This is a genomic window from Streptomyces sp. Ru62, from assembly GCF_002920615.1.
GTDB lineage: Bacteria > Actinomycetota > Actinomycetes > Streptomycetales > Streptomycetaceae > Streptomyces.
On sequence record NZ_PQSU01000003.1, the window covers coordinates 230,686 to 288,356 of the forward strand.

Annotated in this window: 37 protein-coding genes and 1 pseudogene (2 of these 38 only partly in view); 20 read left to right on the plus strand and 18 right to left on the minus strand. The window is 73.4% G+C overall.

The window, feature by feature from the left end; translation table 11 throughout:
- The 5 genes in view from C3492_RS05540 to sbnB are tightly spaced (at most 48 nt apart) and all read left to right on the plus strand, a layout consistent with a single transcriptional unit that may run on beyond the window.
- Positions 1–11,742 carry the 3' portion of an SDR family NAD(P)-dependent oxidoreductase gene (locus C3492_RS05540; RefSeq protein WP_258055511.1) on the plus strand. 9,186 nt of this gene lie to the left of the window's left edge, so only the last 11,742 of its 20,928 coding nucleotides appear in the window; its start codon lies off the left edge, out of view; the stop codon is at positions 11,740–11,742.
- Complete coding sequence (locus tag C3492_RS05545; RefSeq protein ID WP_103810598.1) at positions 11,739–19,424, plus strand: non-ribosomal peptide synthetase; 7,686 nt, start codon at positions 11,739–11,741, stop codon at positions 19,422–19,424. Before C3492_RS05540 ends, C3492_RS05545 begins: the two co-directional genes overlap by 4 nt.
- A 48-nt stretch (positions 19,425–19,472) precedes the next feature.
- Complete coding sequence (locus C3492_RS05550) at positions 19,473–19,706, plus strand: MbtH family protein (RefSeq protein WP_103810599.1); 234 nt, start codon at positions 19,473–19,475, stop codon at positions 19,704–19,706.
- A complete protein-coding gene (sbnA, locus tag C3492_RS05555) occupies positions 19,703–20,725 on the plus strand; it encodes a 2,3-diaminopropionate biosynthesis protein SbnA (RefSeq protein WP_103810600.1) in 1,023 nt (340 codons plus the stop codon). The genes C3492_RS05550 and sbnA overlap by 4 nt, the downstream gene beginning before the upstream one ends.
- Complete coding sequence (gene sbnB, locus C3492_RS05560) at positions 20,716–21,738, plus strand: 2,3-diaminopropionate biosynthesis protein SbnB (RefSeq protein WP_103810601.1); 1,023 nt, start codon at positions 20,716–20,718, stop codon at positions 21,736–21,738. The genes sbnA and sbnB overlap by 10 nt, the downstream gene beginning before the upstream one ends.
- Positions 21,739–21,832: 94 nt before the next feature.
- On the opposite strand, the gene C3492_RS05565 is transcribed toward sbnB, so the two are convergent.
- The gene (locus tag C3492_RS05565) at positions 21,833–23,122 is read right to left on the minus strand and encodes an MFS transporter (RefSeq protein WP_103810602.1); all 1,290 of its coding nucleotides are present in this window, start codon (positions 23,120–23,122) and stop codon (positions 21,833–21,835) included.
- 466 nt (positions 23,123–23,588) lie between these two features.
- On the opposite strand from C3492_RS05565, the gene C3492_RS05570 reads away from it, so the two are divergent.
- Positions 23,589–24,677 (plus strand): LLM class flavin-dependent oxidoreductase, encoded by a 1,089-nt coding sequence (locus C3492_RS05570; protein WP_103810603.1) that lies wholly within the window; start codon positions 23,589–23,591, stop codon positions 24,675–24,677.
- 25 nt (positions 24,678–24,702) lie between these two features.
- On the opposite strand, the gene C3492_RS05575 is transcribed toward C3492_RS05570, so the two are convergent.
- Positions 24,703–25,251 (minus strand): flavin reductase family protein, encoded by a 549-nt coding sequence (locus C3492_RS05575; protein ID WP_103810604.1) that lies wholly within the window; start codon positions 25,249–25,251, stop codon positions 24,703–24,705.
- A 40-nt stretch (positions 25,252–25,291) separates the two neighbouring features.
- Complete coding sequence (locus C3492_RS05580) at positions 25,292–25,513, minus strand: hypothetical protein (protein WP_103810605.1); 222 nt, start codon at positions 25,511–25,513, stop codon at positions 25,292–25,294.
- A 277-nt stretch (positions 25,514–25,790) separates the two neighbouring features.
- Here C3492_RS05580 and C3492_RS05585 point away from each other — a divergent pair, with 277 nt between their 5' ends.
- Together C3492_RS05585 and C3492_RS05590 are read left to right on the plus strand one after the other, a co-directional pair.
- Positions 25,791–26,597 (plus strand): SAM-dependent chlorinase/fluorinase, encoded by an 807-nt coding sequence (locus C3492_RS05585; RefSeq protein WP_103810606.1) that lies wholly within the window; start codon positions 25,791–25,793, stop codon positions 26,595–26,597.
- A 287-nt stretch (positions 26,598–26,884) separates the two neighbouring features.
- Positions 26,885–27,742, plus strand: a complete 858-nt coding sequence (locus C3492_RS05590; RefSeq protein WP_103810607.1) for a bifunctional 2-polyprenyl-6-hydroxyphenol methylase/3-demethylubiquinol 3-O-methyltransferase UbiG — start codon at positions 26,885–26,887, stop codon at positions 27,740–27,742.
- A gap of 28 nt (positions 27,743–27,770) precedes the next feature.
- Here the strand turns inward: C3492_RS05590 and C3492_RS05595 are convergent, their stop codons facing one another.
- A complete protein-coding gene (locus tag C3492_RS05595) occupies positions 27,771–30,767 on the minus strand; it encodes a BTAD domain-containing putative transcriptional regulator (protein WP_258055512.1) in 2,997 nt (998 codons plus the stop codon).
- A 355-nt stretch (positions 30,768–31,122) separates the two neighbouring features.
- On the opposite strand from C3492_RS05595, the gene C3492_RS05600 reads away from it, so the two are divergent.
- Positions 31,123–31,329, plus strand: coding sequence for an MbtH family protein (locus tag C3492_RS05600; protein ID WP_103810733.1), 207 nt, complete (start codon positions 31,123–31,125; stop codon positions 31,327–31,329).
- Positions 31,326–32,108 carry a thioesterase II family protein gene (locus C3492_RS05605; protein WP_258055513.1) on the plus strand — a complete coding sequence of 261 codons (783 nt, stop codon included), beginning with the start codon at positions 31,326–31,328 and terminating at the stop codon, positions 32,106–32,108. Before C3492_RS05600 ends, C3492_RS05605 begins: the two co-directional genes overlap by 4 nt.
- Positions 32,109–32,195: 87 nt before the next feature.
- Here the strand turns inward: C3492_RS05605 and C3492_RS05610 are convergent, their stop codons facing one another.
- The 3 genes from C3492_RS05610 to C3492_RS05620 form a co-directional block, all read right to left on the minus strand.
- The gene (locus C3492_RS05610) at positions 32,196–33,020 is read right to left on the minus strand and encodes a MerR family transcriptional regulator (RefSeq protein ID WP_103810608.1); all 825 of its coding nucleotides are present in this window, start codon (positions 33,018–33,020) and stop codon (positions 32,196–32,198) included.
- Positions 33,021–33,211: 191 nt separating this feature from the next.
- Positions 33,212–33,445 carry a hypothetical protein gene (locus tag C3492_RS05615; protein WP_103810609.1) on the minus strand — a complete coding sequence of 78 codons (234 nt, stop codon included), beginning with the start codon at positions 33,443–33,445 and terminating at the stop codon, positions 33,212–33,214.
- Positions 33,446–34,084: 639 nt separating this feature from the next.
- Positions 34,085–34,651, minus strand: a complete 567-nt coding sequence (locus C3492_RS05620) for a universal stress protein (RefSeq protein WP_103810610.1) — start codon at positions 34,649–34,651, stop codon at positions 34,085–34,087.
- Between the two features lie 282 nt (positions 34,652–34,933).
- Here C3492_RS05620 and C3492_RS05625 point away from each other — a divergent pair, with 282 nt between their 5' ends.
- Together C3492_RS05625 and lysA are read left to right on the plus strand one after the other, a co-directional pair.
- Complete coding sequence (locus C3492_RS05625; RefSeq protein ID WP_103810611.1) at positions 34,934–35,284, plus strand: SAV_915 family protein; 351 nt, start codon at positions 34,934–34,936, stop codon at positions 35,282–35,284.
- A 14-nt stretch (positions 35,285–35,298) separates the two neighbouring features.
- A pseudogene (gene lysA / locus C3492_RS05630) lies at positions 35,299–36,629 on the plus strand (diaminopimelate decarboxylase).
- A gap of 93 nt (positions 36,630–36,722) precedes the next feature.
- Here the strand turns inward: lysA and C3492_RS05635 are convergent.
- Both C3492_RS05635 and C3492_RS05640 read right to left on the minus strand, forming a co-directional pair.
- Positions 36,723–37,079: a nuclear transport factor 2 family protein gene (locus C3492_RS05635; protein WP_103810612.1), complete on the minus strand. Its 357-nt coding sequence runs from the start codon at positions 37,077–37,079 to the stop codon at positions 36,723–36,725.
- Between the two features lie 18 nt (positions 37,080–37,097).
- Positions 37,098–37,841 carry an SDR family oxidoreductase gene (locus tag C3492_RS05640; protein ID WP_258055514.1) on the minus strand — a complete coding sequence of 248 codons (744 nt, stop codon included), beginning with the start codon at positions 37,839–37,841 and terminating at the stop codon, positions 37,098–37,100.
- Between C3492_RS05640 and C3492_RS44465 the strand changes: the two genes are divergently transcribed.
- Together C3492_RS44465 and C3492_RS05650 are read left to right on the plus strand one after the other, a co-directional pair.
- On the plus strand, positions 37,809–38,267 hold the full coding sequence (locus C3492_RS44465; protein WP_181140218.1) for a helix-turn-helix domain-containing protein: 459 nt from the start codon (positions 37,809–37,811) through the stop codon (positions 38,265–38,267). The genes C3492_RS05640 and C3492_RS44465 overlap by 33 nt on opposite strands.
- A 292-nt stretch (positions 38,268–38,559) precedes the next feature.
- Entirely contained in the window at positions 38,560–38,817 is a 258-nt protein-coding gene (locus tag C3492_RS05650) for a response regulator transcription factor (RefSeq protein ID WP_103810615.1), read from the plus strand.
- 380 nt (positions 38,818–39,197) lie between these two features.
- On the opposite strand, the gene C3492_RS05655 is transcribed toward C3492_RS05650, so the two are convergent.
- Positions 39,198–40,415 carry a JmjC domain-containing protein gene (locus C3492_RS05655; protein ID WP_181140219.1) on the minus strand — a complete coding sequence of 406 codons (1,218 nt, stop codon included), beginning with the start codon at positions 40,413–40,415 and terminating at the stop codon, positions 39,198–39,200.
- 188 nt (positions 40,416–40,603) lie between these two features.
- Here C3492_RS05655 and C3492_RS44470 point away from each other — a divergent pair, with 188 nt between their 5' ends.
- The 6 genes from C3492_RS44470 to C3492_RS44115 all read left to right on the plus strand — a co-directional run bounded on the left by C3492_RS44470 (position 40,604) and on the right by C3492_RS44115 (position 46,106).
- Positions 40,604–40,747, plus strand: a complete 144-nt coding sequence (locus C3492_RS44470) for a hypothetical protein (RefSeq protein WP_165951710.1) — start codon at positions 40,604–40,606, stop codon at positions 40,745–40,747.
- A 92-nt stretch (positions 40,748–40,839) separates the two neighbouring features.
- Complete coding sequence (locus C3492_RS05660) at positions 40,840–41,610, plus strand: hypothetical protein (protein ID WP_103810617.1); 771 nt, start codon at positions 40,840–40,842, stop codon at positions 41,608–41,610.
- Positions 41,607–42,353, plus strand: coding sequence for a hypothetical protein (locus C3492_RS05665; RefSeq protein WP_103810618.1), 747 nt, complete (start codon positions 41,607–41,609; stop codon positions 42,351–42,353). The genes C3492_RS05660 and C3492_RS05665 overlap by 4 nt, the downstream gene beginning before the upstream one ends.
- A complete protein-coding gene (locus tag C3492_RS05670; protein WP_103810619.1) occupies positions 42,350–43,618 on the plus strand; it encodes an MFS transporter in 1,269 nt (422 codons plus the stop codon). The genes C3492_RS05665 and C3492_RS05670 overlap by 4 nt, the downstream gene beginning before the upstream one ends.
- Positions 43,619–43,620: 2 nt before the next feature.
- A complete protein-coding gene (locus C3492_RS05675; protein ID WP_103810620.1) occupies positions 43,621–44,961 on the plus strand; it encodes an insulinase family protein in 1,341 nt (446 codons plus the stop codon).
- On the plus strand, positions 44,958–46,106 hold the full coding sequence (locus tag C3492_RS44115; protein ID WP_103810621.1) for an insulinase family protein: 1,149 nt from the start codon (positions 44,958–44,960) through the stop codon (positions 46,104–46,106). Before C3492_RS05675 ends, C3492_RS44115 begins: the two co-directional genes overlap by 4 nt.
- Positions 46,107–46,553: 447 nt before the next feature.
- Here C3492_RS44115 and C3492_RS05685 read toward each other — a convergent pair whose 3' ends face one another.
- From C3492_RS05685 to C3492_RS05720, 8 genes are all read right to left on the minus strand, one after another.
- A complete protein-coding gene (locus tag C3492_RS05685) occupies positions 46,554–47,462 on the minus strand; it encodes a carbohydrate ABC transporter permease (protein WP_103810622.1) in 909 nt (302 codons plus the stop codon).
- The gene (locus tag C3492_RS05690) at positions 47,459–48,391 is read right to left on the minus strand and encodes a carbohydrate ABC transporter permease (RefSeq protein WP_103810623.1); all 933 of its coding nucleotides are present in this window, start codon (positions 48,389–48,391) and stop codon (positions 47,459–47,461) included. The genes C3492_RS05685 and C3492_RS05690 overlap by 4 nt, the downstream gene beginning before the upstream one ends.
- Complete coding sequence (locus C3492_RS05695) at positions 48,388–49,779, minus strand: ABC transporter substrate-binding protein (RefSeq protein WP_103810624.1); 1,392 nt, start codon at positions 49,777–49,779, stop codon at positions 48,388–48,390. Before C3492_RS05695 ends, C3492_RS05690 begins: the two co-directional genes overlap by 4 nt.
- 51 nt (positions 49,780–49,830) lie before the next feature.
- The gene (locus C3492_RS05700) at positions 49,831–50,928 is read right to left on the minus strand and encodes an enolase C-terminal domain-like protein (protein ID WP_103810625.1); all 1,098 of its coding nucleotides are present in this window, start codon (positions 50,926–50,928) and stop codon (positions 49,831–49,833) included.
- 79 nt (positions 50,929–51,007) lie between these two features.
- Positions 51,008–54,301: a discoidin domain-containing protein gene (locus C3492_RS05705; RefSeq protein ID WP_103810626.1), complete on the minus strand. Its 3,294-nt coding sequence runs from the start codon at positions 54,299–54,301 to the stop codon at positions 51,008–51,010.
- Positions 54,302–54,408: 107 nt separating this feature from the next.
- On the minus strand, positions 54,409–55,266 hold the full coding sequence (locus tag C3492_RS05710) for a FadR/GntR family transcriptional regulator (protein WP_103810627.1): 858 nt from the start codon (positions 55,264–55,266) through the stop codon (positions 54,409–54,411).
- 553 nt (positions 55,267–55,819) lie between these two features.
- Complete coding sequence (locus C3492_RS05715) at positions 55,820–56,812, minus strand: S9 family peptidase (RefSeq protein WP_103810628.1); 993 nt, start codon at positions 56,810–56,812, stop codon at positions 55,820–55,822.
- A protein-coding gene (locus C3492_RS05720; RefSeq protein WP_103810629.1) for a zinc-binding dehydrogenase crosses the window boundary here: on the minus strand, positions 56,809–57,671 show its 3' portion. It continues 58 nt past the right edge of the window; only the last 863 of its 921 coding nucleotides appear in the window; the start codon falls outside the window, past its right edge; its stop codon occupies positions 56,809–56,811. Before C3492_RS05720 ends, C3492_RS05715 begins: the two co-directional genes overlap by 4 nt.

Below are 57,671 nucleotides of genomic sequence, written 5' to 3' on the forward strand. Positions count from 1 at the left end.
GTCCCGCGCGTGAGCGTGCCCGCGCCCCGCTCGGCGAAGGCTCCGTCGGGCCCGCCCGAGCGCGACCCGGCCGCCGCGCTGGCGCGCTGGGTCGCGGGGGACGACCCCGACTGGCGCGCCCTGCACGGGAGTACGACCCCGCCGCGGGCCCACCTGCCGGGTTACCCCTTCGCCCGGGAGCGCCACTGGATCCCCGGCGACCACCGGCCCGCGGAGCCGCCGGCGACACCCGGGGGTACGGCACCGGCGACGACGAACGGGCCCGGGGTGGCGACCGCGCTCCTCGTCCCGCACTGGACACCCGCCCCCGTACCGCCGCGGCAGGCCACCGGGAAGCCGGCCGGTGCCGGCCGTGTCGTCATCCTCTGCGGAGCGGCGGCGGCGACGCGGGAGCCGGTCGAACGGGCCCTGCCCGAGGCCCGCTGCTTCGCCGTCGGCTCGGCCCGGCAACGGCCGGACAGCGCCTTCACCGATCTCTCCGCGCAGGTCTTCCAGATCGTCCGCGACCTCGCCACCGCCCCGGACCGGCGCCCCGTTCTCGTCCAGGTGGTCACCGCCACGCACGGCGAGGACGCCCCCCACCTGGCGCTCGCGGCACTGCTGCGCACCGCCGCCCTCGAACACCCGTGGCTCGGCGGACAGGTCATCGGCCTGGACCGCACGGGTGCCGACGAGGTGGTGGCCGCGCTGCTCGCCGAGGACGACCGTCACCCCGGCGCCGACCTGGTGCGCTACCAGGACGGCCGGCGCCTGGTGCGCACCTGGGACCGGGCCGTGCCGCAGGACGGTACGGCGGACACGCCCTGGCGCGACGGCGGCGTGTACCTGATCACCGGTGGTGCCGGAGGCATCGGCTCGGCCGTGGCGCACCGGATCGCCCGCGATGCCGCGCGGCCGACCCTGATCCTGGCCGGGAGGTCACCCCGGGACGCCGGCATCGACACGACCCTGGCCGAGCTGCGGGCCGCCGGTGCCGAGGCCAGGTACGAGCCCGTGGACGTCTCCCGCTGGGAGGAGGTCCGCCACCTGGTCCAGAAGGTCCGCGCCGAGGCCGGGGCGCTGGACGGAATCATCCACTCCGCAGGGGTGGTCCACGACGCCCTGCTGGTGCGGAAGACCGGCGAGCAGTGGACGGACGTCCTCGCGCCCAAGGTCGCCGGCCTGGTCAACCTCGACCGCGCCGTCGGCACCGCGCCGGTCGACTTCCTCGTCGTCTTCTCGTCCGGCTCCGGGATCACCGGGAACACCGGTCAGGCCGACTACGCCACGGCGAACGCGTTCCTCGACGAGTTCGCCGCGCTCCGCGCCGCACGCGTCGCGGCGGGCGAGCGGTCGGGACGCACCCTTTCCGTCGCCTGGCCGCTGTGGAAGGACGGCGGGATGCGGGTGGACGAGGCGGCACGGGCCCGTCTGTGGCGAAGCCGCGGACTGTCGCCCATGGAGACGGCGCAGGGCCTGGAGGCCCTGCTGGACGCCTGGCGGCTCGGGACGCACCAGGTGTGGGTCCACCACGGCGACAGCACCCGGATACCGGCGGCCCCCGCGGCGCCCGCGGAACCACCGCCCGCACCGGCCCCGGCCGCCGCACGGCCCTCCGAACGGCTGCGCCGGGACACCCTCCGACTCCTCGCGGACCTCTTCGCGACGGTCACCAAACTGCCCGCTGCCGCGGTCGACGTCGATCGGCCGCTCGATGAGCTGGGCCTGGAATCGATCATGGTCATCCAGTTGAAGACGGCACTGTCCCCCACGTTCCCCGACCTCTCACCGACGGTCTTCTACGAGTTCCCGACGCTGCGCGCCATCGCCGACCACCTGGCGTCCGCACACGGACCGCAGGCCCTGGCCTGGACCGGCGGCGGCACCGAGGACCCGGCGCTCGACCGGCCGCGCCCGCCGCGCACCGCGACCGGCCCCGCGCCGGCGGCCCCCCCGCTCCCGGCCGGTACCCCCGAACCCATCGCCGTCATCGGCATGAGCGGGCGCTACCCGAAGGCGGCGAACCTCGCCGAGTTCTGGGAGAACCTGCAAGCGGGCCGTGACTGCGTCGACGAGATCCCGGCCGACCGCTGGTCGCTCGACGGCTTCTTCGAACCCGACCGCGCCAAGGCGATCGCCACCGGGCGCAGTTACAGCAAGTGGGGCGGCTTCGTCGACGGGTTCGCGGACTTCGACCCGCTCTTCTTCCGGATCGCCCCGCGCGACGCCTACGCCATGGACCCGCAGGAGCGGCTCTTCCTCCAGGCCGCGTGGGAGGTGCTGGAGGACGCCGGTTACTCCCCGGAGGAGATCGCGCGCCGCCACCGCCGGCGGGTCGGTGTCTTCGCCGGCGTGACCAAGTCGGGCCACGCCCGCCACGACGCGGCGCGCCTGCCGTCGGGGGAGACGGTGGTCCCCTCGCTGTCGTTCGCCTCGGTCAGCCAGCGGACCTCCTACGTCCTGGACCTGACCGGGCCGAGCCTGACGATCGACACCATGTGCTCGGCGTCGCTCACCGCGATCCACGAGGCGTGCGAGCACCTGCGCCAGGGCTCCTGCGAGGTCGCCATCGCCGGCGGCGTCAACCTCTACCTCCATCCGCAGGACTACGTGGAGCTGTGCCGCTCCACCATGCTGGCGGCGGACGCGCGGTGCCGGAGCTTCGGCAGCGGAGGCCACGGATTCGTCCCCGGCGAAGGGGTCGGCTGCGTCCTGCTCAAGCCGCTGGCGCGGGCCGTGGCCGACGGCGACCAGATCCACGCGGTGATCCGCGGGACGGGGGTCAACCACGGCGGCCGGTCCAACGGGTACACCGTGCCCAACCCGGCCGCCCAGGCCGAGCTGATCCGCGAGGTGCTGGACCGGGCGGGCGTCTCGGCCGCCGACGTCGGATACGTCGAGGCGCACGGCACCGGTACGGAACTCGGCGACCCGATCGAGGTGGAAGGGCTGACGCGGGCCTTCCGGCACGACACGGACGCCACGCGGTTCTGTGCGATCGGCTCCGCCAAGTCGGCGATCGGGCACCTGGAGGCCGCCGCCGGCATCGCCGGCTTCACCAAGGCCGTCCTCCAGCTCCGGCACCGCAGGCTCGTGCCCACCCTGCACGCCGACCCCGGGAACCCGGACATCCCCTTCGACCGGACTCCGTTCCGGGTCCAGCACGAGGCGGCCGACTGGACCGGCGACCGCCCGCGGATCGCTGCGGTCTCCTCGTTCGGCGCGGGCGGCTCGAACGCGCACGTCGTCCTGGAGGAGTACACGGCCCCGGCGAGTCCGCCGGACGGCGCCGGCGGTGACCGGCTGGTCGTGCTCTCGGCACGGACACCGAGCCGGCTCCGTGACTCCGTCGCCCGCCTCGCCGACTTCCTCGACCGCGAGGACGTCGACCTGGAGTCCCTGGCCTACACGCTCCAGGTGGGCCGCGCGGCGATGGAGGAGCGGCTGGCGATCGTCACCGCCTCCACACGGGAGCTGCGCGACACCCTGCGCGCCTACCTGGACCAGGGTGCCGAGGCTCCCGGTGTCCTGCTGGGTACGGCCGGCACCGGGGGCCTGGCCTCCGAGATCGCGGCCGACGCCGACCTCCAGCGGATGCTCGTCGAGCGCTGGGTCGAACAGGGCAAGCTCGACAAGCTCGGCGCCCTGTGGGCCGACGGCGCGGCACTGGACTGGAGTTCGCTGTACGCAGGCCGGGTCCCGGGACGCGTCTCCCTGCCGACGTACCCGTTCGCGCGCGACCGGTACTGGATCGCCGACCTGGAGCCGGTGGCCCGCGCCACCGTCACCGGCGGACCGTCCGGCACCGGCGCACAGGCCGCCGGTACCCACCCCGCCGCGACCACCGGAACCACGGGTCCGGATCCGGTGCCGCGGACGCGCCCGTCGCTGGAGGAACACGTCACCCGGGTGGTGCGCGAACGGCTGGCCCAGGCGCTCGCCATGGACGAGGACGACATCGACGGGACCCGGGCCTTCGCCGACTACGGCGTGGACTCCATCATCGGCGTCCGTCTGGTGCACGAGCTCAACGAGGCCCTGTCGGTCGGACTCACGACGAGCGCCATCTACGACCACAGCACCGCCGACCGGCTCGTCGCCCACCTGCTGACGGACCACACCCCCGTCGCCGAGTGGCCCGCGGACGACGTCACGACCTCCCCGGCGGACAGCGCGAGCGGACCACGGCCCTCGCCGTCCCCGGGGCGCGAGCCGATCGCCGTCGTCGGCATGAGCGGCCGGTTCGCCGGCGCCGACTCGCTCGACGAGCTGTGGAAGCACCTGGAGAACGGGGACGACCTGGTGCGCGAGGCCACCCGGTGGGACGCGCCTGCGGCCGACGCGGCACCGCGCGGGGGCTTCCTCGACCGGATCGACGCGTTCGACCCGCTCTTCTTCGGCATCTCCGGCGTCGAGGCCGCCAGCATGGACCCCCAGCAGCGGCTCTTCCTGGAGGAGTCGTGGAAGGCGCTGGAGGACGCCGGGTACGCCGCGAGCCGCATGCGCGGAAGCCGCTGCGGCGTCTATGCCGGCTGCTGGTCCGGCGACTACGAGCCGCCGGGGGGACCGCAGGCACCGGCACAGGCGCTGTGGGGCACCATGGCGTCCGTCATCCCCGGCCGGGTGTCCTACACCCTGGACCTCAGGGGCCCCGCGATCGCGGTCGACACCTCGTGCTCCAGTTCGCTGGTCGCCGTCGACCTCGCCTGCAAGGACCTGTGGTCCGGCACGACCGACATGGCCCTCGCGGGCGGCGTGTACGTCCAGTCGACACCGCGCCTGTACGGACTGGCCGAGCGCGCCGGCATGCTGTCGCCGACCGGCCGCTGCCACACCTTCGACCACCGCGCCGACGGCTTCGTGCCGGGCGAGGGCGTCGGCGTCGTCGTACTGAAGCGGCTGTCGGACGCCCTCGCCGCCGGCGACCACATCCACGGGCTGATCAGCGGATCCGGCGTCAACCACGACGGGGCGACCAACGGGATCACCGCCCCCAGCTCCCTGTCCCAGGAACGCCTGCTGCGCGAGGTCTACCGGTCGTCCGGGATCAGCGCCGGTGACATCCAGCTCGTCGAGGCGCACGGCACGGGCACCGCCCTCGGCGACCCGATCGAGTTCCAGGCCCTCACCCGCGCCTTCCGGGCCGACACCGACGCAACCGGCTACTGCGCCCTGGGCTCGGTCAAGACGAACATCGGCCACGCCCAGTTCGCGGCGGGCATCGCCGGCGTGCTCAAGGTGCTTCTCGCGCTGAAGCACCACCGGATACCGAAGTCCCTCCACTTCGAGAAGCCGAACGAGGCGATCCGCTTCGACGGCAGCCCCTTCTACCCGAGCACCTCCACCCATGACTGGAAGGCACCCGCCGCGGGCCCGCGCCGGGGTGTCGTCAGCGCCTTCGGCGCCAGCGGGACCAACGCCCACCTCGTCATCGAGGAGGCCCCGCCCGCCGGTCCCGGCCGCGCCTCCCGCGCCCACCAGCTCGTGGTGCTCTCGGCCCGCTCGCGCGAGCAACTCGCCGAGCAGGTCGAACGGCTGAAGGAGCACTGCCGGCGCGGCACCGACCCCGGCTGCGGGGACGTCGCTTACACGCTCGCCGTCGGCCGGGAACACCTCGCCCACCGCTTCGCCTGCGTCGTCCGGGACCGCGCCGAACTCCTGCGCACCCTCGACGAAGGACTGGACGGCCCGCAGGCGTTCGTGGGCCGGGCCCCCGCGCGGCGGACCGGCCGCGGCGCCGCGCGGGACACGGCCGTACCGCCCCTCGGCGCCGCGACCCGCGAGGACCTGGCGGCGCTCGCGCGGCACTTCGTCGCGGGCGCCGACCTCGACACGGACGCGCTGTTCCCGGCGGGCGAGTACCGGCGCGTCCCGCTGCCCCCCTATCCGTTCGCGCGGGAGAGCCACGGAACCGTGGGAGCGGAACGCGCCCCCGCCCTGCCGCACCCCGCTCACCGCGTCACCGGTGACCACCCCGGGACCGGCCGGCCCGGCCACCCCATGGCCGGCCCGACCGCGCCGGTGCCGGGCGAACCGGGAGCGCTGCGGGCCACGACGACGCTGACCGGCGAGGAGTCCTTCCTCCGCGACCACCTGGTGCGCGGACGCCGGGTCCTGCCCGCCGTCGCCCACCTGGAGATCGCCCGGGAGACGGCGGCCCGTGCGCTCGGTACCGACGACGGGCAGCCGCTGACCCTGCGGAACGTCACCTGGGTACGCCCGCTGACCGTCGACGGCACACCCGTGACCGTCGAGGCGACCGTGCGCCCCGCTCCCGGCGGTGGGCTCTCCTTCGAGCTCGCCTCGGTGACGGGACAGGACAGGACCGTCTTCAGCGAAGGGCAGGTGGTCCGCTCCGGCGGCGCGCGTCCGCGACCCGTCGATCTCACGGCCGTCCGGGCCAAGTGCCCCACCCCGGTGCCGCCGGAGGCGATCACCCGCGCGCTGAGGTCGATGGGGATCAGCCACGGTCCGTCGCTCCGCGCGATCGAGGGGGCCTGGGCCGGCCCGGGCGTCGTGCTCGCCGAGCTCCGCGTACCGGCAGGCGTCCCGTCCGGCGCACCGTACGTCCTGCACCCGTCGCTGCTGGACGCGGCGATCCAGGCGTCCACGGCGATGCAGCTCGCCGCGGGCGGCGCAGCACCCGAGACCGCGGTGCCGTTCTTCCTCGACCGGCTGGAGATCCTCGCTCCCTGCCCCCGTTCGATGTGGGCCGTGGTCCGGCTGGCGGACGGCGGCACCGAGGCCACCGCGACGAGCACGCTCCACATCGACCTGCTCGACCCCGACGGCGAGGTCCGCGTCCGGATGACCGGGTACACCTCGCGCGTCGTCCCCGCGGAACCGCCCGCGCTCCTCGCCCCCGTCTGGGACCCCGTCACCGCCGGCCCGGACGACCGGCCGGTGCCGGCCGCCGACGACCGTGTGCTCGTCATCGGCGGCACGGACGGCCAACGGGCCGCGCTCACCCGGCTCTTCCCCCGCGCGGTGTTCCTCGCCGCGGTACCGTCCGCGTCGCCCGAGGAGACGGACGACGCGTTGCGGACCGCCGGACCGGTCGACCACCTGGTCTGGATCGCCCCCGGCACCCGCGTCGAGGCGACCGACCTGCCCGGTTTCTCCGCCGCCCAGGAGGACGGCGTCATCGCGGCGTTCCGCACCGTCAAGGCGCTGCTGCGCGCCGGCTACGACGCGCGTTCGCTCGGCATCACGCTGGTCACCCGGCAGTGCCTCGCCACCCACCCGGAGGAGGAGGTGCGGCCCGCCCACGCCGGCCTCCACGGACTGTTCGGATCGCTCGGGCGCGAGTACACCAACTGGACCGTCCGCAGCGTCGACCTGGACGGCGACGCGTGGCCCGAGGACCTGACGGCGCTCCCCGCACACGCGGACGGCGACAGCTGGGCACGGCGCGCGGGCCAGTGGCTCGTCCGCCGCTGGGCGCCGTACGAGAGCGAGGCGCACGGCCCGGACGCCTACCGTGAGGGCGGCGTCTACGTGGTGATCGGCGGCGCCGGCGGCCTGGGCACCGCATGGACCCGGCACGTCGTCGAGCACTACGGCGCCCACGTGGTCTGGATCGGACGCCGGCCCCAGGACGCCACGGTCGACGCCGCGCTCAAGAGCGTCCACGGCAGGGGCGACGTCCGCTACATCGCGGCCGACGCGGGAGACGTGCAGGCGCTGCGCCGGGCCCGCGACGAGATCAGGGAGCGGCACGGGCGTGTCGACGGCGTCGTCCTGGCCGCGCTCGACCTGCGCGACCGGACGCTGGCCACCATGGACGAGGCGGACCTGCGCGCGAGCCTGACGGCGAAGGTCGACGTCACGGTCGCCGCGGCCCATGTCTTCGCGGACGACGCGCTCGACTTCATGCTCTCCTTCTCCTCGATCCAGTCGTTCACGACCGCAGCGGGACAGGCCAACTACGCCGCCGGATCCACCTTCAGCGACGCCTACGCGCACCTGTTGTCCCACAGCGTGCCCGCAGCGGTGCGGGTGATGAACTGGGGCTGGTGGGGGAGCCTCGGCAGTGTCTCCTCCGACTTCTACCGGGAGCGGATGACGCGCGCCGGCCTGGTGTCGATCGAGCCACCGGAGGCCATGGCCGCACTCGGCCGGCTCCTCGGCGGCCCGCTGACACAGCTCAGCTTCGTCCCGACCTCCCGTCCCGACGCCCTCACGGCCGTCTCCCCCACGACCCGGGTCACGGTCCACGACAGCGGGCATCAGCCGGCCGCCGACGACGCGGTCGAACCCCTCGCCGCCTCGCGGGCCGATCGGGAACTGGCGCGTGAGACGGCCCGGTGGCGGCGCGACGAGCGCGATCCCCTGCTGGCCCGGCTCGTCCGCGCGCACCTGGCGGCGCTGGGCGCCGTGCCCGCGGAAGGGGAGACGGACACGGACCTCGCCCGTCTGCGCGACCGCGCCGGAATCCTGGAGCGCTACACGACGTGGCTCGACCACGCGCTGCGGACGGCTCCCCCCTCGGCGCCGCCGCTCGGCGAGGTCGTGCGCGAGTGGGACGAGCGCCGGGCGGAGTGGTCGGCGGATCCGGACAGGAAGGCGGAACTCGCCCTGGTCGACGCCACCTTGCGGGCCCTGCCGGACATCCTCACCGGCACGACGCGTCCCACGGACGTCATGTTCCCGCGCGGCTCGATGGAACTCGTCGAGGGCTGCTACCGGGACAACCGGGTCGCCGACCTGTTCAACCGCGCCATGACCGACACCGCCACCGGCCTGGTGGCGGAGCGCGTACGACGCGACCCCGGGGCGCGCCTGCGCATCCTGGAGATCGGCGCGGGCACCGGCGGAACGAGCGCCGGCATGTTCGAAGCGCTGCGCCCCTACCAGGACAGGATCGAGACCTACACCTACACCGACCTGTCCAAGGCGTTCCTGAACCACGCCCGGACCGCCTACGGCCCCCGGGTGCCGTACCTCGACTACGCGCTCTTCGACGCCGAGCGCCCGGTCGGGGACCAGGGCATCGTGCCCGGGAGCTACGACCTCGTCGTGGCCGCCAACGTCCTGCACGCCACCCGGGACACCCGCAACACCCTGCGCAACGCGAAAGCGGCCCTGCGCGAGGGGGGCTGGCTGCTGCTGAACGAGCTGGCCGCCTTCGACGTGTTCAGCCACCTCACCTTCGGCCTGCTGGAGGGCTGGTGGCTCTTCACGGACGCGGCACTGCGGATCCCGGGCTCGCCGGCGCTGTCGCCCGACAGCTGGCGGCAGGTGCTGCGGGGCGAGGGCTTCTCGCGGGTGGTACCGGTGCTGCCGCACGCCCTTCCGCTCGGGCAGCAGGTCATCGCGGCGCGGAGCGACGGCGTCGTGCGACAGCAGGGCTCCACGGGGACGCCCCGTACGTCCGTGCCGCCGGCGTCGGAACCGCGTCGGCCGGGGCCGCAGCCGCAGCCGCAGTCACGTGCGCAGTCACATGCCACGCCCGCACCGGCCACGTCGGCCACGCCGACCCCGGCCACCCCCGCCCCGCAGGCCGCGCCCCCCGTCGACGCGATGGTCGGGTACCTGCGGCACAAGGCGGCGGCGACGCTCGGCATCCCCGCGGAGAAGATCGCCGCCGACGAACCCCTGAGTGCCTACGGGATGGACTCGATCCTCGTCCTGCGACTGACGAACGAACTGCGCGAGGATCTCGGTGACATCCCCTCCACGCTCCTCTTCGAGCGGGAGACCCTCGACGAGCTGGCCGACCACTTCCTGGTCACGCATGGCGAGCGGGCACAGGCCCTGTTGGCGCGCCTGCGCCCGGCGGACACCGCCCCGACGACGGCACCGGACGCACCCCCCGCACCGGCACGCTTCCCGCTGTCGCAGGTGCAGACGGGCATCTGGACGGAGCAGCGGACCAGCCCGGAGCTGACCGCCTACAACGTTCCCGTCGCCTGGGAGCTGGCCGGCGACCTGGACGAGCGCGCCCTGGAAGAGGCGTGCCGTGCCCAGCTCCGGCTGCACCCGGTCCTCGGCGCGGTCGTCCGCGAGGAGGACGGCGTGCCCCACCTGGAGTTCGGCCGGTCGCACGGGCCGCTGTTCGAGAAGGTCGAGGTCACGTCGGCGTCCCGGCAGGAGCAGATCGAGGCCCTGCGGGGACTCGCGAGCGTCCCCTTCGACCTGGAGAACGGACCGCTCCTGCGGGTGCACCTGGTGACCGCCCCCGCGCCGGACGGCAGCGGCGAGCGCCGCCTGCTGCTCGTCACCGCGCACCACATCGTCCTCGACGGGACCTCGGCCGCGCTGCTGGCCGGCTCCATCGCCTCGGCGTACCGCGCGGCGCTGCGGCCGGGGGACGCGCAGGACCCGCCGGTGGGCGTCGACTACACCGAGTTCGTCGAGTGGGAGGCGCGGATGCTGGCCGGCCCCGAGGGCGAGGCCCATCGCGCCTACTGGGTCCGGGAGCTGCGCGCGCCGCGCGCACCCCTGGCCCTGCCCATGGCCCGGCCCGCCGAGGAGCGGTCGCGGACCCGGACGGAAGTCGCCGTGGCGACCCTGACGCCCGAGCTCTCCGCGGCGCTCACGCGGCGCGCCCGGGAGACGCGGGTCAGTGCCACGGTGCTCTTCCTCGCCTCCTACCTGGCGTTCCTGCACCGGGCCACCGGACAGAGCGACCTGACGGTCGGCCTGCCGAACGCGGGCCGGGCGCAGGCGCGGTTCTCCGAGGTCATCGGCCACTTCGTGAACCTCCTGCCGATCCGCGTCACGGTCGGCGCCGGCCCCTTCACCGATCTGCTGACGGCGGTCCGGCGGGCCGTCGTGAACGGCCTGGAGCACGGCGCGTACCCGTTCTCGGAGATCGTCCGGGCGCTCGGTGAGGAGCGCGCGGGTACCGCGGCCGGCCTCGTTCGGACCTGCCTGTCGTTCCAGAACTTCGAAGGGGCCGAGCTCTTCTCCGAGGAGGCCACGGCGGAACCGGGTGAACTGGGTCTGCGGCCCCTGGACGGCGTGTTCCAGCAGAGCGCGTTCGAGCTGACGGCCGAGATCTACCAGCAGGCCGGCGTCTTCAAGATCCTCTGGAAGTACGACGCGGGCTGCTACGACGCCGCCACGGCGCGGAACCTGCTCGACCAGTGGCTGGACCTGCTCGAACAGGTGGCACACGACACCGGTCTGCGACTGGAGACCCCCACGGCCCCGAAGACCGCCGTGGAGTCCGGGACCCCCACGGCGGACGGGACTCCCACGGCGGATGGGACCCCCACGGCGGACGGGGCTCCCACGGCGGATGGGACCCCCACGGCGGCCGGGACCCCCACGGCGGCCGGGGCTCCCACGGCGGACGGGACGCCCACGGCGGATGGGACCCGCACGGCGTCCGACACCCCCGCGGGGGACGGGACCCGCACGGCGTCCGACACCCCCGCGGGGGACGGGACCCCCACGGCGTCCGACACCTCCACGGCGGATGGGACCCCCAAGGCCCCGGACAGCCCCGCCGGCCCGGAACGGGCCCCTCGCCCCCCGCGGAACGCGCGCGAGGAGACGCTGTGCCGGCTGTTCGGTGACGTCCTCGGGCGGGACGGCGTCGGGGTGGACGACAACTTCTTCGCCCTGGGCGGCTATTCGCTCCTGGCGATCCGGCTGGCCTCCCGTGCGCGTACCGCGTTCGGCGTGGACGTGCCGGTCAGAGACGTGTTCCGGGCGCCGACCCCCGCGGGGCTGGCGGCGCTGCTGGACCAGCCGGCCGCCCGGCGACAGCGACCGAAGCTCCGCAAGGTGACCAACAAGGGAGAGACCTCATGATTCCGTTGTCCTACGCACAGCGGGGACTGTGGTTCCAGCACAGGTTCGAGGGCCCCAGCGCCACCTACAACATGCCCCTGGTGCTGCGGCTCGCCGGCGAGCTCGACCGGGACGCGCTGGAGTCGGCGCTGCGGGACGTCGTCGCCCGGCACGAGGCGCTGCGCACGGTCTTCCCGGAGGAGGCCGGGGAGGCCCGCCAGCTGGTCCTCGACCCCGACGCCGGCTGGACGGGGATGCGGACGCTCTCGCTCGCGCCGCAGGACGTGCCGCGGGCCGTGGAGGCGGCGGCCCGGCACGCCTTCGACCTGTCCGCCGAGCCTCCCCTGCGCGCGACGCTGATCGAGGTCACGCCGCGGGACCGGGTGCTGGTGCTGGTGCTCCACCACATCGCCTGCGACGGCGCCTCGCTGGGCCCGCTGGCCCGGGACCTGTCCGAGGCCTACCGGGCGCGGCTGGCCGGCCGGGCGCCGGCCTGGACCCCGCTGCCGGTGCAGTACTCCGACTACACCCTGTGGCAGCGCGAGCTGCTGGGAGATCCGGACGACCCCGACAGCGCGCTCTCGCAGCAGGTCGCCTACTGGCGCGAGGCGCTGGACGGCATCCCCGAGGAGCTGTCGCTGCCGTACGACAGACCGCGCCCCGCGGTCGCGTCCTACGCGGGCGGCTACGTGCCGTTCGAGATCCCCGCCACCGTGCACGAGAGTCTGCGGCAGGTCGCGCGCGGGCACGACGCGACGCTGTTCATGGTGCTGCACGCCGCGCTGGCCGCCCTGCTCTCCCGGCTGGGCGCGGGCGACGACGTGCCGATCGGCTTCGATGTGGCCGGCCGGCAGGAGGAGGGCCTCCAGGACCTCGTCGGCTTCTTCGTGAACACGCTGGTCCTGCGGGCGGACGTGTCCGGGGACCCGTCCTTCGGTGAACTGCTCGCCCGGGTGCGCCGCACCGCGCTGGCCGCCTACGCGCACCAGGACGTGCCCTTCGAGCACCTGGTCGGCACACTGGCCCCGGCCCGGTCGGCGGCCCGCCACCCGCTGTTCCAGGTGGAGCTGGTCGTGGAGGCCGGGGAGCGCACCGGCTTCGCCCTGCCCGGGCTCGGGGTGAGCGCGGAGATGGAGGGCACCGGCCGCTCCCGCTTCGACCTGATGTTCTCCGTGCACGAGCGGACCACGCCCGGCGGTTCCGGGGCGGGGATGTCGGGAGTCGTCGAGTACGCCGTCGACCTGTTCGACCGCGACACCGTCGAGCGGCTCGTCGAGCGGTTCGTCCGCGTCCTGGAACAGGTGTCGGCCGACCCGGCGACGCGCGTACGGCAGCTGGAACTGCTCTCGGCCGAGGAGCGCCACCAGGTGCTGTCCGGCTGGAACGACACGGCGCGCGCCGCCGACGCCGAGGACTTGGTGGAACGCGTCCGCAAGGCCGCCGCCGAGACACCGGACGCGACAGCGGTGGTGGACGCCTCGGGCGAACTCACCTACGCCGAACTGCTCGCCCGCGCGGCTGGGGTGTCCGCCGCGCTGCGGGAGGTGCCCGGCTGGGCACCCGGTGAGGTGGTCGCGATCCTCGCCGACCCCGGCGCCTGGTTCGTCGCCGGCGTCCTCGGCGTGCTCGGCGCCGCGGGGGCCTACGTACCGCTCGATCCCCAGGCCCCCGAGGCCCGCTCCGCCGCCGCGCTCGCGGACTCCGGCGCACGGGTCCTGCTGGCGGGCGCCGGCCGGGAGACCGCCGCCGCCCGGATCGCGGCCGAGTCCGGCGGCGCGGCCGAGGTGCTCGCACTCGGCGGGGACACGGGCGCGTGGGCCGGGCCGTGGCCCGCGCTGTCGGCCGATCCGCTGGACCTGGCCTACGTGATCTTCACCTCCGGCTCCACCGGCCGCCCGAAGGGCGCCATGGTCCACCGGGCGGGCATGGCCAACCACCTCGCCGCGAAGACCGAGGACCTGCGGCTGACCGCCGGGGACCTGGTGGTGCAGAACGCGCCGCTCACCTTCGACGTCTCCGTCTGGCAGATGCTCGCCCCGCTCGCGGTGGGCGGCCGGGTCCGCGTCGTCGACCACGCCACGGCCACCGACCCCCGTGCGCTGTTCGGCCTGGTGGAGAGCGAGGGCGTCACCGTCCTCGAAGTGGTGCCCTCCCTGCTGCTCACCGCCCTCGACACCTGGGACGAGACGCCGTCCGCCCCGGATCTCACCGGCCTGCGCCTGCTGGTGGTCACCGGTGAGGAGCTGCCGCCGGAGCTGTGCGAGCGGTGGTTCGCCCGCTACCCCGAGGTGCCGCTGGTCAACGCCTACGGCCCCACCGAGTGCTCGGACGACGTGACCCACGCGGTGCTGACCGGGCCGGTGGGCGCCGCACGGGTGCCGATCGGCCGCCCGGTGCGCCACACCCGGCTCCACGTGCTGGACGACGCCCTGCAACCGGTGCCGGTCGGCGTGGCCGGCGAGCTGTACGTGGCCGGTGCCGGAGTGGGGCGCGGTTACGTGGGCGATCCCGCGCGCACCGCGGTGACCTTCGTGCCCGACCCGTACTCCCCGGACCCCGGCGGGCGGATGTACCGCACGGGCGACCAGGTGCGCCGGCGCGCCGACGGCCAGCTCGAATTCCTCGGCCGCCGCGACTTCCAGGTGAAGATACGCGGCCACCGCGTCGAGCTCGGCGAGATCGAGGCCGTACTGCGCGGCGCTCCCGGGGTGACCGGTGCGATCGTCGTCGCCCGGAAGGACCAGGCCGGCCGCGCCCAGCTGTGCGGCTACGTCACCGGTGCCGCCGACGCCGCAGCCGTACGTGCCCATGCGGCCGGTCACCTGCCCGGCTACATGGTTCCCGCAGCGGTCCTCGTCCTGGGCGCGTTCCCGCTGACCCCGCACGGAAAGATCGACCGCCGGGCGCTGCCCGAGCCCGAACTGGGAACGGACGGCGCGTCCCGTCCCGCGCGCACCGCCGCCGAGGAGATGCTCTGCGGCCTCTTCGCCGAGGTCCTGAAGGTGCCACAGGTCGGTGTCGACGACGGCTTCTTCGACCTGGGCGGCCACTCGCTGCTGGCGACCCGGCTGACCTCGCGCGTGCGCAGCGTCTTCGGCGTCGAACTCCCCGTCCGCGAGGTGTTCGAGGCTCCGACGCCGGCGGCGCTGGCGCCGCGCCTGGACACCTCGTCCGCCGCCCGGCCGGAACTCTCCCGCAGGACCCGCCCCGACGCCGTTCCGCTGTCCTACGCGCAGCAGCGGCTGTGGTTCCTGCACCGCATGGAGGGACCCACCGCCACGTACAACATGCCCGTGGTCATGCGGCTGACCGGCGACCTGGACACGGCCGCGCTGGAGGCGTCCCTGCGCGACCTCATGGCCCGGCACGAGAGCCTGCGCACCGTCTTCCCCGAGGAGGCGGGGGTGCCCCGGCAGAAGGTGCTGGAGGTCGAACAGGCCTGGCCGGGCCTGGAGATCGTGCCCGTGCCCGAGGCCGGCGTCGGCGCGGCCGTCGAGGCCACGGCCAGGTACGGATTCGACCTGTCCCGCGAGGCCCCGCTGAGGGCGACGCTGCTGGAGGTGTCCGCACGCGAGCGGACCCTCGTCCTGCTGCTGCACCACATCGCCAGTGACGGCTGGTCGCTGTCACCTCTCGCGCGGGACCTCGCGCAGGCCTACGAGGCCCGCGCGCAAGGCCGCGCCCCGGACTGGTCCGGGCTGCCGGTCCAGTACGCGGACTACGCGCTGTGGCAGCGGGAGATCCTCGGCGAACCGGACGATCCGGACAGCGTGCTGGCCCGGCAGGTGGCGTACTGGCGGCAGGAGCTGGCCGGTGCGCCCGAGGAACTCGTCCTGCCCTACGACCGGCCCCGCCCGGCGGTGGCGTCGCACGAGGGCGGCTTCGTCACCTTCACCCTGGGCGCCGAACTGCACGAGGGCATGCTGCGGATCGCCCGCGAGCACGATGTCACCCTCTTCATGGTGCTCCAGGCCGGGCTGGCCGCCCTGCTGTCACGGCTGGGCGCCGGTGAGGACGTGCCGATCGGCTTCGGTGCCGCCGGGCGGCTGGACGAGGCCCTCGACGACCTGGTGGGCTTCTTCGTCAACACGCTCGTGCTCCGCGCGGACCTGACCGGGAACCCGACCGTCGCCGAGCTGCTGGCACGCGTCCGGCGGACGTCGCTCGCCGCGTACGCCCACCAGGACGTGCCGTTCGAACACCTGGTCAGTGCCCTGGCCCCGGCCCGCTCGGCCTCGCGCCACCCGCTCTACCAGGTCGCGCTCGTCCTGCAGAACAACCAGCACGCCGAGTTCGAACTGCACGGCCTGGAGGCCGGACTGGAGTGGGCGCGGAAGGGCACGTCCCAGATCGACCTGCTCTTCTCGCTGAGCGAGCGGGAACACGCGGACCGCTCCGTGGCCGGCCTGCACGGCTTCGTCGAGTACGCCACCGACCTGTTCGACCGCTCCACGGTGGAACGGATGGTCGGGCGTCTGCTGCGGGTCCTGGAACAGATGGTGGCCGACACCGGCGCGCGCGTCGGCCGTCTGGAGGTACTGGACGCGGACGAGCGCCGGGCGCTGCTGAGCGCGCGCGGCGAGACGACGGTGAGCGGACCGGGTGCCCCCGGCACCTTCCCCGCGCTGTTCGAGGCGCACGTCGTCGCGGCGCCGCACGCGCCGGCCGTCGTCCACGGCGAGCGGATCCTGACGTACGCGGAGCTGGACGCCCGGGCCAACCGGCTGGCCCGGCACCTGGCGGGCACCGGCGTGGGACCGGAGGACGTGGTCGCGGTGGTCCTGCCGCGTTCGGCGGACCTGGTGGTGACCGCGCTCGGCGTGCTCAAGGCCGGCGCGGCGTACCTGCCGGTGGACCCCGGTTACCCGGCCGAGCGGATGGCGTACATGCTGGCGGACGCCGGCCCGGTGGCCCTGGTCACCGACGGCCGCACCGCCGCCCGGCTGCCGCACTCGGGCGGCCCGCGCCTCCTCCTGGACAGCCCCGGCCTGGCCCGGACGCTGGCGGAGCTGCCGGGCACGCCCCTGACCGACGCCGAGCGGGTGCGGCCGCTGCGGCCCGCGAACGCCGGGTACGTCATCTACACGTCCGGGTCCACCGGCCGCCCCAAGGGCGTCGTCGTCCCCCACTTCGGCCTGCCCAGCCTGGCAGCCGCCCAGGCCGGGCACCTCGGCGCCGACGCCTCCAGCCGGGTGCTGCAACTGGCCTCGCCGGGCTTCGACGCGTCCGTGTGGGAGATGCTGATGGCGCTCGCCTCCGGGGGCGCCCTGGTGGTTCCGGACGTCGAGGGCCCGCTGGCCGGGGAGGAACTGGCGGCCGCGCTGGCGTCCGGCGGGGTCACCCACCTGACGGCCACCCCGTCCGCGCTGGAGTCCCTGCCCGAGGGAAGCGAGTCGTCCCTGGGCGACCTGCGCGTCCTCGTGGCCGCCGGGGAGGCGTGCTCGCCCGCGCTGGCGGCGCGGTGGTCCGCCGGACGCCGGATGGTCAACGCGTACGGACCGACCGAGACGACGGTGTGCGCCACCATGAGCGAGGCGCTGACCGGCGGGCCGGCCGACGGCGGAGCCGTCCCGATCGGCCGTCCCGTCCACGACGCGCGGGTGTACGTCCTGGACGAGCATCTCCGCCCGGTCCCCACCGGGGTCGCCGGCGAGCTGTACGTGGCCGGCGCCGGGATCGCGCGCGGCTACCGGGGGCAGGCGTCGCTCACCGCGGGCCGGTTCGTCGCCTGTCCGTTCGGCGCGCCGGGCGAGCGCATGTACCGCACCGGAGACCTGGCGGCCTGGACGAGGGACGGACAGCTGGTCTTCCGGGGACGCGCGGACGACCAGGTGAAGGTCCGCGGACACCGGGTGGAGCCCGGCGAGGTCGAGGCGCGGCTCTCCGAGCACCCCTGGGTGCGCCGGGCGGCCGTGGTGCCGCGCGAGGACGTACCCGGTGACACCCGCCTGGTGGCGTACGTCGTCCCGGACACCGGCACCGACGACGACACCGGCACCGACCCCCGGGCCGGCACCGGCGGGGAGCTGGTGGGTGACTGGCGGGAGATCCACGACCAGGTGTACGCCGGAGCCGGGGACGCGCCCTGGGACGAGGACTTCCGAGGCTGGGACAGCAGCTACGACGGCCGTCCGATCCCCGTCGAGCAGATGCGGCAGTGGCGGGACTCGGCGGTCCGGCTGATCCGGGAACTGCGTCCGCGCCGCGTCCTGGAGATCGGTGTGGGCTCCGGGCTCCTGCTGGCGCGGCTGGCGGGCGCGTGCGAGACCTACTGGGGCACGGACCTCTCCCAGGAGGCCGTGGACCGGCTGGAACGGCACCTGGCCGACGTGCCGGCACTCGCCGGACGCGTCCGGCTGAGCTGCCTGCCCGCCGACTCCCTCGACGGCCTGCCCACCGGTCACTTCGACACCGTGGTGCTCAACTCGGTGGCGCAGTACTTCCCCGACGCCCGGTACCTGACCCAGGTCATCGACCGTGCCCTGGACCTGCTGGCACCGGGCGGGGCCATGGTCGTCGGAGACGTACGCAACCTCAGGACGCTCCGTGCCCTGCGGACCGGCGTCGCCTGCCGGCGCCTGCCCGCGGCGACACCCCCCGCCCGGCTGCGCGCGGCGGTGGACCAGTCGGTGGCGGCGGAGGAGGAGCTCGTCGTCGCCCCCGAGTTCTTCACCGCGCTGGCGGCGGGCGACCCCCGCGTGGCCGGGGTCGACATACGGCTCAAGCGCGGCTCGTTCCACAACGAACTGACGTGCCACCGCTACGAGGTGGTGCTGCACAAGGCGGCTCCGGACCAGAACGGACTGCCGGCCCCGGCACGGGAGGTGCCGGGGGACGAGGCCCGGGTGGGCGAGATTCCGCACCGGCGGTGGGAGGACATCGCCACGGAGGGCTCCGACGCCTCCGTGGATCTCGCCGCCCTGCTGGCCTCGTCCCCGTCCGGGCTGCGCGTCACCGGGATCCCCAACGGCCGGGTCACGGGCGAGTTCCACGCGGCCGAGGCGATGCTCCGGGACGAGGACGCGCACGGAGCGCTGGAACTGCTCCGCGGGGTGGGCCTGGACCCCGAGGAACTGTGCCGTCTCGGCGAGGCCCACGGCATGCGCTCCGTGCCTACCTGGAACGCCGGCCGCGACGACCTGTTCGACATCCTGTACCTGCCCGCCGACACCACCGGACCGGTGGAGGCCTACGCCGGGGCGGCGGCGACAGGCACCGCACTCGCCAACGACCCGTCGGCCGCCCGCCGGCGCCGGCGCCGTGCCGCCGGCACCCCCGCCGTCCTCCAGGAGCACCTGGCGGACGTCCTGCCGGCCGCCATGGTGCCCGCGGCGATCGTGGTCCTGGACGACCTGCCGGTCACGCCGAACGGGAAGGTGGACCGGCGGGCGCTGCCGGCACCGGACTTCGGTGCGCCGGCACAGCCTTCCCGGGCACCGGGCAATCCGCGGGAGGAGGCCCTGTGCGGGCTGTTCGCCGAGATCCTCGGCCTCGAACGGGTGGGCGCCGAGGACGACTTCTTCCGGCTGGGCGGCCACTCGCTGCTGGCGACCCGGCTCGCGTCCCGGGTGCGCAGCGTGCTGGGGGCGGAACTGCCCGTGCGCGCGGTGTTCGAGGCGCCGACGCCCGCCCGGCTGGCGGTCCGGCTGTCCGCCGGGAGCAGCGCCCCGGCCCGCCCCCGGCTGCGCCGGATGGCGCGCTGACCCCCGTTCCGTAATCGACCTGAAGACCTGTGAAAAGGGAGATCTGCTGTGACGAACCCGTTCGACAACGCCGAAGGGCGCTTTCTCGTTCTCGTCAACCACGAGGGTCAGCATTCACTGTGGCCGGTCTTCGCGGATGTGCCGGCCGGATGGCAGGCGGTGTTCGGCGAGGACAGCCGGGAGGCCTGCCTCGCCCACATCGAGGCGAACTGGACGGACATGCGTCCCAAGAGCCTGATCGCGGCCATGGACTCAGCGGCACGGGGAACGACCGACCGATGACAGGCGAGACCCGAGCACCCGGCATTCTCTCGACGATCGGATCCACACCGCTCGTCGAACTCACCAAGCTTTTCCCGGACGACCGCGTCAAGGTCTATGCCAAGCTGGAAGGCTTCAATCCCGCGGGCAGTATCAAGGACCGTCCCGCGGTCACCATGCTCCGCGAGAAAATCCGCCGCGGGGAGCTGAGCCCGGGAAAGTCCGTGGTCGTGGAGTCCAGTTCGGGCAACCTCGGAATCGGCCTGGCCCAGGTCTGCCGGTACTTCGATCTGCGCTTCATCTGTGTGGTCGACCCGCGGGCCAACCAGCAGAACCTCGCGATCATGCGCGCCCTCGGTGCCGAGGTCGACCTGGTCGCCGAGCCGGACGAGGCGACCGGCGACTACCTGCCGAGCCGGCTGCGCAGGGTGCGTGAACTGGTGCGCGCCGTACCGGGCGCCTACTGGCCCGACCAGTACGGCAACGAACTCAACGCCGCCGCCCACTGGACCACGATGCGGGAGATCGTCGAAGGACTGCCCGGCGGGCACCTGGACTACCTGTTCTGCTCGGCGAGTTCCTGCGGGACCCTGCGGGGCTGCGCGGAGTACGCGCGCGAGCACCGGCTGCCGGCGGAGATCGTCGCCGTGGACGCGCTCGGCAGCGCGATCTTCGACGCGTTCCCCCCGGCGGTGCGGCGCAAGCTCCCCGGCCACGGCGCCGCCCTCCGGCCGGCGCTGTACGCGCCGGGCCTGGCCGACCGGGTCGTCCACGTCAGCGACCAGGAGAGCGTCGCCGGCTGCCGCCACCTGGTGGCCACGGAGGCGATCCTGGCCGGCGGTTCGTCGGGGGCCGTGGTCGCGGCACTGGCCCGGCTGCGTCCGCTCCTGCCGGCCGGCTCGACCTGCGTCCTCGTCTTCCCCGACCGCGGCGAGCGCTACCTGAACACCGTTTACGACGACGCCTGGACCGCCGCGCACCTGGGTCCCATCCCGGACGTCCCCGGCACCGCAAAAGAGGAGCAGTTCGCATGCTTGTGATCGGAAACGCCACTGTCCGCGGGGTGCTGGACGGACGTGACGGTGACGTCCTGGACGCCGTCCGCCACGCCTACACGGCCCACGCCGAGGGACGGTCCGCCGTTCCCCACTCCGTCTTCCTCCGCTTCCCGGAGCACCCCAAGAACCGCATCATCGGACTCCCCGCGCATCTGGGCGGCGCGGACGAGATCGCGGGAATCAAGTGGATCTCCTCCTTCCCCGACAACGTCGAGGCGGGCCTGGAGCGGGCCTCGGCGGCGATCATCCTCAACTCGCTGCGCACCGGTCACCCGGAGGCACTGATCGAGGCCTCGGTCATCTCGGCACGCCGTACGGCGGCGAGCGCGGCACTCGCCGCGGCGGCGATGCCCGGTGCCGCCGCGGAGACCTCGGTGTCGCTGATCGGCTGCGGGGTGATCAACCGGGAGGTCCTCCGCTTCCTGCGCGTGGCCGTACCGGGCATCCGGTCGGTCCGCCTCTTCGACCTGAACCGCCGGCGAGCCCTGGACTTCGCGCGGTCCTGCCCGCCCGGCCTGGAGGTCGAGGTGGCCGAGACGATCGGTGAGGCGATGGCGGCGAGCCCGCTGGTGTCCTTCGCCTCGACGGCGGCCGTCCCGCACGTCGGCCTCGAACACTGCCGGCCCGGGACGCTCGTACTGCACCTGTCCCTGCGGGACCTGACGCCGGAGTCGGTGCTGGAGGCCGTGAACGTCGTCGACGACGCGGACCACGTCTGCCGCGCCGCCACCTCCGTCCACCTGGCCGAACAGCTCGTCGGCAACCGGGACTTCATCAGCGCCGCCATCGGCGGGATCCTCTCCGCGGGAGAGCCGTACCGGCGCGACCCCGGCAAGGTCACCGTCTTCTCCCCGTTCGGCCTGGGCATCCTGGACCTCGCGGTGGCGCGGCTGGTCCGCGACGTGGCGGTCGACCGCGGATGGGGCGTGCGGCACGACGACTTCCTGCCGCACAGCCGGGCGGCGGCACCCGACGTGCTGGGCGCGGCCGGGTAGAGCCGCGGGGCCGCCCTGTCCCGGTCACGGGCCGGCCGCGGCCTGGAAGCACCAGGCCGCGGCCCGCCGGACGCCGCGCACACCGCCCCGGCCGTCAGGCGGGCGGTTCCACCGAAGCCTGCGCGTCCCGCGCGCCCGGCCGCGCGTCCGAGGGCGAGCCGGTGGACCGGGGAGACCCCGCTGCCAGGCGGGGGCTGATGAGCGCGGCCACGAGCAGCAGGACGCCACCCGTGAGGAACGGGGCGCGCAGCCCGAACGAGTGCGCAACCAGGCCGCCTGTCGCGGCGCCGAGCGCGCTGGCGCATCCGGTGACCATCTGGTAGGCCACCGTCACACGTCCCAGCAGCACGTTGGGGACGAGCGACTGACGCTGTGTCAGCACGGTGACGTTCCAGACGGCGTTGACGGCGCCGTACACGGCGATGCCGCATCCGGCGGCCAGGCCCCCCGGCGCGGCACCGGTGGCCACGACGGAGAGCGCGCCCCCCACCAGCGCCAGACGCAGCAGGCGTCCGGGGCCGGCCCACCGGACCATGCGCGGTGTCACGGCGGCTCCGGCGACGGCGCCGAGGGCGGACCCGGCGAGCAGCAGGGAGTAGCCGAAGCCGGACATGCCCAGGGTGTTCCGGGCGTAGAGCACCAGAACGGAGATCACTCCGACGCCGACGAGATTGCAGAGGCCCGTCACCAGGCACAGCCGGCGCAGCTGCCGATGCCGCCAGAGCCAACGGACGCCTTCGACCGTGTCACGTCGCAGCAGCGCGGCGGTGGGCTTCGGTCCCCCCGCCGCACGCGGCCGGAAGTCCCCGCTCAGGGTCATGACGAGGAGCGCGGCGAGCCCGAAGGAGACCGCGTCCAGGCCGAAGGGGAGAGCGGCGGAGACGGCGAACACCACGGAGCCCAGGGGAGTCCCGATGAGGGTGTTGCTCGTCAGCGCGCCCATGTGCAGGCGGGCGTTGGCCGAGGCGCGCCCCTCGGGCGGCACCAGCGTCGGCACCAGCCCCGACCACGCCCCTCCGTGCAGGACGAAACCGCATCCGAGGAGGAAGGCGAAGACCGCGAGAGCGGGGATCGACACCACGTGTGCCGCCACCGCGAGCGCGAGGGAGCCGGCCACGACCGCCCGTCCGGAGTCGACCACCGCCATGATCCTGCGGCGGTCGAAGCGATCCGCGAGCGCCCCGGCCACCGGGCCGAGCAGCAGCCAGGGGAGCTGTTCGGCCAAGGAGACCATGGCGGTCCGCACCGGGTCGTCGGTGAGCTGAGCGGCGAGCAGGGGCAGGGAGACCAGGCGCAGGCCGTCCCCGAGGCCGGACACGACCACCGCGGCCCAGGCCCGTCGGAATCCTGAGCCCAGCCGCTTGCCACGGCTGACATGAGACATGGGGGTCCTTGCAGTAGGAGGTGGAGCCCGCCGGGACCTTCACGGTGGTCCGCCCGGCGGGACGGCTGGCGCGGTCCGCCCGGCGGGACGGCTCACGCGGCTCGCCCGGCGGGACGGCTCACGCGGCTCGCCCGGCGGGACGGCTGACGCGGCTCGCCCGGCGGGACGGCTCACGCGGTCCGCCCGGCGGGACGGCTCACGCGGCTCGCCCGGCGGGACGGCACACGCGAACCGCTCGGCGGGACGGCTCACGCGGCTCGCCCGGCGGGACGTTCGTCCGCCCGGCCGGCGGCATTGTCCCGAGCCCGGATCTTCGGGTGATCCGCGCCGATCGAGCAGGCCCGGGCCCCGCCGCCGCGGCTGCGCCGCTGACGGTCCGCCGGCCGTTGATGCGTTGCGTATCGCGCTGGAAAACAGTGGAGCCCTCCAACGGCGCCCAGGCGCCCATCAAGAGAGGCCGGATGCCATGCCCGTCGAGTTCGTCGGCGCCCTCTTCACCGGTGACGGTTCCGAGGTCCGCCCCCGCACCACCGCTGTCCTCGACCGCGACTACGCCCTGCGGCTGGCCCGGGCCCACGAGGACCACGGCTGGGACCGCGTGCTCGTCGCCTACTCCGCCGGAACCCCCGACCCGGTGACCGTCTCCACCTACATCGCGGCCAGGCTCGACCGGCTCCGGATCCTGCTGGCGCACCGTCCGAACGCCTGCCACCCCACCGTGGCCGCGCGAACCTTCGCCACCCTGGACCAGCTCAGCGGCGGCCGGCTCGCCGTGCACTTCATCTCCGGCGGCAGCCAGGCGGACCAGGAGCGCGAGGGCGACTTCCTGACGAAGGACGAACGCTACGCCCGCACCGGCGAGTACATGCGCATCGTCAAGAAGGCCTGGACGGCCCGGGAACCCTTCAGTCACGAGGGCACCCACTACCGCTTCAAGGACTTCCACCCCCTGTTCCCGCCGGCCCAGCCCGCCGGCCCCCGCATCTCCTTCGGCGGCTCGTCGCCCGCGGCGTTCGCGGTCGGTGGAGCCGAGGCCGACGTCTACGCCTTCTGGGGTGAGCCGCTCGCCCACACCGCCGCCGAGATCGAGAAGGTGAGGGCGGCCGCACGCGCGGCCGGGCGGACCGACATGCCGCGCATCCAGGTGGGTTTCCGCCCGATCATCGCGCCGACCGAGGAACTCGCCTGGGAGAAGGCGCGCCGCCTCGGGGCCGCGGTCGCGGCGAGGAGGTTCTCCCTGGGTGAGGCCGAGAACACCGCCTCCCGGCGGCTCGCGGCGATCGCCAGGGAGGGCGAACGGTACGACCGCGCGCTGTGGACCGGAATCGCCTCCCTCGTCGGTGGGATCAACGACTGCAACGCCCTGGTCGGCACCCCGGAGACGGTCGCGCAGGCCCTGCTCGACTACTACGACCTCGGTGTCGACGTCTTCACCCTCCGCGGCTACGACTACATCGACGACACGATCGACATCGGCCGGTACGTGATCCCGATCGTCCGGGAGGAGGTGGCCAAGCGGGAATCCGAGGCCGGCGGGCGGCGCGGCGACGGCTGATCGTCGCCGGCGGGCTCGGGGGCGGCTACGGCATCCGGCCGACCCGGCCCCGGTGGAAGCTGAGCACCGGTCCACCGGACTCGGCCATGCCGACGACCTGACCGACCAAAATGACGTGGTCCCCGCCGTCGTACTGCTGCCACGTCCGGCACTCCAGGTGCGCGGCGCAGCCCGGCAGCAGTGGCGCCCCGGTCGTCCCCGTCACCCAGTCGAGTCCGGCGAACTTGTCGCCGTCCTTGCGGGAGAACCGGGTCACCAGATCGGACCGCCCGGCGGGGAGGATGTGCACGGCGAACGCCCGGGCCCGCAGCCAGACCCCCAGGCGCGACGACTCCTTGCCGACGCACCACGACACCAGCGGAGGGGACAGGGAGACCGAGGTGAAACTGTTGCACACCAGCCCCGCCGGCTCTCCCGCGTGCTGGGCGGTGACCACGGCGACGCCCGTCGGCCATGCGGAAAGGACCCTGCGGAAATCGAGCGGAGAGAACGCGGCGGTTCCGGCATCGGGCGTGGCCGCGTGGTCACGCGTGGCCGGCGGAGGACCGGCCGCGGACTCGTCGGAGAGCGTCATGACACCTCATCTGCGTACGGGTGTGTCAGGGCGACCCCGGTCAGGAGCCGGTGCTGTTCCACTCGTCCGTGGTGACGCCGTCGCCCGGGCCGTCGGCGCGGACCACCGAGGCGGTGTGGCCGGATGCCGTGCCACCGGTGAACAGCGGGCCGGCGAAGAGGGTCATCGCGAGCGCGGTCATCGCCACCGACGCGGTGAGCCGCGCCTTGGTGCGGAGGGAGAGCTTGCCCTGGCGGGTGGTGGAGGCCTGCGGCTGCGTCATCGGTCTGTCCTTCCAGCGGTCCGGTTCGACGCGAGAAGAGTCGCAAGGCGTGTTCACCACGGGATCTGTCGTGAATACAGGCCGATATACGCGCGATCGACGCCCCGTCAACCCGGTGTCACGGGGTCCGTTCCGGACCATGGGCCGGTGGCCGGATGCTGCTGAATCCAGAAGTTCGGTGCTAACCGCGGCGCGGCGCTCTGATATCTTTTCGTAAAATGGACAAGAAGCGGCTAGTGCACGGCAACTAGACTCGCGAAAGGAAAGCGTGACCGGCATGACGTCACGTATCGTCATCGTATCGGACTGTACCGATGTCGCCTATGTTGAGATGCGTCTGGCCATCCTGAATGCCGCGTCGACGTTGAATCCCGAAGTGGATGTAAGAATTGAGCCACTGGTGGCGGCCCAGCCGTTCTCGGTAATCAATGCGGCTTTCCTTGTGCGACTGATAGCGGAATCCGCCGCCCCGGGAACGACGATCATGTGCGTCCTCAACAGCCTCCCCCAGAGGACCGAACGCCTCGTGGGCCGTACGGTGCGGGGCGGTCTCGTCTTCACCGGAGCGAACACCGGCGCCCTGGGCTGGCTGGCCGAGGACTTCGGAGTGGCCGAATGCTTCCACATCGACGACCCCGGTTTCGTCCCGTTCGGCGGCAGGACGATCCACGCACCCGCGGTGGGGGCTCTGGCCGCCGGCCGCCGGCCGGCGGACCTGGGAAGGCCGTTCCCGGCCGGCGCGGTGCGCCGTATCCCGGTGTCGGAGGGCCTGATCGTCCACGTCGACAACTTCGGCAACGCCAAGTTCGCCTTCGACGCGGACGGATTGCTTCCGGGCGACCCGCTGAGAGTCACCCTCGGCGACCGGACGATCGACGCGGTCTACGGGCAGCGCATGATGGATCACGAGGACGGGACATGGGTGGTGTACCCGGGCAGCTCCTTCGGGCTCCACGAGCTCGGCCAGGTCCGGTCCCGAGGTCTGCTGGACCACGACTGCGGCGCGGGCCACACCGTGGAGATCCGCCGTCGGCGCTCCCGTGTGCCGTCAGCGTCCACAGGAGTCTGGCCGCACACCGTGTGAGCACACCGGTGGACAACTCCCTTGCCGCTTGGGAATCATGGGCCCTGCTGAGACGCGGAGCCGCAGACCGGGAACACGCGGAGCGCGCGGCGCTCAGCGCTCGCGCGGCCGGCGCCGGGAGTTCGGCCACCGGCGCGGAGGCGCCCCCGCGCCATGTCGCCCCCGCAAAGGTCACCCACCTGTGACCAGCCTGTCGAGCCCCGTCGCTCGCGTGCGGCCCACAAAGCCCGCCCCGTGCGAACAAGCCTCCTGTCGCGCTCCCCGGTCCAAGGTGAAAGGTTCGTGTCATGTTGCATGTGTGTGAGGACGACTCGTCAGCCGTGGTGCGGGACTTCTTCGAGCGCAAGGCCATCGGCTACGACGAGAACTGGCGGGGAGCGTACGGACGTCTGGTGGACGCCCTGCAGTGGTCGGCGCTGGAGCTGTCGGTGTTCTCCCGGCTACCGCCCGGCTTCACCTTCCTGGACATCGGGGGCGGAGCGGGGCGCTGGACCCACCGGATAGCCACACACTTCCCGGACAGCACGGGAATGCTGTACGACCTGTCGTCCGGAATGGTCGGCCAGGCCAGGGACCGGGCGGCCCGGCACGGTTACGACCACCGGGTCCGCTTCCAGAACGCCGACGTCCACGACGCGGCCGACCTGCTCGCCGGACAGACCTTCGACCTCGTCTTCAACAGCCACCACCTGCTCGGCTTCGTCCCCGACCCGGGGCCGGTGATCGCGTCGCTCACCCGGTTGCTCGCGCTGGACGGGCTGATGGTCTCGTTCCTGCCGAACCGCTGGCACGCGGCTTTCGAGGATCTGGCCGCGGGCGAGACCGAACACGTCGTGCGGAGCCTCGAAGGCAGCCGGTGGGCCACCAACTCCGCGCCGTACCGGCATCTGTTCACGCCGGGGGAGATCCGTGCCACGCACGCGGCGTCGAACCTGAGCGTCGACCTGCTCACCGGATTTCCCAGCCTCATCTACCCCGACGTCCACGAGACACCGGGTGCGGGGTCGGAAAGCGTGCTCCAGGACGAGAAGGTCTTCCAGCGCGTCCTGTCCATGGAGAAGGAACTGCTCATCGATCCCGACTCGGGAGGCCGGGGCGCCAACCTCTTCGTGGTCGCCTCGCACGCGACACCCCGCATCCGCTGACAGAGCCGAGCGCGCACGGACCCCGCAGTCACGGCCGGCCACCCGTCCCCCGGCCGCCGAGCAACGCCGTGAGCCGGGCGGGCTGTCCCGCGCCGGGGGGCAGCCGCAGACCGGCGAAGACCTCGTCGGCGCGGGTGAGGCTCTCCTGGGCGGCCGGCTCCTGCCCGAGATCGCGCAGCGCGTGGCCCAGCACCGTGAGTGCCCGGCCGAGGTTGCGCATGTCGGACACTTCCTCGCACAGCTCGACCGACTGCTTGGCTTCGGCGATGGCCCGGTCGAGCAGCTTGACCGCCCTCAGCGACTCCGCGAGCCGCAGCCGGGCCTGGCCCTCGCGAGCGCGCAGCCCGTGGGAGATGCAGACGGAGAGGCACTCCTCGAACCAGCTCAACGCCGACTCGTATCCGCCGAGACTGTGGTTCGCCAGCCCCAGCACGTAATAGGTGTACGCGATCCCGGCGGTGTCCTCCTGCGACACCAGCCCGGTGAGGACCTCCTGACAGATCTGCTCGGCCTCACGCGCCTCGCCCATCTGCACCTTCAGCAGGGCGACGTTCACCGTGGTGGCCACCTCGCCCGTCGTGTGACCGAGCCGGCGAGCCAGGTCGATGGCTTCGTCGTAGCACTCGATGGCCTCCTGGAACCTGCCCTGCATCTGCTTGGCCAGGCCCAGGTCGTTGAGCGCCTGGCGCAGGATGACCAGGTCCTCGGCGGCCCGGCAGTGCTGCACCGCAACCGACGCCTGCTGCTCCGCGCGCGCGAAGTGGCTCATCGCGAGTTCGTAGTTGCCGCGCAGGAACCGCACCCTGCCCATGATGTGCGGGTCCCCCGTGCCGGCGACGGCCCGCTCCAGCAGGTCGACGGCGTCCTGGAAATAGGTGGAGTTCAGGCTCTGCCGGTGCGCGCTGAGGACGATCAGCAGGTCGACGTTGGAGCGCAGCAGGGTGCGGGCGTCGAACGGCGGCTCGGTGCCGTGCGCTCCGGCTCCGGTCGCCATGGCCCGGGCCAACTGCCGCACCAGGGCGAGCGCGCACTCACCGTCCTCCGCGGCCCAGCTCCGCGCCTCCTCGGGCCCGGCGAACCACAGACCGGCGGCACGCGTCGGGCAGAGGGCACGCTCGATGGGATCTCCCGCCACCACCTGGGCGAAGGCGTTCTTAGCCGAGGCCAGCAGGAAGTCCAGCAATCTGGCCATCGCCTCGTGCCGTTCGTCCGGAAGGGCCTTGCGCCGCGCGAAGCCGCGCAGCAGACCGTGGAACCGGTAGCGGCCGGGCTCCGGCGACTCCAGCATCGCCTGGTCCACGAGCGCGTCGAGCAGTATCTCCGCGTCCTCCTCCGACGCGTCCAGCAGCGCCGCGGCGCACGACAGCGAGAGCGAGGGGCTGTCGACGGTGGCCGCCCGGCGCAACGCGCTCGCCTGCTCCTCGGGCAGGTGCCGGTACGTGAGGTCGAAGACGGCGGAGATCGTCATGCTCCCCGACCGGAGTTCCTCGACGCGTTTGAACTCGTCGGCGAGGCGGGTGCTGAGCGACCGGAGCGACCAGTTGGGCCGGGCGGCCAGCCGGGCGGCGACGATCCGGATGGCGAGCGGCAGCATCGCGCAGGACTCGACGATCTCCACCGCCGCCGCACGTTCGGCCTCGACGCGTCCGGAACCGATGGTGTGCGCGAGCAGATCCAGCGCCTCCGACGGGTAGAACGCCTCGACCTCCACCTGGAGCGCCGGCAGGCCACCGAGCCGGGTGCGCGTGGTGATGAGCACACCGCACTCCGGCGAGCCCGGCAGCAGCGGGCGCACCTGCTCGGCGGTGACCGCGTCATCCAGAAGGAGCAGCACACGGCGCCCGTTGAGCACGGTCCGCAACAGGGCGGTCCGTGCCTCCAGGGTCGCCGGCAGGTCGTCGGGACGGTAGCCGAGCGAGACGAGGAAACCCGCCAGCACGTCGTCCGGCGGTACGGGGCCGCCGTCACCGGCCCGCAGGTTGGCGTAGAGCTGGCCGTCGGGGTACGAGTCGCGGATGGTGTGGGCGACGTGCAGGGCGAGGGCCGACTTGCCGACGCCCGCCATCCCCACCAGCACCACCAGGGGCAGAGCGGACCGGTGGGGGCTGTTCATCAGCGAGCTGATCGTCAGGGTGAGGTGGCCGCGCCCGGTGAAGTCGACCAGGTCGGGCGGCAGTTGCGCGGGGTGCGGGTACGGTTGGTCGTCGCGGCCGGGCGCCGCGGCGGACGCCTCCTCCGCCGCGGGCGCCGCTTCCTCGCCGGCCACCGCGGACGAGGACGGCTCGGCCGGGGGCGTCACCTCGGGTCGCGGCGCCGGCGGGGTCGCCAGCAGCTCCTGGGCCCCCGCCAGGACGCGCTGGTGCAACGCGTGCAGTTCCGGCCCCGGCTCCACACCCAGTTCGTCGATCAGCACCTCGCGCGCCCGGCGATAGGTGTCGAGCGCGTCGGCTCTTCGCCCGGACTGGTACTGGGCGTGCATGAGCAGCGTGTAGAGCCGTTCCCGCAGGGGATAGCGGTGGATCAGGCCGGGCAACTCGGACAGGTACCGGATGCCTCGGCCCAGCGCGAGACCTATCTCCATGCGTTCTTCCTGCAACAACAGGCGCACTTCGTTCAGCCGGTCCCGCTGGCGGGCGGCGAACGGCCCGGGAATCGCCGCGAGCGGCTCACCGCGCCACAGCGAGAGCGCCGCCTCCAGCAGGTCGTACGCACCCTCCAGGTCGTCGGCCTGCCGCGCGCGCTGTGCGTTGCGCGCCAGCTCCTCCACGTCCTGGAAGTCGACGTAGTCACCGTCCAGGACCAGGCGGTAGCCGTCCCCGACCGACACCAGGACGCTGGGGGACTTGGTGTCCTCCTCCAGTACCTTGCGCAGCCGCCAGGCGTACGTGCGCAGCGTCCTCGTCGCCGAGGTGGGCTCGTCCTCACCCCACAGTGCCTCGACGAGGTCCCCCGCGGTGGCGGTCCTGCCCTCCCTCATGAGCAGTGCCAGGAACAGGGACTGCTGCTGCGGGCTGCCCAGATCCACCTGCGTTCCGTCCCGGTCCAGTCGAAGCAGGCCGAGGATGGAAACGTGAAGTTTTGGCACCCTTCGTCCTTACTGCAGGAGGGGATTGCCCTGGGAATGTGAACAATGCGGTGCTGTTGCGATGATCAGAGTAACGGATGAGGCTTCCCGCGGGAATGTGAACGCTCCGACGGCGTGGCGGGAGTTGGGGCGGTCACGCGCTACGGACGCGAGGACGGCTTCTCCGCCTCGTCCTCACCCCCGCCAGCAGCGGATCCGTCATTGACCCGCGCCTTCCCGTGTGTTGACCGCGCATTGATCACCGATCGCGAACATGGACGCCGCCGGGCACGGCCCCCGCCCCGAGGAGGAGACCATGAGCAACCCGTTCGACAACCCCGACGGCACCTTTCTGGTACTGGTGAACGACGAGAATCAGCACTCGCTGTGGCCGGAATTCGCCGAGGTACCCGAGGGCTGGACGGTCGTCCATTCCGCCGGCACCCGGCAGTCCTGCCTCGACTACATCGAGACCCACTGGACGGACCTGCGCCCCAAGAGCCTGAGGGAGCGCACGGGGTGAACCCGCACCGTCACGTCGCCTCCGCCACGGCACGGCGGACCCTGGTCGACAACACCGATCCCTGGTTCCGCCGGTACCCGGTCGACGCGCCCGTGGCCCGCCTGGTCTGCCTTCCCCACGCGGGAGGCACCGCCGGCGTGTTCCACCACCTGGCCGCGAGCCTCGCACCCGGCATCGAACTGCTCGCCGTGCAGTACCCCGGCCGGCAGGACCGGCTGGAGCACTCGTGGCCGCGGAGCCTGGAGCATCTCGCGGAGGAGATCGCCGCCCGGCTGCCGCCCTATCTCGACGTGCCGGTCGCCGTGTTCGGCCACAGCCTGGGAGCGTCCGTCGCCTACGAGACGGCCCGCAGGATCGAGGACTGGTATCCGGGCTCCCTGACCCGGGTGTGCGTCTCGGGGCGGGCCGCCCCCTCCGGGGACGCGTACGACCCCGGGCCCCTGGACGACGAGGCCCTGGTCGACTGGGCGATCGGACTGGGAGGACCGGGATCCGAGGTGTACACCGACCCCGGCCTGCGCGCACTGCTGCTGCCCGCGCTCCGCGGCGACCTGCGGCTCCTGCGCGCCTACAGTCCCGCCGGGATCGTACGGCTCAAGGCGCCGGTCACGGCCTTCGGCGGCGCCGCGGACCCCACCTGCCCGCCCGAGGAGCTGGCCACGTGGGCGGACGTCACCGCCTCCGGCTTCGACTTCCGCATCTTCCAGGGAGACCACTTCTACCTGGTGCCCCACGCGGCGGCCCTGGCCGCCGAGATCTCCTCCCGGATCCGCGGATGACCTTCCTCGACCGCCAGGGCGGCGTCCATGACCGTCATGGACGCCGCCCGGGACGGGGAGGGGCGCGGAGGTCCCCGCCCGCCGTGTTCAGGCCCGGCTCACCGGAGCCTGCAGTTCCGTCACCCAGTCGTCGCGGTTCTCCGGGCACTCCAGGTTGACCTCTCGGGGATACCCGGTCGACCGGTAGCCGCCCGCGTCGATCCAGCGGGTCAGGGTCTGGGCGGTGGGCAGCACGGTGTCCGGAGAGCCGCGGTGCACGATGGTCGCCGCCTGGTCGAGGGCCGGCAGGTCGAGGACGCGGAAGGCGCCGTCCTCCTGGAGGGGCGCGGAGACCTGGACGGCGGCGTGGACGGTGATCCTGCCGCCACCCTCCGGGGCGTCCTCGTAGAAGGCGACGCCGGCGCCCGTGGGTGTGATGCCCGCCGAGTCCAGGCGTCGGAACAGCTCGGCGTAGAGCGGTTCGATGACCGGGCCGATGTCCTCGGGGTCGAAACTGGCGGCGGTCGCGGTCAGTTCGGCCACCCGGACGCCGGGGACGCTCTTGATGACGACGTCGTTCGTGGGCATGTGCCCCTCGCTCTCGATCGCTCGGAGCCTCGCCTCGACCTGGACCAGCCGCGCTTCCGCGGCGGCCACGGCGGTCTCCAGTTCGGCCCGCCGCAGCCGCAGCATGCCGCGCAGCTCCTCGGTGCCGACCTTCTCGTCCACGATGTCCCGGACCTGCTGGAGGGTGAATCCGAGGTCCTTCAGCGCGATGATCCGGTTGAGCCGGGCGAGCTGGGCGGCGGTGTAGTGGCGGTAGCCGCTGGCGGGGTCGACGTGGGCCGGGCGCAGCAGACCCGTCGCGTCGTAGTGGCGCAGCATCCGGACCGATACGCGGCCGTGCCGGGCGAAGTCTCCGATGGTGAACATGATGTCTCCGAGTCCACCGCCTGACACGGTGTGAGAGTCAAGGAACCCATCCGGCGCGGGACACGTCCCTGCCGAGGGCTGTTCACCAGTGTTCCGTGGATCCGGTTCGTGCGGCCCTCCTCCCCCGTCCGCCGGGGGACGAGGGCCGCGCGCGTCGTACCGGCGTGGTCCACACGGACCCGCCCGTGGCGTTACGAGGTCGGGTCGCCCACGCGGGAGCCCGTGCTGTTCCAGTCCTCCGGGTCCGAGCCCCCCGTCGTACCGTCGCCCCCGGCCACCGCGTGCACCGCCGTACCGTCCGCCGGGGCGGGGGCGGACGCGCCGGTCACTCCGGCGACACCGGCCACCAGCGCCAGCAGCCCGATGCCCGCCGCCGCCAGGCGGAGCCGCCTGTCCCCGATGCGCATGACGTTGGACTCGTCCATGAGTGATTCCTTCCGCAGATCCGTGGGGTGTTGGTGCTCTTCGATGCTGGCAAGCCCCGATCAACGGCCGATCACCACCGGAGCACACGGCCGTGCGCGCGCCACCCGATCGGGCCGCGCCGGCCCGGGACCGCTCACGCGCCGGCGGCACGATCGCCGCACGGGTGCGGCACCCCGAGGCGGCGGCCGGCGCAGCGGGCGCCATGTCCCCACGCGGGGCTGCGCCCGTCGCTCGGTGCCGACGGCGCCGGCGCGCGGAGGGGCGGTGCGCGGAGGGCCGGATCTGACGGCGGGCACGGGGTGATGGTGTCCACGGGGTGACGGTGGCGCCGGTGCGCGGAGGGGCGGGCTTGACGGCGGGCGCGGGGTGATGGTGTCCACGACGGGCACGGCGTGCGGAGGGCCGGGCTTGACGGCGGGCACGGTGTGATGGCGGCCAGGGCGTGATGGCGGGCACGGCGTGATGGCGGGCACGGCGTGATGGCGGCCACGGGGGTGACGGCGTCCACGGCGTGGCGGTGGCGTGGGCGTGCGGAGGGGCGGGCTTGACGGCGGGCGCGGGGTGATGGTGTCCACGACGGGCACGGCGTGCGGAGGGCCGGGCCTGATGGCGGCCACGGCGGGCACCGCCCGACGGGGTCAGGCGTCGGGTGGCACCGTCCCGAACTCCCTCTCCACTCGGCCGGTGTCCAGCCGCAGCCGCCAGGTGTTCCGGCGGTGCGCGGTCGCCAGCGCCTGCTGAAGCGGGGACGGCGGCACCGCGAGGACGGGACAGCCGGCCCGGGCGAGGCAGTAGCGGCCGGCCGACGGCCGCAGGACCCGGTGCAGGCGGCCACGCCGTCCCGCGCCGACCACGAGGACGTCCTGCGGACGGTCGGCGATCCGCACCAGCGCCGGCCCCGGGGCGCCCCGGGCGACGAGCGCCTGTCCGGGGACTCCCGTGTCCGTACCGCCGAACACGGCACACAGCGCCCTGAGCAGCCTTTCCCGGGCCAGCCGCTCCCACTCCGGGAGCAGGACGATCGCCGCCGGCGACCTGCGCGCGGCGAGATCCCCGCCGGGAGGCTCCCAGGCCAGCACCGGCCACAGCTCAGCCCCACGGCACCGGGCCACGTCGGCGGCCCGGCGCAGGGCGGTCAGACTCCCCGGCGAACCACTCACCCCCACCACGACGCGAGCGACTGGGGCCGTGCGGGACTCGGGCATCGCTTTCACCTACCTGATCGAAAACCGCCTCCAGGACAGCTCCCCGAGAGGACCCCGACCAGCCCGGGGGCCAGTTCCTGACGCCCCTCTGACAGCACCTCGGATGCCCTGTCGCCAGGCGTGTCAGCATCCCGTCAAGGTCGACCGGCTCACCGTCAGCGTCCCGTCAGGGCACGCCGGAACCCCCCGCAGACCGGTCATACCGTCGAGGACGAGCCCTGGCCGCCTCCCCGCGGCCGGGGCGTCCCCGACCACCTTCTCCTGCCCTTCGAGAGGCACCCCATGGCAGAACTCCGCTATGGCGACGACGACCCCGAGCCCTCCGATCCGTTCCCGGTCGGACCCTTGTACGTCCCGGTCCGGCCGGGCCCCTCCGGCTGTGCGGCCCGGCTCTTCCGCACCCCGCTCGGCGACCGCACCGCCGTGGGCTTCACCTCCGCGAGCCGGCTGACCGCCACCCTCGGCGCCGGCCAGGCGTGGATCCGGCTCGCCGAGCCCGCACTGCGCGCGCTGACCGCGCCGCTCGGCATCACCACCGTCACGGTGGACCCGCGGCTCACCGCTCCGGCTCCCACGCCGGTCACGGCTCTCACAGCGGTCACCTCCGGGTTTCCCGTATCGCGGACCGCCTGAGAGGGGCAGCACCGATGACCACGATCCACGAACCCACCACCCCCGCGACGGCGTTGACCGTGTGGCCCGCCTCGGCCACCGAGCCCCGTCCGGGCGACCTCCACGTGGGCGGCGTACCGCTCGCCGAGGCCGCCGACCGCTTCGGCACCCCCGTCTACGTCCTGGACGAGGCCGAGGTCCGCGACCGCTGCCGTACCTACCGGGACGCCTTCCCCGAGGCCGAAGTCCTTTACGCGGCGAAGGCGTTCCTGTGCCGGGCGATGGCCCACTGGGTGGCCGAGGAGGGCCTCGGCCTGGACGTCTGCTCCGCCGGCGAGCTGGAACTCGCCGTCACCACCGGCTTCCCGCCCGAGCGGATCGTGCTGCACGGCAACGCCAAGTCGCCCCGCGACCTGGACACCGCCCTGCGTCTGGGCGTCGGACGTGTCGTCATCGACAGTCCCGCCGAGATCGCCCGGCTGGCCGCCGCCGTCGGCCCGGACGGCCACCAGAAGGTCATGGTCCGGGTCGTGCCCGGCATCAGCGCGGGCGGCCACGAGAAGATCCGCACCGGCACCGACGACCAGAAGTTCGGCCTGTCGATCGCGGACGGCTACGCCCAGCACGCCATCGCCCGCATCCTCGACCAGCCACAGCTCGAACTCACCGGTCTGCACTGCCATCTGGGCTCGCAGATCAGCAGCGTCAAGCCGTACCTCGTCGCCGTACGCCGCCTGGTCGGCCTGATGACCCGGCTGTACGAACAGCACGGCCTGACCCTGCCCGAACTCGACCTCGGCGGCGGCCACGGCATCGCCTACCGCCCCGGCGAGGAGGCCCTGGACCTCACAGCTCTCGCCGGCAGGGTCCGCGCGGAACTCGCCGGCGCGTGCGCGACGGCCGGCCTTCCCGTGCCCCGCCTGATCATCGAACCGGGCCGGGCGATCGCCGGCCCGGCGGGCGTCGCCGTCTACCGCGTCCTGGCGGTGAAACACACGGGCGGGACGGTGTTCGTGGCCGTGGACGGCGGTATGAGCGACAACCCGCGCCCCGCCCTGTACGGCGTCCGGTATGCGCCCCGGCTGATCGGCCGGGCCGGCACCGCGGCCCCGGCCCGGGTGACCGTGGTGGGCCGGCACTGCGAGGCCGGCGACGTCCTGGCCGCCGACGTGGAACTCCCCGCCGACATCCGCCCCGGTGACCTGCTGGCCGTGCCCGTGTCCGGCGCCTACCAGGTGTCCATGGCCTCCGGTTACAACCTGGTCGGCGCCGTCCGCCGGTGGTCGCCGTGCGCGACGGTCTCGCCCGCCTGCTGGTCCGGCGGGAGTCCCTGGCGGACATCCGCGGCCGCGACGTGGGTCTGTGACCCTGAGGACTCCCGGGCGGGGCCGGTCCGGCCTCCCTCACCGACCGGCCCGCCCGGGGCCTGACCAGTCTTCCGGCGGGCCCGACGCCGCGTTCAGGGGGCGATGGTGAGCGCGCTGATGAGGTCGCCGTCGAGGGTGAAGCGGAAGTGGAGGTCGACCGTGCCGCCGGGGAAGTCGCCCCGCAGGCGCTGGGTGACGGTGCACTGGCCGGCGGCGTCCCCGCGGGCGCTCAGCAGCTCGGTGGTGTAGGTGTACTCGGAGGCGGCGCGGCCGAGCCATTGCTCGACGGCGGCGCGGCCGCGGTAGGTGCGGCCGTCGTCGGTGACGGTGGCGTCGGCGGTGAGGGCCGCGGCGGCGGCCGCCGCGTCATGGGCGTTGTGCGCCTTCAGGAACCGCTGGACGACGTCGGGCAGCTCATCGGTGCCGGGCGCGGGCGTGGTGTCGGTCATGTGTGCCTCGCTTTCGGGTCAGAGGGTGGGGATGGTGCCGCCGTCGATGACGTGTTCCGCTCCGACGATGGCGGAGGCCCTGTCGGACACGAGGAAGGCGACGAGTTCGGCGACCTCCTCGGGACGGTTGGGCCGGCCGAGCGGGATGCCGCCGAGCGAGTCCATGAGCGAGGCCAGCGCGGAGTCGCGGTCACCCGTCCGCTCGGCGATCCGGTCGACGAGCGCGTTGGCGGCGTCGGTCTGGATGAACCCGGGGACCACCGTGTTGACGCGCACTCCGTGTGGGGCCACCTGGTTGGACAGGCCCTTGCTGTACGTGCTCAGGGCGGCCTTGGCGGAGGCGTACGCCAGCGTGCCGTTCCACAGCGGCATGCGGCGCTGGATCGAGGAGACATGGACGACCGCGCCCCGCCCCTGCGCGATCATGCCCGGGACGAGCGCCCGGTCCAGCCGCACCGCGGCGAGCAGGTTGTGGCCGAGTTCCTGCGACCAGATCTCCTCGGTGAGCACCTCGAAGCCGCCGGCGGGGGCGGACGATCCGCCGAGGGTGTGCACCAGGATGTCGGTCGTACCCAGCCGGCGCATCGTCTCCCGAGCCACGTGCCCGGCGCCTTCCGGCGTGGTCAGGTCGGCGCCGACGAAGTCCTCCTCGGCGATGTCGTCGGGCCTGGAGCGGGCGGCGACCAGGACGGTGGCGCCGGCGGCGCGCAGCCGCGCGGCGATCGCGACGTGGGCGAGTGGTGGACGCTGCTGATCCTCCACGACGCCTTCGACGGCTACACGCGGTTCGACCAGTTCCAGCAGAGCCTCGGCATCTCGACCAGCATGCTCACCGCCCGGCTGAAGACGCTGGTCGCCGACGGTCTGCTGGAGCGCCGCCCGTACCGGACCAACCCGGTGCGCCACGAGTACGTGCTCACCGAGAGCGGCCGCTCCCTGCGTCCCGTGATCGTCGCGCTGGCGGCCTGGGGGAACCAGCATCTGCCGCCGGAGGAACGGACCATGATCCTGGTCGACGCGCAGACAGGGGAAGAGGCCGAGCCGGTCGTGGTGGACCGGCACACCGGGCGGGACCTCGACGACAGCGAGGCGTTCGTCTTCACCGCGGGACCGGCGGCCGGCCCGGCCATGCGCGCCCGGTACGCCGAACTCGAACGGCGCCGGCGGGAGGCAGGGGCGGAGGGGTAGGCGCGGGCGGTCACCGCGATGAGTCGCCGGCCGCGGCCCTGGACGACACGACTGACTGCCCTCGACGCAGGGCGCTGCGGGCGGGCGCGGCGGTCCTCAGCGAACTGGCCGTCTGTGACACCCTCTGAGCGCCCCGGGCGCGGCGCCCGCGGTGCTCCCTCGCGTGCCCCGCGCCCGGTGTGCCGTTTACCGGGCGTCCACGCCCGGCCGATCGGCCGTTGACCAGGGGCTGTTTCGATGCACCCCGTCGCTGCACACCGGTTTCCGCGGGAACCCGGCGAAAGGGGAGTCGATGAACATCACGCAGACGGCGGGGGACGACCTCGCCCAGACCCTCAGCCCGCGCGAACGGGAGATCCTCAGCCGGCTTCCCGGCGGCGGTACCTACGACGCCATAGCGCGCGGCCTGGGCATCAGCAGGCACACGGTCGACACCTACATGCGCAGGATCCGGGCGAAGGTGGGCGCCGCGAACCGAACCCAACTGGTCGTGCTGGCCCTCCGGCTCGAACAGCCGCACACCCCCGTCGAAGCCCTCCAGGAGAGGTGAGCAGCGCCGTGCCGCTCGCCTCCACCGGAGCCTCGCCGAGGACTTGACTGAGCCCCAGGCGGTCCGACGGGTCCGGCCGTACCGCGCGGTGGCTCCCGCCCGCGCCCGGACCCGTCGCCGCGCCGCCGTGCGGGAGCCCCGCCGGTGCTGAGGCGGCGTTGTGCGGGCCCGGGGAGCGAGGGCCGCGTCGTGCGTCGCGCCCCGGCAGCCGGGGGAGTCGGCGCCCACCACCGAGCCCGGCATCTCCCGCGGCCTTCGAGCGGAGACTTCTTCACCGCGGCGGCGTCCGGGAAGCTGATCCCGCGCGTCGTCGCCGCGTGTGCCCCCACGGGCACCCGGTGCCGGTTCCGCGCCGGACGCCCGGCGTCCCCGCCGGGGAACTACGACTCCGGGGACTCGGGCCCGTCCAGGGCCGTGAAGGCCCCCGCCAGTGCCCCGGTCACCTCGGTGCAGAAGTGCGCGTCCAGCAAGGGGCGGACCAGCTCGGCGGCGTCCACGCCGGTCGTCCGGGACACCTCCTCGACCACCACCGGGCGGCCCGACACCAGCAGTCTCAGGGCGGGCAGAGCCTCGGCGGGGAAGGTCAGCCGCCGGCCGTTCACGGTCACCACGGCGTTGCCGCCGCCGGCCGTCAGATGCGGCGGGAAGTCCGTCAGGCACACCACCTCGGAGACCGGCCCGAACGCACCGCCGGTGTAGGGGTGCTGGGTCTCCCGCCAGCCGATGCCGCCGCGGTCCGAGTACGCGGTACGGGCCTGGAGGAAATGGGTGGGCCGGTAGGTCCGCGCGAGCAGCGACAGCGCGGCGGCGAGGGCCTCGTCCTCGTCGGTGTCGTCCGTCAGGTCGCGCCGGAACACCTCCAGGTTGCAGGCCAGTTCGGTCAGGGCCCGCAGCCAGTCGACGCCGGTGCGCCGGACCACTCCGAAGGTGACGTGCAGCGAGTAGCCCCCCGCGCCCTGGTCGGACCGGGTCGCGGTGTGCCAGTAGCCACGCGGCACGCTCATCGCCTCACCCGGACCGAGGGTGCCCTCCCAGAGGATCTCCTCGCTCGGCTCGGCCGACCGGCGCACCTCGTTCAGCGGCGCCTTCATGGACTCGCCCCGCACCTGCCAGCTCTTCGTGCCCTCCAGTTGCAGGACGAGCGAGTCGGAGGTGTCCACGTGCAGATTGAAGCCGCCCGCCTCGCCGGTGGCCAGGAACGCCGTCGCGTAGACACGGGCGCCGGTCAGCCACTGGAGCGCACGGCACGCGATGTCGAACACCGGGTCGATCTTCTCGATGCCGCCCACCACGACCTGGCAGCCTTCCCGCAACAGCAGCCCCAGACGGTGGGTGTCGACCATCTCCAGTTCCTCGCCACGGGTGGTCCGCGAGGTCATGAAGCGCTTCGGAGGGAGGAAGGACCCCTGCTGGAGGACCAGGACCTGACCGGTCCGGGTCATCGTGCGGTACGTCAGCATGTCCATCAGCCGGTCCACCGTCAGCAGCCGCGCGCCCCATGGCGGCGGCAGGGAACCCCGCGTGAAGTCCAGGCCGAGCCGCCGTCCCTCGCGTCCGTCCAGTGCCTTGTCCACCGCGCGCACGAATTCCAGGTCCATGGACGCGATCATCCATCGCGCGCGGCGGCCGGCGGAGTCACGAATTCCCGGTACCCGCACCGGAGTTACCGCATTTACGTGACTTTCCCCGCCGTCGCGGTCCGGAGAGAGTGATGACGTGCCGCCGAGGGAGAAGCCCGAGAACGGCACGACATCCCGTCCACCGAATCCTGGAATGAGGTTTCACCATGAACGCTGTCACCGCGTCCGAGCTGCTCCGCGTGGAGACCATCGTCGAGAACCTGCGCGCCATCGACGCCACCGTCGACGGCCAGGAGGCCCTCGCCATGACCCAGGCGCTGGCCAGCCCGGGTGAGCACGGCGAGTTCTGATCTCACCGCTCCCGCGTCACGTGCCTGCCGACGCCGTCCGGTCCCCGGCCGGCGTCCGGCAGGCACGACGCGCACGACCGGAGGAACGAGCCATGGCAGGCAGCACGCAGCACCCGCTGCTCGCTCGGTACGCACAGGTCCGCGCGCAGCTGGCCCAGCGGTACGGCCCCGACAGCCAGGCCGTGGTCTTCCTGCTCTACGAGGAGCTGCTGTCCCTGCGGACCGTGCTCCTGGAGAACCGCGCCGCCCGCGAGGTCGGCGCACGCGTCGAGGCGCTGGTCCGGGAGATCCAGCGCCGCTACGACCACGGCGGCATCGTGTCCGCCGGGCGCGACCGCCGGCGCCTGATCCACACCGACCCCCCGCTGATCGAGTACGACCGGCCGGCGTTCGACCGGATGTACGCGCCGCTCCTCGACGACGGCCGGCCCGACGTGCTGCACGTGACGAGCGCCGCCGACGCCTTCGCGGCGCTGTCCCCGGGCAGCACCCACATCTACGTCGTGGACGACCGGCACCGCCTGCTGGTCTGGCCCGAGCCGTTCACGCTCGCCGAGACCGTCTTCGGCCGTACACCCGACCGCCGGCGGCAGGGCGCACGAGTGGTCCACCCCATGCTCGTGCCCGAGCGGCTGCGCGTGCGGGCCGCGGGTGAGCTGGTGCTCCTGGGCGACCCGCACGACTGCATGGTCGTGGCCAACCTCAAGTCCGGCCACTTCCTTCCTCCACCGGCCTGCGCACCCGTGCTGCGCACGGTCCTGGAGCGGGTCCTCCCCGTCGCTCCCGGTGACGTGGACATCTTCACCCTGCCCGAACCGCCGTCCGGCCCGCGGGCCGCGAACCCAGTGGACGCCCTACGATGACGAAGCCGCCGGAACCCCCCGCACCACCGCAGGACCTGCGGGAAGTCGTCGGGGTCGAGCACGAGTGCAAGTGGGAGCTCCCGCTGGAGGTCTACCGGTCCGGACCGGAGGACCTGCTGCGCGGCGGACCGCTGCACACCCGGCTGACGCCGCTGCGCCGGCCCCTGTCCTTCGTCTCCTCCACGCTCTACGTCGACGACGCCGCCCGGTCCCTCATCCGGGCGGGGCACACCCTCGGCGCCGTCGTCAACACGGGAGCCGCCGCCGACGTGTGCTGGCTGACCTTCAAGCAGGCCATCCGCGTGCACGCCTGGCGGGACGGGCTCGAACTCGCCTCCAGGATCACGCCGGACCAGGTGCCGCGGGCGCTGGACGACAGCTCGCTGCTGCCGGTCGGACACGTCCGGCGCAACCGGCTGGCCGAGGGCCCGCTGGGCGTGGCGGCCGTGGCGACACAGCGGCGTACCAAGGGCCTCGGGCGCACCGCCGACGGGGTGGAGGTCGCCTGCAGCGTGGACCTGGTGACCTTCCGGGCGCCCGAGGACGGACGGACCGTACTGGGCGAGTACGCGTGCGTGGAGATCGAGGTCAACTCCTCCGCGCCGAACGCGCTGCGGGCACTGGCGGGACTCGCCACCGACATGGACCACTGGCTGGCGCGTCCGCGTGCCCGGCGTACGAAGGCCCAACTGGCCCTGGACGCGGCGGAGCCGGCCGGACGACAGCAGGAGGACGCGGCATGACCGCATCAGCGCCGGCCGCCGGCGCCGCCCCCCGGGAAGCGCTCGGCTCCGTCTTCTGGACCTTCTGGTTCGGACGCAGCCTGTCCACCCTCGGCGGCTATCTCCAGTTCCTCGCACTGCCCCTGTGGGTGCAGCGGGCCACCGGTTCCGCGCTGGCCGCGGTGGTCTCCTTCGCCGTGTTCCATCTGCCGAAGCTGCTGATCTCGCCCTTCGCCGGGCTCATCGCCGACCGCTTCGACCGGCGCCGGGTGGTCATCGTCACCGACCTGGCCGCCGCCGCGGTCGTCGCCGGCATGATCGGCGCGGTCCGGCACCGCGAGGTCACCCTGCTGCTCCTGCTGCTGTTCGTCCTCCAGGCCCTGGCCGTGGCCCGGGTCCCGGCGCTGTCCAGCCTCCTCCCGGACGCCATCCCGCGCAGCCGGCTGCTGACCGCCAACTCCCTGCTGGACGCCACGACCGGTCTGGCCATGACCCTCGGTCCGCTGATCGGCACCGCGGCGCTGACGGCGTTCGGCATCGAGTGGGTCCTGCTGCTCAACGGCCTGACCTTCGTCGTCGCGGCGATCTGCATGACACCGCTGCCCGCCGCCCGTCACGAGCCCCTCCCGCACACCGGCCTCGCGGCACTGCTCGGCGGCGTGCGCGCCGTCCGCGAGGACACCGTGCTGCGCGACGCGCTGATCGCCGAGGCCGCCGTCTACCTCTTCTTCGGCGCGGTGACCGAACAGCTCGCCGTCCACCTCGGACAGCACCACCCCGGCTCGCTGGTGGGCGTGTTCGGCGTCGGCACCGGCCTGGGCTGGATCGCCGTGACGGCGCTGATGGCCCGCGCCCGCGACACGCTGTCCCCGGCGCGCCTGCTGTGGTGGAGCTCCCTGGCCTGCGCGCCCGTGGGACTGGCCGCCGTATGGCTGGTCGGCCACGCGCTCTGGCCGGCCGTGGCCCTGGCCGGAATCGTCATCAGCGTCCACCAGTTCGCCTACGGCATCGGCCCCGTGCTGCTGTGTCAGTTGCGCGCCCCGAACGCCGTACGCGGCCGGGTCATGGCCTTCCGGCGCATGCTCACCACGAGCGCGCAACTCGTGGCGCTGACCGCGGGAGCTCTGCTCGCCTCCCGCACGCCGGTGACGGTGGCCGTGTGCGGGGTGCTGGCCGCCGTCGCCGCCGCACCGTTCGCCCACCGCGCGGCGCGACCGGCTTCCCCCGGGAGCCCACGCCCCGCCGACCCTGCCTTCGACCCCGCCACCGCCCCGTCAGGACAGTGACCATGAGCACCCACCCGTCGGCCCCCCACCCCACCGAACCGGCGCCGCCACACGGGTCCGGGCGCGTGAGGGGCGACGGCCTCCCGGGCCCGGGGCCGTACCGCGGCGAACCACCGCCGTTCGGCGGGCCGGGGCACGCGGTGGTCGTCGAGCTGCCGCACGGGCACGACGACGACCCCGCCGCGCACGCGGGACTGGCCGCCCTCGTCGCCCGGCTGCTCGCCGACCCGCGCGGCGGTGGTGCCGCCGCGCTGGCCCGGCGCGAAGGGTGGCTCACCCGCCACCGGCTGCGGCCCCGCCGTTCCTCGTTCGCGTACTGGTCGCGGCACGACGATGTCCACGCGGCCGGCGAGGCCTTCACCCCGCACGCCCTCGTCCTGCCCGACGACGACCGGATCCGGGCCGCGGCCACGGCGCAGGCGGCCCTGGCCGCCCGCCGTGCACAGGACGTCCTGGTCCTGCTGAACCAGGCGTCCCGGCAGGCCGCCTTCGGCGAGCCCGGAGCGGACGCCCTCGGTACACCGCGGACGATCGCGTCGATCCCCGCCGACGTCGTCCGCGCCGAGATCGAGACCGTCGTGGCCCGCCGGACCGTCGTCACGGCCGGCCCCGGCCGCGACCTCCCCGCCCCGCCCGGTGCGCCCACGGCCCTCGCCGCCTCCACCGCGCCGGTCCATCTCGCCGTACCCGCCCCGCCGGCCGGACCTGCCGGACCCGCCGTTCCCGAGACCCCGCCCCCTGTCCCCGCCCGCACCTGGCGCGGCGGCTACGTGCACCAGGACCTGCCGGGCGACGCGGCACGGCTGTCCGTGCGGATACCCCTGGCCGAAGCGCCGCCCGGAGCGCTGGAGGTGCTGGTCGAGGTGCTGGGCTCCGGGCCCGAGGGCCGCCTCTACGACGCGCTGCGCGGCGGCGAGGACACCCTCGCGTACGGATACTCCGCCGGGTACTGGTCAGGACAGGACGACGGCCGTCCGTCCGTGGCCGTCACCGCGGCCGTCCGCCCGGCGGACGTTCCCCGCGTCGCCGGGCTGCTGCGCGCGACCCTGCTGCGCACCCTGCGCGAGCCCGTCCCCGCCCAGGAGTTCCACGCGGCCCGGGACCGCTGCCTGGCCCGGGTCACCATGCTCCTGGACGATCCCTACGCGGCCGTCGACGAAGCAGCCGCGGCCGTGGCCGGGGACACCTCGCCCGCCCGGCTCGCCACCGCGCTGCGCACCCTCCCGGTCCCGCCCGTCCTGCGCCCGTTCGCGGCGCCGCCGGCCGTCGCGGTGGTCGGCCCCGCCGCATGCCGGCTGAGCGACGAGCAGGCCGCCCGGCTCACGAAAGCACCCGCCCTGTGACGACGTACCGCACCGCCCCCGACACCACGCCGGCCACCGTGACGCGGGTCCACGGACTCCGCGTCGTCCTGCACCCCCTGCCGTGGGCCCACTCGGCCGCCGCCTGCCTGAGCGTGGAGTGCGGCTCGCGTGACGACCTGCCCGCCCCGCCCGGCACCGCCCACCTGGCCGAGCACGTCCAGATCGCCGCCACGCGCCGTCCCGGTGAGGAGCGGACGCCGATCCTCGCCGAGACCGACAACGCCCGGACCGTGTTCCGCGCCACCACCACACCGGACAAGGCGGTGGACATGGCTGCGCTGCTGCTGCGCGTCCTCGCGCCGTACGACTGCCCGGCCACGGTGCTGGAGGCGGAACGCGCCGCGGTCACCCTGGAGACGGCCCGGATGGACGCGAACCCCCTGCTGCGGTCGGGAGGACTGCTCGCCGCGGCCGATCCGGCGGGCGAGCCCGGCTCGGACGCGGTGGCCCGGACCTTCGTCACGGACGTGGCCGCCGTGACGGCGGCGGACGTCCGGCGGCTGGTCGGCCTCGGCTACCACCCCGGCAACGCCGTCCTCGCCGTGGCCGGTCCGCCCGCGTCCCTCGCCGGGCTGACCGACGCCGTCGCGGACCTGGTCCCGCACCGGCCCGCGCCGCCGCCGGCCCGTCCGGCGCCGCGTGCCGGGCAGCCGCTGACGCTCCCGGCGCTGGACGGCCTGGTGGCCGTGACCCACGCCCGGCCCCGCACCGCCCGCCACCCCGGGGTGGACGCCCTGCTCGGCGAGTCGGGTCCGGTGGTGGCGGCCGCCGCCGCCCTGGGCGTCCCGCTGCTCGGCCGTACCACCATCGACAACTCCGGCCGGGCGGTGGACGTCTGGTGCTGGCGCCCCGAGCGGGCACAGGCCGGCCGGCTCGCCGCACGGCTGCGGGAGGTGTGCGAGGCCATGGGCGGCCGGATGCCGGCGGACGCCGTCGCGCGGGCCGAGGCCCGGACGCTGAACCAGCGCGCCTTCGACACGTGCACCCCGCTGGGCCGGGCCACCGCCGCGGCCACCGAACAGAGCCCTGCCCCGGCCACCGCCGCCCCGGGCCCCCTGCGCCTGTGGACGATCCGCGACGGCCGCCCCCGTCCGGCCGGCGTTCCGGTGCCGGTCGGTGGGTGAGGAGGAGCGCTCTGGCCCCACGTGCCCCTGCCCCACCGGCACCGCCGGTGTCGCGCTGTGGAGCGCCTGCGCGCCGGTCGTCACAGGGGTGGCCTTCCCCTCCTGGTGAGGAAGCCCCCGGTGCGGGTCGAGCGTCTGCCGGCCGACTGCCTGGAGGAGATGCGCACTCGTCGATGCGCTCGTCGCTTTAGGCCGCGGTCGTCCCTCCGACCCACGAACCAGCTCACGGAATCGCCTGATCCGTATGTGGCGGTCTCTGAGGAAGCAGAGAGACCAGCGGCCGACGGGGGACGTTTCCCGGTTCAAGGGATCAGATCCGTGGTGGAGGTTCCACGGAGGTGGGACAGTGCCCGTCCCTGTGCGGATGCCGCCGGAAGGCGGCGACGCGGTGCGCGAACTGTCCCGGACCCTGAACGAGTCGCTGGTCCCCGTACCTGTTGACCCGATTCACTCCTTGGTCGCGCCCGCCAGCATCCCCGAGACCAGGGTGCGCTGGGAGAAGAGGAAGAGGACCAGGACGGGGAGGATGGCGATGATGACGGCGAGGGCGAGTTCCGGAGTCGTGATGTTCAGGCCCGCCCCGGCCACCGGGTTGAACGACGGGGTGGACGACAGGAGCTGGTTCAGGCCGACCTGGATGGGGAACTGCTCGCTGTTCGGCAGCACCAGATACGGCAGGAAGAAGTTGTTCCAGTTGCCGACGAAGCTGAAGAAGGCCACGAGACCGATCACGGGCTTCGCCAGCGGCAGGGCGATGCGGGTGAACAGCTGCCACTCCGAGCACCCGTCGATGCGCGCGGCGGCGAGCAGATCGCGCGGCAGGCTGGTGGCGAAGTAGATGTAGACCAGGTACACGCCGAACGGGTAGAAGGAGAACGGCAGGATCACCGACCAGGCCGTGCCGATCAGATGGAACGCGTTGAGCTCCAGGAAGACCGGCAGGACGAGCGTGGCCGACGGCATGATCATGGTGACCAGGGTGATCGCCAGGAGGACCTTGCGGCCCCGGAACCGGGTCAGGGCCAGGGCGTAGCCCGCCGGGATGCTGGTGAGCAGGGTCAGCAGCAGCGAACCGCCGGCGTAGACGGCCGAGTTGCGCAGCCACACCAGGACCGCGCCGTCCTCGAAGGAGAACAGGTGCCGCCAGGCGTCCCCGATCCTGCCGAACGAGCCGAAGGACAGCGGGTTGTCGTGGACGATCTGCCCGGCGGTCTTGCTGGGCGCCAGCAGCAGCCACAGCACGGGCAGCACGAAGAAGACCAGCAGGACGGCGAGCAGCAGGCCCACCACCAGGGCGGAGACGGCACGCGACGGCGTGGTCCGCGAGCGCGTGGGCGCGAGGAGTCGTGTCGTCATCTGTCCTCCAGGGTGAAGAGGCTGGAGCGCCGGACCAGCACGCCCGCGCAGAGCAGGCCGAGGGCCAGCAGGAAGACGGAGATCGCGGCGGCACCGTTGAAGTCGCCCTGCTGGAAGGCGTACACGTAGGCGAGCTGGTTGGGTGACCAGGTCGGGCTGACCCGGCCCAGACTGGCGGTCTGGAGCAGCTGCGGCTCGACGAACAGCTGGGTGCCGCCGGCGAACGCGAGGATGGCCATGTAGGTGATCCACTGCCGGATCATCGGGATCTGGACGGACCAGGCGATGCGCCAGGGCCCGGCCCCGTCGATCCGGGCGGCCTCGATCACCTCGTCGGGGATGTTGTTCAGCGCCCCGTACATCACCACCATCCAGCCGCCCGCCCCCGTCCAGAAGGCGATCAGCATGAGGATCACCGGGAGGTTGCCGGGTGCCAGCACGGCGGCGAAGCTGTCCAGGCCCATCCGGTGCAGCAGCCACGACACCGGGCTGACGTCCGGGTCCAGCATGAACAGCCAGACCAGGACGCTCGCCACCCCGGCCAGCGCGCCGGGTATGTAGTAGAGGAACCGCAGCAGCGCGGAGACTCCCGCCCGGACCCGGCTGCGCAGGACGACGGCCGTGAGCACCGTCAGCACGACGAGGACCACCAGCCAGAGGGCGAGGTACAGCAGGATGTGGCCGAAGGCGGGCAGGAAGCGGTAGTCCCGGGCGACCCGGAGGAACTGGTTGAGGCCGGTGAACCGGCCGCGGTCGTTGGTGAAGGCCAGGTAGAACGCGTAGCAGGTGGGGAACACGCCGAAGGCGAGCAGCAGCAGCGTGTACCCGGCGACGAAGAGGTACCCCGTCGTGCCGCCCCGCCGCCGGGGCGCGTCGCCGCGGCGGGTGGGGGCGGTCACGGCGACGGGCTGGGCGTCCAGGAGCGTCATCGGTCGGTCACCTGGTACCCGTTGGCCCTGGCCTGGTCGCTGATGGCCTTCTGCCACTCCGGCAGGGTCGCCGTGAGGGTCTTTCCGGCGGTCAGGGCCGGCAGGACGACGGTCGACCAGGAGGTGGCGTCGGAGAACCTGGTGTTCGACCAGCCGGTCCACACCTCGTCGGCCGCCTGCCGGAACGGGCCGCTGACGTCGTCGGCGAAGTAGTCGCGGTGCGCCGGTTCGGCGAGCCAGGCCTTGGCGGCGGGCGCGTAGGCCGGGTAGGTGGGTGCGGTGGCCTGGTTCGCGTCCGACGTGGTCAGCCAGGTCACCAGGTCGGTGGATGCCTTGAGGTTGGCGCTGTGCGAGGAGACCATCCAGACGCCGCCGCCCACGTTGCCCGTGCCGGCGGTGGTCTCACCCGGCCATTTCAGCGGGGCCGCGGCGGCGATCCGCTTGGCCGGGGTGTGGAAGGCAGCCTTGAACAGGTACTGGCCGTACCAGGAGGGGCCGTAGGCCATCAGGACCTTGGAGCCGCTGCTCTTGGCGAACCCCTGGCTGAAGAAGCCCTGGGTGGTGACGGCCTTGGCGGAGATCAGCTTGTCGAGCAGGGACGCCATGCGCGTGCACGCGGGGTCCTTGAGGTCGACGCGCAGCGTGTCCGGTGCGGTCAGGTGGAAGGCCGGGCACCGGCTGGACCAGAAGTACGACTCGTGCGAGTTGGTGTCACCGACCGAGCCGACGAGGTATCCGGGGTGCTCCTTGGCCACCTTCAGACCGAGGGCCTGATACCCGGACCAGGTGGTGGGGACCTGGTAACCCCACTTGTCCATGAGGGACTTGTCGTACCAGAGGACGACCTGGGCGATGTCGTTGCGCAGGCAGTAGGTGTGCCCGTGGAACTGACAGGGCGTCAGGGAGCCCTTGGCGAAGCCGTCCAGTGTGCTCCGCGGGACCAGCTTGTCGTCCAGCGGGGCCGCGAAGGCGGCGGCGCCCGGCTTGGTGGGGGAGGAGGCCCAGGTGACGTCCGTGGGGGAGCCGAAGACGACGTCGGGCCAGCCCTTGCCGGTACGGTCGAACAGCTGCACCTTCGTCTGGAGGTAGGTCGAGCCGTCGGCGCCGCCGTCGTAGGTGACGATCTTCATCTTCACGTCCCGGTGCGACTTCTGGTACGCCTGCACCGACGGCAGCCGCGTGGAGTCGGTCCAGACGGTGATTTCGGAGCCGTCCTTCTGCGTGGCGGGCGTGAACCGGGACGTGCCGCCCCGGTGGTCCGGCCCGGTGGACGGGTCGGCGCTGGCGCAGCCGGCCAGCGCGGCGACGGCGGCGAGGGCGGCTGAGGCGGCGAGGGCGCGCACGGCTCTGCCGCGCCGGCCGGAGGTCGGAACGCGCGAAGACGTCATCGTCTTGCCTTTCGTGGTTCGGGATCGTGCGGGGGTGGTGACGGCGGCGGGTCAGCGGGGCTGTTCCACGAACCGCTGGAGCGCGCTGCCGTAGCCGAAGTCCAGGGGCAGGGCGATGCCCGGCCCGGTCGGGGCGTGCACCAGGCCCCGGTCGTCGACGTGACGCTCGCGGACGACCGTGGTCGAGGTGACCAGGGACTCGTAGTAGGTGGTGTTGGAGATGGCCATGCACAGGTGCTGGTTCGGGATGTCGGAGCCGTGCACCTCGGCACGCAGCCGGAAGGCGTCCGCCAGGTGCGCGGTGCGCATGGCGCCGGTGACACCGCCGCGCAGTGTCGTACTGGCACGGACGCCGAAGGTGGCGGCGCCGCTGCGGATGAAGTCGGCGGAGTTCATGTGGGCGCCGTCGGAGGTCTCGGCGACCAGCAGCGGTACGGCGACGGACTCGGCCAGCCGCCGGTAGGCGCTGATGCTGAACTCCCGCATCGGCTCCTCGTACCAGAGGTAGTCCGCCTCGGCCAGGGCGTGCCCCAGGTAGAGGGCGTCGGGCAGGTCGAAGCCGGCCGAGCCGTCGTACATCAGCGGCACGTCCGGGCCGACGTGGTCGCGCAGCGCCTGGCACAGGGCGGCGTCGCGGCGGGCGTCGCCCCAGGCGTGCAGCTTGATGCCGTGGTAGCCGAGCGCCAGGCACTGGTCGGCCACCGACAGGAACTCCTCGGTGGTGGCGAAGGTGGAGGTGGAGGCGTAGGCGGGGATGGCCTCCCGGAAGCCGCCGAGCAGCTGCCACACCGGCCGGTCGTGCACCCGCCCCGCCAGGTCCCACAGCGCCACGTCGACCAGGCCGAGCACGGGCAGGGGGAGTTCGTGGATGCGATCGAGCTCCCAGACGCGGTGCCAGAGCCATTCGCGGCGCAAGGGGTCGGCGCCCAGCAGTTCCTCCCGGAAGACCCGGTCGACCAGGTCCCGCAGGGTGACGGCCGCCCCCGGCCGTGCGAACACCGCCACCCCTTCGGCGCCCTCGTCGGTGCCGATGTGCAGGACCGCGCCGTCACCCACCGGGGCGCTGCCGCTGAGCCCGTGCCGCCAGGAGAAGGGCGGGTCGGCGGCGGGGACGTCGATCCGGTGGACCTCGACATGTGTGATCTTCATGGTCGCTTTCTGTTCCTGGTGTGGGGTACGGCAGGCCGGGAGCCGCGCACCTGGACGCCGGGGGCGGGAGGCCGGGGACCTAGAAACCGCCGTAGGCCTGGAGTTCGTAGAGACTGCCGCCGTTCCAGCTGGAGGCGGTCACGGTCAGGCGCAGATAGCGGGCGTCGACCGGGGTGTCGGGGAGGGAGTAGGCGGTCTGGGCCGTGGTGTACGCGGCGGTGTGGTCCTCCAGCGCCGACCAGTTCAGGCCGTCGGCGGAGTACTCCAGGAGGTACTTGTAGCCGCTGGGCTTCTCGAAGGTCGTGACCACACCGGAGACACTGGTGACCTTCCCCAGGTCGACCTGGATCCAGGACGGGTCGGGCAGGCCGAGGCCCTGGGCCCAGCGGGTGGACAGGTCGCCGTCCACGGCCAGTTCGGGGGTGTTCGGCTCGGAGTAGGAGGAGACGGTGACGGGTGCCTTCAGGGCGAGGTCGTGGTCGGCCGGCATGGTGACGGTCGCCGCAGGGCTCGCCTCGGAGGCGTTGAGCGCCGCGTCCCTGGCCACGACGGTGAAGCCGTACTCCTTCCCGGGCGTGAGGCCGCTGACCCGCAGCCGCGTCGCGTCGGTGACGGCGATCCGCTTGCCGTCCTGGTAGACGGCGTAACTGGTGACGCCCTGGTCGTCCGGGGCGGCCGGCCAGCTCACCTGGGCGAGGCTGGGCAGCAGCGGGGTGGCGGTGGGCCTGGCCGGCGCGTCCGGAGCGGTGTGGTCGTCGCCGGGGGCCAGCGGGGTGCCGTAGACCTGGAGTTCGTAGATGCTGCCGCCGTTGAAGCTGGAGCCGGTGACGGTCAGCCGCACGTACCGGCCGTGGACGTCCTTGTCCGCGAGGGAGTAGTTGGCCTGGGCGGTGGTGCCACTGCCCGTGTGGTCGTCCAGGGTGGACCAGTGCGCCTCGTCCGGGGAGACCTCCAGGCGGTACTTGTAGCCGCTCGCCTTCTCGAAGGTGGTGATGGCGCCGGTGACGTCGTACTGCGCGCCCAGGTCGACCTGGATCCAGGACGGGTCGGGCAGGCCGAGGCCCTGGGCCCAGCGGGTGGACAGGTCGCCGTCCACGGCCAGTTCGGGGGTGTTCGGCTCCGAGTAGGAGGAGACCGTGACCGGCTTGTGCAGCGCCAGGTCGGCGCCGTCGGGGAGGGTGACCGTCACGGGCGTGCTGGGCGGCGACTCGTTGCCCGCCGCGTCGCGGGCGGTCACCGTGAAGGTGTACGACGCCCCGGCGGTGAGGTTCGGGATGCGGACCGAGGTGCCCTTGGACGCGCTGACCACCTTGCCGCCGCTGTGGATCGCGTAGCCGGTGACACCGTTGTCATCGGTCGCGGCCGGCCAGCTCAGATCCACGACGGTGGGCAGGCCGGCGACCGCGCCGGGTTTGCCGGGCGCCGTCGGCGCCGTGTGGTCGCCGGTCTCCGGGTCCGGGTCGAGGTGCCGGTACGGCGGCTGGAGGCCGGCGTTGTCGACGATCGAAGCGGGCAGCTGCTCACAGCCGTCGACCGTCGTGTTGTTCACGATCGTGTCGTCGGTGCTGTTGAACTGCGCGCTGAACTTCGGTGTGGTGGTGAAGTTGTAGTCGGCGGTGATGTCCATGCCATGGTTGAGCAGCAGCCACTGGTAGGCCACGTCGCAGAAGGCATTGCCGGTCGTGTGCCAGTAACGGCTGCCCTCGTCCTGGTAGATGGCCCCGTAGGCCAGCTCCGGGACCTTCCTGATGTAGTTGCCGGAGACGATGCCGCCCGGATTGGCGCTCAGGGTGTAGATGGCACCACCGTCGGCCTGTGACTTCATGATGTCACTGATCTCGTTGTCACTGATGACGTTGTCACGGGAGGTGGTGGGGGTGTCCCACACCGGTACGCCGGAGTTGCCCGGGTAGTTGGTGTCGCCGCCCGGATCGGTCAGGCCCCAGCCCCAGCCCACGGAGATGCCGCTGTACGGCAGGTCGTACACCTTGTTGTGGGTGATGACGGTGTGGTCGGTGTAGCCGGCGAAGATGCCCAGGGAGCCGTTGTACTGGTCGGCGACATGGGTGACGACGTTGTTGTCGACCGTGTTGTCCTTGGTGACGTCCCGGGGATCGTCGGGATGTGCGTCCACGACCTCGACCCCGCCGACCTGGACACCGGTGGCCGCGATCTGCCGGAACACGTTGCCGGTGACGTTGGTGCCCCGGGTCCCCGTGTTGAGGTTCAGGCCGACGGCGCCGAGGTGGGTGAAGGTGTTCCCCTCGAAGGAGATGCCGTGACCGTGGCTGACGTTGACCGCTCCGGGGGTCTTGACCCACTTCAGGCGGGTGGAGTCGAAGTCCGGGTTGTCGTCGCCGACGATCCGGAATCCGGCCTGGCCCTCGATCAGCCCGTCGTCCGAACTCGGGGCCAGCCAGGTCGAGTAGGAGAAGGTGATGCCCCGGAAGGAGATGTCGCCGACCGGGTGGTCCTTGGTGCCGTCCAGGTCCACGAGATCCTGCACACGCGGGACGGTCACGGTCGCCCTCGCCAGGTCCTGCCCCTTCTTGGGCATGTAGTAGAGGTCGCCCTCGCTCTTGTCGAGGTACCACTCGCCGGGGGTGTCCATCAGCTCCCGCGCGTTCTCCAGCCAGGTGGGGTTCTGGATCTCCTGGCCCTCGTGGAGGTTGGCGTTGTGGAAGCAGGGCTGCCGCATGGTCATCGTGGTGCCGGAGACGGACTGCACGGGGCAGCGCATCATCATCCAGCCCCACTTGCTGACCACCTCCATGTCGGACTGGTTCTCGTACGCGTCCAGACGGGTGTCGGTGATCTTGTAGCCGGTCGCCGTCTTGGAGAAGCCGGGCGGGTTCTCCGGACCACGGGCCCGTGTCTGAAGCTCGCCGTCGACGTAGAGCTGCCGGGTGTCGAGGTCGCCCACGTGCGCCTTGTACACCGTGCGGCCGGCGTCGACCGGAGCCCAGCCGGTGACCTGGCTGCCGCCGCTGATCACGGGGTGCGCGCCCGGAGCCGCTTCGTAGACGACGCGGTGGCCGTTGGTGCCCGAGTCGCGGGGCGTCAGGGTGAAGGTGTCGGTGAGCCGGTAGGTGCCGGAGAGCAGCTCGACATCGATGTCACGCCGCATGTCGCGGTTGATCTTCCGCACGAAGTCCCGGGCGTGACCGAGCGTCCGGAACGGGTGCTCGGAGGTGCCCGAGCCGGTGTCGCGGCCGTACTCCGGCGACACGTAGATCTTCAGCGGGGGCGGATCGGCGGCGCGCGGGGCGGCCTGGGCGTGCGGGACGGTGAGGGGGAGGGCCGCGGTGGCCAGGGCGAGGACGGTCAGTGCGGCTCTTCGCCGGGGGCGGGGTGGGGTTGAGGGTATGGACATGGGAATCCAATCGCCTGCGGGGAGGGGAGATGGCGGCTCGTTCCGGGGGGCGTGCCTGTGGGGGCCTCGGGGTGGTTCCGTGTCACACCCATGCCGGTGACCTCGTGTCAGGAGGCGGAGGGCACCGGCGGGGTGGGCTTGGGTGTGGCGTCGGTGTCGGTGGTGGTCTCGGACACGCCGCCCGCGGCCGGTTCGGTGCCGCGGGCGGCGACATTGAACAGACGGTCGCGGATACGGCGCTCGAACTGCTGCCGTGTCGTGGCGATGTGCTCGGTCATCAGCACGGCGGCCCGGTCGGCGTCCCCCGCGGCGATGGCGTCGGCGATCGCCATGTGCTGGTGACCCGCCACCTCCAGCGAGCCGGGCGTGTCGCCGTGGAAGAGCAGTACGTCGGACTGCGCGGCCAGACGCCGTACGTTGGTGACGCTGGAGCGCAGGAAGATGTTGTGGGCGGCGATGCCGACCGCGTCGTGGAAGAGCTGGTCGGCCACGGCGAACGCGTCGGCGTCGTTCTCACGGCCGGCCTCCAGGGAGCGCTCGGCGCCCTTCCGGATGTTCCGTACCTCGATCGGCGCCGCCTGGCCCGCTGCCCTGCGGGCGGTCTCGGCCTCGATCAGGCTGCGGTAGTCCAGCAGCATCAGCACGTGCTCCATGCTGGTCGGCTGGAAGTGCCCCAGGCCGTCGTCGGCGAGCCCGCCCGGCGAGTCGGCCACGAAGATGCCGGCGCCCCTGCGGACACTGAGCCGGCCGAGGGCCGCCAGCACCTTCACCGCCTCGCGGGTGACATTGCGCGAGGTGCCGAGGATCTCGGCGAGCCCCGCCTCGGTCGGCAGCCGCGCGCCGGGCCGCAGGCCCTGTTCGGCGATGTACCCGAGGAGCTGCTCGGCGACCAGCTCGTAGCCCGGCCGGTAGGGCCTTGACGTCGTCCCGTCACCCTTGGCCGATACCTTGCGCTCTGCTGACACGGAAACAACTCCCGGCGCCCGAAATGAATCTGACTCATTGGCGGGGCAACTATGGCACCGGGGTGGGAGGTCGACAAGGGTCGCGGCCGACTCCGTTGTGTTCGCGTCCAGGCCATTGCGTCCGGAAGGGGCGGAAGCCTATGGTCCATGCGATCCATGCGGCCGGGGCGACAGCGAATGAATCAGACTGTTGACGGCGCCTTCCGGTCGCCGGGCCGCCGCCCGGGGACGTCCGCCGGTGGGCCTGGCGTGCCGACCGGGGCGCGCTTCCTCCTCCTCGGCCGCGAGGCACGACACGTCGCCCCGGCGGCTCCGCCTCCCGAGGAGGCACCAGCGGCCTCCACGCGCTCCGGGATGCCCAGTCCCTCCGCCGTGGACCTGTTGCCGGCCCACCGGTTCGGCAGGGGCATGGCCGCTGCCGGTCCGCTCGGGGTCAGGTCGACCCGGCCCCGAGCGAGCAGGGCCCGTCCGCCGGGCCCCGCCGGCCCAGGCCCGTACTGTGCCCCTCCAGCGGCAGGACCGCGTCAACCCAGCCTGTCTGAGCCGGATCCGTTCACGCCGGTGGCCCGGTCAGGGCGGTCGTGATGTGGTCGGCGAGGCGGGGCAGCCAGTCGGGGCGGGCGTTGCCGAGGAGGTGGTCGCCGTGCGGGACGGTCAGGTAGGTGCCGTGCGGTGCCAGGCGGGCCAGGGGCTCGCCGTCGGTCACACCGGGGATGACGTCCTGGCCGCCGTCCACGACCAGCAGCGGGGCCGCGATGCGCGGAGCCAGGTCGGTGAGGTCGACGTGGCGGGCGAACGCGCGGGCGGCGTCCGCTCCTCCGGTGCGGCGCGCCATGATGTCCCGTACCGGCGGGGGCAGTTCGGCCCAGTCGAGGCGGAAGGGGCCGCTGACGGTGGCGACCGCCGCCACCCGCGGCTCCAGCGCCGCCGCGCGGGCCGCGAAGTAGCCGCCCAGGCTGAGGCCGACGAGCCCGACGCGGGCGACGCCGAGGGCGTCGACCACCCGGCCGACGACCTGCTCGTACTCCGGTCGCAGCACCGTCGTGGCCGCGAGCGCACCCTGCCCCGGGCCGTCCATCGAGAACACCGCGAGGCCCCTGGCCAGCAGCGCGGCCACCAGGTCCTGGAACTCCTCCTTGGCGGAGTCCAGCCCGGGCACGACGACCACGGTGCCCGGCGCGTCGGCGGGGCCGCGGAGCCAGCCGGTGAACCCTTCACCGGTCACGTGCCGCGCACCGGGCTCCAGGAGGGCGAGGGCGCGGCCCAGGGCCCGGTCCGCCTCGGCCGCGGCACGCGGGGCGTCCGGGTACGGGGCGAGCGTGGCCAGGTGGAACCACCGGGCCGCCATGAGCAGGTGCCCGCCCGCCGAGACGGCGGAACCGGCCCGCTCCGCGCGCTCCAGGTGGGTGTGCCCCGTACGCACGCAGGCGGGTCCCCACTCGGCGACGGAGACGAGGCCGTCGGTGACGCGCCGGTACTCGTGCGGGTCGACGCCCGTTCCGGTGGCGCGGGTCCACTGGGCGGCGGCGAACTCCGTGGCGTTCATCGTTCCTCTCCCGTCGTCAGGACGGCCTTGCCGCGTATCCGGCGCTCCCGCAGGTCGACCAGGGTCCCGGCGGTCTCGGCCCAGTCGGCTACCCGGCCGATCTCCGGACGCAGCCGCCGCTGTTCCACGAGGCGTACCAGCGTCGCGAGATCGGGGGCGTACGGGGCACCGGCGTAGTGGAAGTGCTGGATCGTCACGCGCTCGGGCCCGCCCAGCAGCTCGAAGAAGTCGAGGGTCACCGGGGTGCGGCTCGCCTGGCCGAACCAGACCAGCGTGCCGCCCGGACGCACCTTCGACAGGGCCCGCGGCAGATCGGGCCCGCCCGTGGACTCCAGTACGACGTCGAACGGCCCCCGGGCCGCCGCCACGTCGTGGACCACCTCGGCGCCCAGCTCCGCGAGCCGTGCACCGCGCACCGGCGTGGCCGTCACCGCGGTCAGCTCGGCACCTGCCCCGACGGCCAGCTCGGTGACGTAGTGCCCGACGCCGCCCGAGGCGCCGGTCAGCAGCACCCGCCGGCCGGCCAGGGATCCGGCCGCACGCAGCAGGCGCAGCGCGGTGATCCCGGCCAGGGGCAGGGCTGCCGCCCGTACGGCGTCGATGCGGGGCGGGAGCACCGCGAGGGAGTGCGTGGGCACGGCCGCGTACTCGGCCCAGCCGCCCCGCGCCGGATGCCCGACCACGCGGGTGCCGACGCCGGGCCCCGAGCCGTCTGCCGCGGCCTGGACGACGAGCCCCGCGATGTCCTTGCCGGGCAGCAGTCCGGGCCGGGGGCGTTCGAGGAGAAACGTCTCGCCCCTGTTCGGTGCGAACGCCTCGACCTTGACCAGCGTCTCATCGGGCTCCGGGACGGGCAGGG

Bases quoted from the DNA above. Each gene is read 5' to 3' on its own strand.
- sbnB (WP_103810601.1), top strand. From the start codon at position 20,716: ATGCTTGTGATCGGAAACGCCACTGTCCGCGGGGTGCTGGACGGACGT.
- C3492_RS05690 (WP_103810623.1), bottom strand. From the start codon at position 48,391: ATGACGCTCCTGGACGCCCAGCCCGTCGCCGTGACCGCCCCCACCCGC.
- C3492_RS05660 (WP_103810617.1), top strand. From the start codon at position 40,840: ATGGCAGGCAGCACGCAGCACCCGCTGCTCGCTCGGTACGCACAGGTC.
- C3492_RS05615 (WP_103810609.1), bottom strand. From the start codon at position 33,445: ATGGACGAGTCCAACGTCATGCGCATCGGGGACAGGCGGCTCCGCCTG.
- C3492_RS05695 (WP_103810624.1), bottom strand. From the start codon at position 49,779: ATGACGTCTTCGCGCGTTCCGACCTCCGGCCGGCGCGGCAGAGCCGTG.
- C3492_RS05580 (WP_103810605.1), bottom strand. From the start codon at position 25,513: ATGACGCAGCCGCAGGCCTCCACCACCCGCCAGGGCAAGCTCTCCCTC.
- C3492_RS05600 (WP_103810733.1), top strand. From the start codon at position 31,123: ATGAGCAACCCGTTCGACAACCCCGACGGCACCTTTCTGGTACTGGTG.
- C3492_RS05575 (WP_103810604.1), bottom strand. From the start codon at position 25,251: ATGACGCTCTCCGACGAGTCCGCGGCCGGTCCTCCGCCGGCCACGCGT.
- C3492_RS05590 (WP_103810607.1), top strand. From the start codon at position 26,885: ATGTTGCATGTGTGTGAGGACGACTCGTCAGCCGTGGTGCGGGACTTC.
- C3492_RS05610 (WP_103810608.1), bottom strand. From the start codon at position 33,020: ATGTTCACCATCGGAGACTTCGCCCGGCACGGCCGCGTATCGGTCCGG.
- sbnA (WP_103810600.1), top strand. From the start codon at position 19,703: ATGACAGGCGAGACCCGAGCACCCGGCATTCTCTCGACGATCGGATCC.
- C3492_RS05620 (WP_103810610.1), bottom strand. From the start codon at position 34,651: ATGCCCGAGTCCCGCACGGCCCCAGTCGCTCGCGTCGTGGTGGGGGTG.
- C3492_RS05715 (WP_103810628.1), bottom strand. From the start codon at position 56,812: ATGAACGCCACGGAGTTCGCCGCCGCCCAGTGGACCCGCGCCACCGGA.
- C3492_RS05705 (WP_103810626.1), bottom strand. From the start codon at position 54,301: ATGTCCATACCCTCAACCCCACCCCGCCCCCGGCGAAGAGCCGCACTG.
- C3492_RS05545 (WP_103810598.1), top strand. From the start codon at position 11,739: ATGATTCCGTTGTCCTACGCACAGCGGGGACTGTGGTTCCAGCACAGG.
- C3492_RS44470 (WP_165951710.1), top strand. From the start codon at position 40,604: ATGAACGCTGTCACCGCGTCCGAGCTGCTCCGCGTGGAGACCATCGTC.
- C3492_RS05650 (WP_103810615.1), top strand. From the start codon at position 38,560: ATGAACATCACGCAGACGGCGGGGGACGACCTCGCCCAGACCCTCAGC.
- C3492_RS05675 (WP_103810620.1), top strand. From the start codon at position 43,621: ATGAGCACCCACCCGTCGGCCCCCCACCCCACCGAACCGGCGCCGCCA.
- C3492_RS05625 (WP_103810611.1), top strand. From the start codon at position 34,934: ATGGCAGAACTCCGCTATGGCGACGACGACCCCGAGCCCTCCGATCCG.
- C3492_RS05635 (WP_103810612.1), bottom strand. From the start codon at position 37,079: ATGACCGACACCACGCCCGCGCCCGGCACCGATGAGCTGCCCGACGTC.
- C3492_RS05670 (WP_103810619.1), top strand. From the start codon at position 42,350: ATGACCGCATCAGCGCCGGCCGCCGGCGCCGCCCCCCGGGAAGCGCTC.
- C3492_RS05700 (WP_103810625.1), bottom strand. From the start codon at position 50,928: ATGAAGATCACACATGTCGAGGTCCACCGGATCGACGTCCCCGCCGCC.
- C3492_RS05655 (WP_181140219.1), bottom strand. From the start codon at position 40,415: ATGGACCTGGAATTCGTGCGCGCGGTGGACAAGGCACTGGACGGACGC.
- C3492_RS05570 (WP_103810603.1), top strand. From the start codon at position 23,589: ATGCCCGTCGAGTTCGTCGGCGCCCTCTTCACCGGTGACGGTTCCGAG.
- C3492_RS05665 (WP_103810618.1), top strand. From the start codon at position 41,607: ATGACGAAGCCGCCGGAACCCCCCGCACCACCGCAGGACCTGCGGGAA.
- C3492_RS05685 (WP_103810622.1), bottom strand. From the start codon at position 47,462: ATGACGACACGACTCCTCGCGCCCACGCGCTCGCGGACCACGCCGTCG.
- C3492_RS05565 (WP_103810602.1), bottom strand. From the start codon at position 23,122: ATGTCTCATGTCAGCCGTGGCAAGCGGCTGGGCTCAGGATTCCGACGG.
- C3492_RS05585 (WP_103810606.1), top strand. From the start codon at position 25,791: ATGACGTCACGTATCGTCATCGTATCGGACTGTACCGATGTCGCCTAT.